The organism is Sulfurimonas sp. ST-25 (assembly GCF_048079205.1).
In the GTDB taxonomy this organism is placed as follows: domain Bacteria; phylum Campylobacterota; class Campylobacteria; order Campylobacterales; family Sulfurimonadaceae; genus Thiomicrolovo; species Thiomicrolovo sulfuroxydans.
Window position 1 is genome coordinate 505,851 of the sequence record NZ_CP182225.1, and the last position, 57,671, is coordinate 563,521.

Annotated in this window: 53 protein-coding genes (2 of these 53 cut by a window edge); 21 read left to right on the plus strand and 32 right to left on the minus strand. The window is 56.8% G+C overall.

The features are described 5' to 3' along the window. The 4 genes from ACM66T_RS02550 to ACM66T_RS02565 form a co-directional block, all read left to right on the plus strand. Positions 1–2,407: the 3' portion of an Ig-like domain-containing protein gene (locus ACM66T_RS02550; RefSeq protein WP_231020232.1), read on the plus strand. Its footprint begins 251 nt before the window's first position; only the last 2,407 of its 2,658 coding nucleotides appear in the window; the start codon falls outside the window, past its left edge; its stop codon occupies positions 2,405–2,407. A gap of 57 nt (positions 2,408–2,464) precedes the next feature. Beyond that, the gene (locus ACM66T_RS02555) at positions 2,465–3,700 is read left to right on the plus strand and encodes an OmpA family protein (RefSeq protein ID WP_231020233.1); all 1,236 of its coding nucleotides are present in this window, start codon (positions 2,465–2,467) and stop codon (positions 3,698–3,700) included. 431 nt (positions 3,701–4,131) lie between these two features. After that, the gene (locus ACM66T_RS02560) at positions 4,132–6,159 is read left to right on the plus strand and encodes an Ig-like domain-containing protein (protein WP_231020234.1); all 2,028 of its coding nucleotides are present in this window, start codon (positions 4,132–4,134) and stop codon (positions 6,157–6,159) included. 56 nt (positions 6,160–6,215) lie between these two features. After that, positions 6,216–7,391, plus strand: a complete 1,176-nt coding sequence (locus ACM66T_RS02565; protein ID WP_231020235.1) for an OmpA family protein — start codon at positions 6,216–6,218, stop codon at positions 7,389–7,391. A gap of 45 nt (positions 7,392–7,436) precedes the next feature. Here ACM66T_RS02565 and ACM66T_RS02570 read toward each other — a convergent pair whose 3' ends face one another. The 9 genes from ACM66T_RS02570 to malQ form a co-directional block, all read right to left on the minus strand. After that, complete coding sequence (locus ACM66T_RS02570) at positions 7,437–8,345, minus strand: pseudouridine synthase family protein (protein WP_231020236.1); 909 nt, start codon at positions 8,343–8,345, stop codon at positions 7,437–7,439. Beyond that, positions 8,342–9,523: a lipid IV(A) 3-deoxy-D-manno-octulosonic acid transferase gene (gene waaA, locus ACM66T_RS02575; protein ID WP_231020237.1), complete on the minus strand. Its 1,182-nt coding sequence runs from the start codon at positions 9,521–9,523 to the stop codon at positions 8,342–8,344. Before waaA ends, ACM66T_RS02570 begins: the two co-directional genes overlap by 4 nt. A 30-nt stretch (positions 9,524–9,553) precedes the next feature. After that, entirely contained in the window at positions 9,554–10,276 is a 723-nt protein-coding gene (locus ACM66T_RS02580) for a zinc ribbon domain-containing protein (RefSeq protein WP_231020238.1), read from the minus strand. Between the two features lie 82 nt (positions 10,277–10,358). Beyond that, the gene (locus tag ACM66T_RS02585) at positions 10,359–11,081 is read right to left on the minus strand and encodes a Nif3-like dinuclear metal center hexameric protein (RefSeq protein ID WP_416768741.1); all 723 of its coding nucleotides are present in this window, start codon (positions 11,079–11,081) and stop codon (positions 10,359–10,361) included. Next, the gene (locus tag ACM66T_RS02590) at positions 11,078–11,803 is read right to left on the minus strand and encodes an NYN domain-containing protein (RefSeq protein ID WP_416768742.1); all 726 of its coding nucleotides are present in this window, start codon (positions 11,801–11,803) and stop codon (positions 11,078–11,080) included. The genes ACM66T_RS02585 and ACM66T_RS02590 overlap by 4 nt, the downstream gene beginning before the upstream one ends. Continuing rightward, positions 11,800–12,408 (minus strand): tetratricopeptide repeat protein, encoded by a 609-nt coding sequence (locus ACM66T_RS02595; RefSeq protein WP_231020241.1) that lies wholly within the window; start codon positions 12,406–12,408, stop codon positions 11,800–11,802. Before ACM66T_RS02595 ends, ACM66T_RS02590 begins: the two co-directional genes overlap by 4 nt. Positions 12,409–12,427: 19 nt before the next feature. Further along, positions 12,428–13,177 (minus strand): peptidoglycan editing factor PgeF, encoded by a 750-nt coding sequence (gene pgeF, locus ACM66T_RS02600; RefSeq protein WP_231020242.1) that lies wholly within the window; start codon positions 13,175–13,177, stop codon positions 12,428–12,430. Next, positions 13,174–14,379, minus strand: a complete 1,206-nt coding sequence (locus ACM66T_RS02605; RefSeq protein WP_231020243.1) for an apolipoprotein N-acyltransferase — start codon at positions 14,377–14,379, stop codon at positions 13,174–13,176. The genes pgeF and ACM66T_RS02605 overlap by 4 nt, the downstream gene beginning before the upstream one ends. Positions 14,380–14,433: 54 nt before the next feature. Further along, complete coding sequence (gene malQ / locus ACM66T_RS02610) at positions 14,434–15,909, minus strand: 4-alpha-glucanotransferase (protein ID WP_231020244.1); 1,476 nt, start codon at positions 15,907–15,909, stop codon at positions 14,434–14,436. Between the two features lie 181 nt (positions 15,910–16,090). Between malQ and yajC the strand changes: the two genes are divergently transcribed. The 8 genes from yajC (at position 16,091) to ACM66T_RS02650 (ending at position 26,728) form a co-directional block, all read left to right on the plus strand. Next, a complete protein-coding gene (gene yajC / locus ACM66T_RS02615; protein WP_416768743.1) occupies positions 16,091–16,357 on the plus strand; it encodes a preprotein translocase subunit YajC in 267 nt (88 codons plus the stop codon). Between the two features lie 120 nt (positions 16,358–16,477). Beyond that, on the plus strand, positions 16,478–18,058 hold the full coding sequence (secD, locus tag ACM66T_RS02620) for a protein translocase subunit SecD (RefSeq protein ID WP_416768744.1): 1,581 nt from the start codon (positions 16,478–16,480) through the stop codon (positions 18,056–18,058). Further along, complete coding sequence (gene secF / locus ACM66T_RS02625) at positions 18,058–19,029, plus strand: protein translocase subunit SecF (RefSeq protein WP_416768745.1); 972 nt, start codon at positions 18,058–18,060, stop codon at positions 19,027–19,029. Before secD ends, secF begins: the two co-directional genes overlap by 1 nt. A gap of 129 nt (positions 19,030–19,158) precedes the next feature. Next, positions 19,159–19,497 carry a DUF6394 family protein gene (locus ACM66T_RS02630; protein ID WP_231020248.1) on the plus strand — a complete coding sequence of 113 codons (339 nt, stop codon included), beginning with the start codon at positions 19,159–19,161 and terminating at the stop codon, positions 19,495–19,497. Positions 19,498–19,564: 67 nt separating this feature from the next. Further along, complete coding sequence (gene leuS, locus ACM66T_RS02635) at positions 19,565–22,012, plus strand: leucine--tRNA ligase (RefSeq protein ID WP_416768746.1); 2,448 nt, start codon at positions 19,565–19,567, stop codon at positions 22,010–22,012. 10 nt (positions 22,013–22,022) lie between these two features. Further along, complete coding sequence (locus tag ACM66T_RS02640; RefSeq protein WP_416768747.1) at positions 22,023–22,541, plus strand: hypothetical protein; 519 nt, start codon at positions 22,023–22,025, stop codon at positions 22,539–22,541. Next, a complete protein-coding gene (locus ACM66T_RS02645) occupies positions 22,495–23,676 on the plus strand; it encodes a bifunctional folylpolyglutamate synthase/dihydrofolate synthase (RefSeq protein ID WP_416768748.1) in 1,182 nt (393 codons plus the stop codon). Before ACM66T_RS02640 ends, ACM66T_RS02645 begins: the two co-directional genes overlap by 47 nt. A gap of 67 nt (positions 23,677–23,743) precedes the next feature. Continuing rightward, entirely contained in the window at positions 23,744–26,728 is a 2,985-nt protein-coding gene (locus ACM66T_RS02650) for a DEAD/DEAH box helicase (RefSeq protein WP_416768749.1), read from the plus strand. A gap of 23 nt (positions 26,729–26,751) precedes the next feature. Here ACM66T_RS02650 and ACM66T_RS02655 read toward each other — a convergent pair whose 3' ends face one another. The 8 genes from ACM66T_RS02655 to ACM66T_RS02690 all read right to left on the minus strand — a co-directional run bounded on the left by ACM66T_RS02655 (position 26,752) and on the right by ACM66T_RS02690 (position 37,346). Continuing rightward, the gene (locus ACM66T_RS02655; protein ID WP_416768750.1) at positions 26,752–27,639 is read right to left on the minus strand and encodes a cache domain-containing protein; all 888 of its coding nucleotides are present in this window, start codon (positions 27,637–27,639) and stop codon (positions 26,752–26,754) included. A 110-nt stretch (positions 27,640–27,749) separates the two neighbouring features. Beyond that, positions 27,750–29,483, minus strand: a complete 1,734-nt coding sequence (locus tag ACM66T_RS02660) for a protein adenylyltransferase SelO family protein (RefSeq protein ID WP_416768751.1) — start codon at positions 29,481–29,483, stop codon at positions 27,750–27,752. Between the two features lie 333 nt (positions 29,484–29,816). Beyond that, the gene (locus ACM66T_RS02665) at positions 29,817–30,500 is read right to left on the minus strand and encodes a hypothetical protein (protein ID WP_231020255.1); all 684 of its coding nucleotides are present in this window, start codon (positions 30,498–30,500) and stop codon (positions 29,817–29,819) included. 43 nt (positions 30,501–30,543) lie between these two features. After that, positions 30,544–31,497: a caspase family protein gene (locus ACM66T_RS02670; RefSeq protein ID WP_231020256.1), complete on the minus strand. Its 954-nt coding sequence runs from the start codon at positions 31,495–31,497 to the stop codon at positions 30,544–30,546. A 2-nt stretch (positions 31,498–31,499) separates the two neighbouring features. Then, complete coding sequence (locus ACM66T_RS02675; protein WP_231020257.1) at positions 31,500–31,901, minus strand: TIR domain-containing protein; 402 nt, start codon at positions 31,899–31,901, stop codon at positions 31,500–31,502. 259 nt (positions 31,902–32,160) lie between these two features. Then, complete coding sequence (locus ACM66T_RS02680; RefSeq protein ID WP_231020258.1) at positions 32,161–32,661, minus strand: hypothetical protein; 501 nt, start codon at positions 32,659–32,661, stop codon at positions 32,161–32,163. A gap of 31 nt (positions 32,662–32,692) precedes the next feature. Next, on the minus strand, positions 32,693–34,426 hold the full coding sequence (locus ACM66T_RS02685; RefSeq protein ID WP_231020259.1) for an ankyrin repeat domain-containing protein: 1,734 nt from the start codon (positions 34,424–34,426) through the stop codon (positions 32,693–32,695). Between the two features lie 256 nt (positions 34,427–34,682). Continuing rightward, complete coding sequence (locus ACM66T_RS02690; protein WP_231020260.1) at positions 34,683–37,346, minus strand: WD40 repeat domain-containing protein; 2,664 nt, start codon at positions 37,344–37,346, stop codon at positions 34,683–34,685. A 380-nt stretch (positions 37,347–37,726) separates the two neighbouring features. On the opposite strand from ACM66T_RS02690, the gene ACM66T_RS02695 reads away from it, so the two are divergent. Continuing rightward, on the plus strand, positions 37,727–38,536 hold the full coding sequence (locus ACM66T_RS02695; protein ID WP_231021212.1) for a TIGR00282 family metallophosphoesterase: 810 nt from the start codon (positions 37,727–37,729) through the stop codon (positions 38,534–38,536). On the opposite strand, the gene ACM66T_RS02700 is transcribed toward ACM66T_RS02695, so the two are convergent. The 4 genes from ACM66T_RS02700 to ACM66T_RS02715 all read right to left on the minus strand — a co-directional run bounded on the left by ACM66T_RS02700 (position 38,533) and on the right by ACM66T_RS02715 (position 41,373). After that, the gene (locus tag ACM66T_RS02700; RefSeq protein WP_231020261.1) at positions 38,533–39,681 is read right to left on the minus strand and encodes an iron-containing alcohol dehydrogenase; all 1,149 of its coding nucleotides are present in this window, start codon (positions 39,679–39,681) and stop codon (positions 38,533–38,535) included. The two genes, ACM66T_RS02695 and ACM66T_RS02700, sit on opposite strands and share 4 nt — an antisense overlap. A 166-nt stretch (positions 39,682–39,847) precedes the next feature. After that, positions 39,848–40,153 (minus strand): thiosulfate oxidation carrier complex protein SoxZ, encoded by a 306-nt coding sequence (gene soxZ / locus ACM66T_RS02705; protein WP_231019449.1) that lies wholly within the window; start codon positions 40,151–40,153, stop codon positions 39,848–39,850. 44 nt (positions 40,154–40,197) lie between these two features. After that, positions 40,198–40,650, minus strand: a complete 453-nt coding sequence (locus tag ACM66T_RS02710; protein ID WP_231020262.1) for a thiosulfate oxidation carrier protein SoxY — start codon at positions 40,648–40,650, stop codon at positions 40,198–40,200. A gap of 135 nt (positions 40,651–40,785) precedes the next feature. Continuing rightward, positions 40,786–41,373: a DUF302 domain-containing protein gene (locus tag ACM66T_RS02715; RefSeq protein WP_231020263.1), complete on the minus strand. Its 588-nt coding sequence runs from the start codon at positions 41,371–41,373 to the stop codon at positions 40,786–40,788. A gap of 111 nt (positions 41,374–41,484) precedes the next feature. Here ACM66T_RS02715 and ACM66T_RS02720 point away from each other — a divergent pair, with 111 nt between their 5' ends. Continuing rightward, entirely contained in the window at positions 41,485–42,354 is an 870-nt protein-coding gene (locus tag ACM66T_RS02720) for an AraC family transcriptional regulator (protein WP_231020264.1), read from the plus strand. A 21-nt stretch (positions 42,355–42,375) separates the two neighbouring features. On the opposite strand, the gene ACM66T_RS02725 is transcribed toward ACM66T_RS02720, so the two are convergent. Genes ACM66T_RS02725 through ACM66T_RS02735 form a run of 3 tightly spaced genes read right to left on the minus strand, consistent with a single transcriptional unit; the run spans position 42,376 to position 44,267 of the window. Beyond that, on the minus strand, positions 42,376–42,795 hold the full coding sequence (locus ACM66T_RS02725; RefSeq protein ID WP_416768752.1) for a cyclophilin-like fold protein: 420 nt from the start codon (positions 42,793–42,795) through the stop codon (positions 42,376–42,378). A 27-nt stretch (positions 42,796–42,822) separates the two neighbouring features. Then, positions 42,823–43,428: an NAD(P)/FAD-dependent oxidoreductase gene (locus ACM66T_RS02730; protein WP_416768753.1), complete on the minus strand. Its 606-nt coding sequence runs from the start codon at positions 43,426–43,428 to the stop codon at positions 42,823–42,825. 26 nt (positions 43,429–43,454) lie between these two features. Then, entirely contained in the window at positions 43,455–44,267 is an 813-nt protein-coding gene (locus ACM66T_RS02735; RefSeq protein ID WP_231020267.1) for an SDR family NAD(P)-dependent oxidoreductase, read from the minus strand. Positions 44,268–44,481: 214 nt separating this feature from the next. Here ACM66T_RS02735 and ACM66T_RS02740 point away from each other — a divergent pair, with 214 nt between their 5' ends. Then, positions 44,482–45,366 carry a helix-turn-helix domain-containing protein gene (locus tag ACM66T_RS02740; protein WP_231020268.1) on the plus strand — a complete coding sequence of 295 codons (885 nt, stop codon included), beginning with the start codon at positions 44,482–44,484 and terminating at the stop codon, positions 45,364–45,366. Between the two features lie 110 nt (positions 45,367–45,476). Beyond that, positions 45,477–46,193, plus strand: coding sequence for a glutamine amidotransferase (locus ACM66T_RS02745; protein ID WP_231020269.1), 717 nt, complete (start codon positions 45,477–45,479; stop codon positions 46,191–46,193). A gap of 11 nt (positions 46,194–46,204) precedes the next feature. Here ACM66T_RS02745 and ACM66T_RS02750 read toward each other — a convergent pair whose 3' ends face one another. From ACM66T_RS02750 to ACM66T_RS02765, 4 genes are read right to left on the minus strand one after another with little or no spacing between them, the layout of a single operon-like run. Beyond that, entirely contained in the window at positions 46,205–46,936 is a 732-nt protein-coding gene (locus tag ACM66T_RS02750) for a carboxymuconolactone decarboxylase family protein (RefSeq protein WP_231020270.1), read from the minus strand. 2 nt (positions 46,937–46,938) lie between these two features. Next, a complete protein-coding gene (locus ACM66T_RS02755; protein WP_416768754.1) occupies positions 46,939–47,385 on the minus strand; it encodes a cupin domain-containing protein in 447 nt (148 codons plus the stop codon). A gap of 25 nt (positions 47,386–47,410) precedes the next feature. Continuing rightward, positions 47,411–48,139: an SDR family NAD(P)-dependent oxidoreductase gene (locus ACM66T_RS02760; protein ID WP_231020272.1), complete on the minus strand. Its 729-nt coding sequence runs from the start codon at positions 48,137–48,139 to the stop codon at positions 47,411–47,413. Between the two features lie 12 nt (positions 48,140–48,151). Then, positions 48,152–49,315: an NAD(P)-dependent alcohol dehydrogenase gene (locus tag ACM66T_RS02765; protein WP_231020273.1), complete on the minus strand. Its 1,164-nt coding sequence runs from the start codon at positions 49,313–49,315 to the stop codon at positions 48,152–48,154. A gap of 152 nt (positions 49,316–49,467) precedes the next feature. Between ACM66T_RS02765 and ACM66T_RS02770 the strand changes: the two genes are divergently transcribed. Together ACM66T_RS02770 and ACM66T_RS02775 are read left to right on the plus strand one after the other, a co-directional pair. Further along, positions 49,468–50,355 carry an AraC family transcriptional regulator gene (locus tag ACM66T_RS02770; RefSeq protein ID WP_231020274.1) on the plus strand — a complete coding sequence of 296 codons (888 nt, stop codon included), beginning with the start codon at positions 49,468–49,470 and terminating at the stop codon, positions 50,353–50,355. A 132-nt stretch (positions 50,356–50,487) separates the two neighbouring features. Further along, complete coding sequence (locus tag ACM66T_RS02775; protein ID WP_416768755.1) at positions 50,488–52,830, plus strand: hypothetical protein; 2,343 nt, start codon at positions 50,488–50,490, stop codon at positions 52,828–52,830. Between the two features lie 429 nt (positions 52,831–53,259). Here the strand turns inward: ACM66T_RS02775 and ACM66T_RS02780 are convergent, their stop codons facing one another. Genes ACM66T_RS02780 through ACM66T_RS02790 form a run of 3 tightly spaced genes read right to left on the minus strand, consistent with a single transcriptional unit; the run spans position 53,260 to position 55,210 of the window. Then, positions 53,260–53,805: a hypothetical protein gene (locus ACM66T_RS02780; protein WP_231020276.1), complete on the minus strand. Its 546-nt coding sequence runs from the start codon at positions 53,803–53,805 to the stop codon at positions 53,260–53,262. A 39-nt stretch (positions 53,806–53,844) separates the two neighbouring features. Then, the gene (locus ACM66T_RS02785) at positions 53,845–54,741 is read right to left on the minus strand and encodes a hypothetical protein (protein WP_231020277.1); all 897 of its coding nucleotides are present in this window, start codon (positions 54,739–54,741) and stop codon (positions 53,845–53,847) included. Between the two features lie 37 nt (positions 54,742–54,778). Beyond that, positions 54,779–55,210 carry a hypothetical protein gene (locus tag ACM66T_RS02790; RefSeq protein WP_231020278.1) on the minus strand — a complete coding sequence of 144 codons (432 nt, stop codon included), beginning with the start codon at positions 55,208–55,210 and terminating at the stop codon, positions 54,779–54,781. A gap of 216 nt (positions 55,211–55,426) precedes the next feature. Between ACM66T_RS02790 and ACM66T_RS02795 the strand changes: the two genes are divergently transcribed. Next, entirely contained in the window at positions 55,427–56,080 is a 654-nt protein-coding gene (locus tag ACM66T_RS02795) for a 3-methyladenine DNA glycosylase (protein WP_231020279.1), read from the plus strand. On the opposite strand, the gene ACM66T_RS02800 is transcribed toward ACM66T_RS02795, so the two are convergent. Beyond that, positions 56,063–56,353 (minus strand): hypothetical protein, encoded by a 291-nt coding sequence (locus tag ACM66T_RS02800; RefSeq protein ID WP_231020280.1) that lies wholly within the window; start codon positions 56,351–56,353, stop codon positions 56,063–56,065. The genes ACM66T_RS02795 and ACM66T_RS02800 overlap by 18 nt on opposite strands. Before the next feature lie 102 nt (positions 56,354–56,455). On the opposite strand from ACM66T_RS02800, the gene ACM66T_RS02805 reads away from it, so the two are divergent. Next, a complete protein-coding gene (locus ACM66T_RS02805; RefSeq protein WP_231020281.1) occupies positions 56,456–57,028 on the plus strand; it encodes a hypothetical protein in 573 nt (190 codons plus the stop codon). Between the two features lie 36 nt (positions 57,029–57,064). Beyond that, positions 57,065–57,671, plus strand: the beginning of a protein-coding gene (locus tag ACM66T_RS02810) for an alanine/glycine:cation symporter family protein (RefSeq protein ID WP_416768756.1). Its footprint extends 728 nt past the window's final position; only the first 607 of its 1,335 coding nucleotides appear in the window; the start codon lies at positions 57,065–57,067; the stop codon falls past the right edge of the window.

A 57,671-nucleotide genomic window follows, 5' to 3' on the forward strand; every position in this document is an offset into this window, starting at 1 on the left:
GAACGACAGCATGGTGCCGGGGTCGTGGTCATACCTGAACAAGGTACTGCGCTTCAAGCCCGATGCTAATCTGACGGCGAACACCACCTACCGGTTCGTCATTACGAACGGCATCAGAGCGACGGACTACTCCCGTCTGGGCGGTGACGTCGTCACGCAGTTCACGACCGGAACGGGTCTGGGGCTTAACGTCACGCTCAATCCGCAGCAGGGCGACAGCAATGTCTCGCTCAATCCCAATATCACCGCGACGTTCAACGAGCCGGTGGATCTTTCAACAGTCGATGGCAATAGCTTCTATCTGCTCGATGGAAACAGCGTGAAAGTACCGGTGACGAAGATCGACCACACCGATGATAACACGACGTTGATCTTGAAACTTGCTTCCAACCTGGCGCCGTTCAGTACTTACACCACCGTCGTGACGACGGCTGTGTCGGCACCGAACGGACATACGCTCGCCGCTAACGAGACGGCCATGTTCGTGACGGGCAACTGGCTGCGCCTTGCCGTGACGATCATGCCGTCCGACGGTACGACAGGTGTGCCGATCAACACGATGGTAACCGCCACCTTCAACAAACCGATGGATCTGTCGACGCTCAATTCGGGCAATATCTACCTGATGGATGAAAACGGCACCCACGTTCCGGGTACGCTGCATACGGCAACGGATGCGAGCGGCAATACGGTCGTGACCTTTATCCTCGATCCAGGTACGACGCTGGTTCCGAACAGCGATTACACCTTCATGGTCGAAAACGACGTGACGTCCCTCGACGGCGAACAGCTGGGTACGGATGAGACATCGACCTTCACGACGGGCACCCAGACTGAGCTGCAGGTCTACATCGTCCCGATGGATGGCGCGACAGGCGTTCCGGTCAGTGACGATATCGTCGCCTACTTTAACGAGGACGTCAACGAGACGACCCTTGATGCCGCGACCTTCTATCTTGAAAATAGCGGCGGCGGCCTGCTGCCGGGTACGATCGGCTATGACAGCGGCAACTATATCGCCGTCTTCAACCCGGATGCGAACCTGACGGCGTACAACACCTACACCTTTACGGTGACAACGGGGGTTGCGGCGGTCAACGGCGACACACTTGCCAGCGACGTGAACTCAACATTCACAACCGGCAACCTGATCCGCGTCATCGATGCGGCCGTCTTCAGTATGGGCACTACTGCCGTGGCAGCCGATACAAACGAATCGGCCCTCAACGGTGTCACGGGCAATCTGCTCGGGACAAATATTTCCCTGGGCGTCGATGGCGTGCAGGGACTGGTTGCGGCGACGATCAACTACGAGGGACTGGTGGCCGCACTCAGCGGGGAAACCAATTCGACGACGGTACAGGAGCTCGTGGACAGTAACGTCAGTCTGACGACACTGCTGCAGATTATTTCCGATCAGATGCCGGCAGGACCGGGTAAAGATGCTGTGGATCAAATTGCGCAGGCTGTGGCTGACCAGGGCCTTGATCAGCCGGTAGCTATCGGGGACCTGTTGCAGTTCCCTGATAGTGTTCTCCCTGCGAATGTGACAGATGTTCTGGCCATGGATGGTATTTCGGCGGCAGAGGCGAATGTGGTCTCTGTGTTGAGTTCGGTTAATGCTGCACTGGCTCCGATTACACAAAGTGTTATCGAGATTCCACTCTCCATTCCGGGATTGACTGACGGTAACAGCACGCTTCGTGCGCAGCTGGTGAGTCCGCCGACAATTGCGCTGATGGTTCCGGGGGATACGATCCGCGCTTCCCAGGCAAGAATTCAGCTGAAGCTTACACTGACCGGTTCGGCGCTTACAGACCTGTTGTCGCTGCTTGGGCTCGGCACAGATGCGATCCTCAATATCCCGCTGTATATCGTGCTGGGTGCCGCTGAAGGCAACTTGACTACGCTTTCTGTTGACGATGTCGCGATGGCGGTACAGAACGGGCTTGCCTCAATCTACCTCGGGACGATTCCGGATGATCAGTTCTTCTCCGATCAGCCATTGACGGCTGACAGTTTCGCACCGGTAGACCTTATCAATCTGCTTGGGCTTGCAACCGTGACTGCCAAGGCGTATGCTGTCGGGGATTCGAACAATACGACGATGCACTTCTTGCCGATCAATGTACCGCAGATGGAGAGTGCCTTCGCACCGTTGGGAGATACGACAGGCTCATTGCTGGGAACATTGACAAGCAACCTTGAGCTGCAGGTGACACTGCTTGGCCTTCCGTTGCTTGATGTCAGCGCGCTTGCAGGGGCGTTGAGCGATCTGCTTGTGAACACGCTTGCACCGGCGTTGTCGCCGATCCTGAATATGCTGAGTGGCGCGCTCGGAGCGTATAGCGGTCAGGCCGATGTCACGATGCTGAGTCTGATCGAGCACTATATCGAGCAGCCGTAACAGATAGAATAGAGAATGAAAACGGGGCCATGCCCCGTGAAAAGAAGGATAATAATAATGAGAAGATATTCATTGGCAGCGGCAGCGCTTTTGCTCACCACTGCGGCGTATGCTGATTTCCCGGCGAAACGCATTGCCTTCCCGGGGTTCTATATCGGGGGCAATGTCGGTTACGCGACCGGCCGGGTAAATGAGACCGATACGGCCGAGGAAGCGTGTAACGGCGATCCGGCCTGTACCGTGATCAACTCCACCATTGACGAGAACGCTTTCGGACTGAAGCTGTTCGGAGGTTACCTCTTTAACGACTTCTTCGCCATTGAAGGGGGCTATTTCAACCTCGGCGAGCTTTCGTTCAAACACGATACGAGTACGGGGGAGACCTATAAAGGTACCGCGAAGACGCAGGGGCTCAATGCCGACGTGGTCGGACACCTTCCGATCCTGTCCCAGCTGACCGCCTTTGCACGCCTCGGTGTGATGTATGCCGAAGTCAGCAAAGACTACTCCTACAGTGGCGGCACGCTCTATGTCAATGGCGTCGCGAAAGACATGAGTCCCAGCCAGTGGGGTGCGGGCCTGAAAGTCGGCCTGGGCGTGCAGTATGACTTCACACCCCGCCTCGGTGTCCGCGGCGAATGGGAAGGCTACCACATGGAGGAGGACGCTTCCAATTCCGGTCTCGATATGAGCCTCTGGTCCGTCGGTGTCGTCTACCGCTTCGGAGAAGATCCGAACGCACCGGTCCCGCCGCCGGAGCCGGAAAAAGTCGTCGTGGTCAAAGAGGTCCCGGTCCCGGCCGAACCTGTTGTTGTCGAAAAAGTCGTCGAGAAAGAGGTCGTCAAAGAGGTGCCGTCGGAACCGGTCATCATCCGGAAGCCGGTTGAACGCGTCGTCCTGGCGACGGATGCACTCTTCGACTTCAACAAGGCTATCGTGAAACCGGAAGGTAAAGCTGCGATCAGAGACCTCGTGGTCAAACTGCAAAAAGACGACAAGCTGATCGTAACGGGCCATACGGACAGCATCGGTTCTGAGCTGTACAACCTCAAACTGTCACAGCGCCGTGCCGACGCGGTCAAGAACGAACTGGTCATCAACGGCATCGACGCCGACCGTATCGAAACGAAGGCCAAAGGGGAGAGCGATCCCGTCGCGACGAATGCGACCGATGAGGGGCGCGCGCAGAACCGCCGCGTTGAAATCGACATCATCGCTGCGCCGAAAGAGCCGGGGGAAGAGATCACACCGCCGGCGGATGAAGTTACCCTCCCCGCAGGGGAAACGAAGTAACGACACACCTGCATTCAAGGAAGGAGCTCCCCGGAGCCTCCTTCATCCCTAGAACTCTCCGAACCTTTTAACGACAACACATCATCGCTTTCTATCCTGTTTCTTGCAATCAGCATGCTGCGTGACAGGTATGCCCGCCTCAGACATTGCTGCAAAGCATATTTTTAATATTTGACGATAAAACATGACTTTTTTGCATAAAGTTTTATAAATAAAGAATATGTTCTTGATAATTTTTTGATAAATACACATAAAATAATGAAAAAATGTATTTTTTGATTTATATTAAGTCTCATGAAGATATGATTCATTTCGTTAGAAATGAGATGTCAGTGGGATGGAGGGGAAAAGTGTCACCTTCTCTCGCGGGAAGAGGTGAACGCTGTCGGTCAGGCGGTACGGCGTTTTTGATGAATCATAAGGAGTAATTGGTGAAGACGTCTAAGTATAAGTGGGGGCTGGCCGGCATCCTTGGCATGGCAATGGTGTTGATTTTAGCCGGGTGCGGACGCGACAGCGCGTTTGACGACAATGTCAACGGTGGTGAACTTCAGGTGACGGTTGATCCGTCCGAAGGAGCGGTCAATGTGCCGATCAACAAGCTGATCACGGCGAAATTCAACAAAGAGATGAATGTATCGACCGTGAACGATTCGACATTCTATCTGCTGGATGAGAACGGCACCAAAGTCTCCTCGACGATCAAATTCTACGGTACGGATACCAAGCTCTTTACCTTGACGTCCAATGCGGATCTTGTGATGGATTCGAATTACACCGTCTATGTCACAAGGGGAGTCAAAGCGAGTGACGGCTACCTCCTCGCGGCGGACAATATCATCCGTTTCCGTACGGGCACGCTGAAATATCTGCAGGTCACGGTCCTGCCCAATGACGGCGACACCAACGTCTCCATCGGCGTACATATCCTGGGGAATTTCAATGAAGCGGTCAATACGGCGACACTGAACAGTACCAACGTCTATCTGCGCGAGAGCAACGGTAGCTTTGTCAACGGGACGATCAACTACAGCGATGTCGGCGATGATCACCTCATGACCTTCACGCCGTCGGTTCCGCTTGATTACAATGCGACGTATACCTTCACGATCAAGCAGCCGGTGACGTCTCTCACCGGACTGCAGCTGGAATATGACAGCGTGAACAGCTTTACGACAGGGCCGATGAAGGTGGTCCAGGCGGCTGTCTTCTCTATGGCGTCGACTCCGGTAACGGTTGACACGAACAATTCCGAGGTACTCGGCAGTGTGCTCGGCGGTCTGTTGGGGACGCAGGCATCGGTGGACCTCCTGGGGTCCGGGGGGCTGGCCGGCGTTAGCCTCGGCTTCCCCAAACTGGTCTCGGACCTTGTCGATGTCGTGTCGGCATCAACGGTCGAAGACCTGGTCGACAGCAATGTGACGCTCGACGCGATGCTGAGGCTCATTGCCGATGAGCTGGAAGGGCTCGATGCCGCCGAGGCACATCAGCTCGTGACCGATCTGAGGGCAGAGGTCAACGCCTCCGGTCTCAGCGATACGCCGATCAGCGTGGGCAGTCTGCTCCAGTTCCCGGTCGATACGCTGCCGATGCAGGTGAATGATGTGCTGTCGATGACGGGCCTCTCCGCGGCGCAGCTGAGTGTTCAGTCGCTGTTGGGCGGCATCAACCAGGCGCTTGCGCCGGTACTGAACGCCCCGATAGAGGTACCGCTCTCCCTGCCGCTTCTGACGGATGAAAGCAGCGGCCTGAAACTCCAGGTCATTACACCGCCGGCAATCGCCGTGATGAAAGAGGGCGATACGATCCACTCCGCATCGACACGTCTGCAGCTTAACCTCAAAGTCGGGGGCATCCTGGGGGATCTTCTCGGAGCGCTGAATACGTCGCTGGACGGCGAAGGAGCAGTGAGTGCCGACCTTATCAACCTGCCGCTTTACCTTGAGCTTGGCTCGTCGGAGGCTAACCTGACGGTCCTGAACAACGACGAGATCGCCATGAATGTTCGCAACGGATTGGCCACACTTGTGATTGGTACAATCCCCGAAGATCAGTTCTTCTCGCAGCAGCCGATTTCGCCTGAGGATGTCGGCAGCGCCGATCTCGTCAATCTCCTGGGGCTGGTGAAGATCACCGTGAAGGCCTATGCATCGGGCGTGGCTGACAGCGGCGGAATCAACTTCCTGCCGGTCGATATGCAGCAGATGCAGAGTGTTTATGCACCGACGGGGTCGACAACGGGCGCACTGCTCAATACGCTGGTAAGCAATCTGGAACTGACAATCAATCTGCTGGGCATCCCGATTGATGTGAGTGGGCTGCTTGGAAGCCTGCTCGACCCGCTGCTGTCGATTCTGCTGCCGCTGCTGTCACCGCTGCTTGACTCGGTCACAGGACTGCTGGGAGCAAGTATCGGCAAGGCGGACGTGACCATGATGAGTCTGATATACGGGAACTAGAGAGTTCTGAAAAATAACGGGGTACGCGTCCCGGGAACGGAAGGAAAGAAATGAAAATGAAACGGATAGCCGCGACGGCGGCTCTCGTCGCGGTGGCGGTGCAGGGGCAGGCGGTCGAACGCATCGCGATGCCCGGGCCTTACCTCGGGGTAAATCTCGGATATGCGACCGGTTCGGTCTCCATCTCCACGACCGAACAAGAGGTGTGCCAGGGAGACCCGACCTGTTATGTGGCAAATTCGACGGCAGACGAGGAGGTGTTCGGCGTCAAAGCCTTCGGCGGTTACCTCTTCAATCAGTACTTTGCTGTTGAAGGGGGGTATTTTAACCTGGGTGAACTCTCGTTCAAGGATGTCACCAATACCGGAGAGGTCTATAAAGGCAAGCTCTCGGGACAGGGGATCAACATGGACGGGCTCGCCCACCTCCCGCTCCTTAACGCCCTCACCGTCTTTGCCCGTATCGGGGTGCTGTACGCGGGGATGAGCAAGAACTACACCTACAGCGGGGGCACCCTGCTCGTCAACGGCGCGCCCAAAGATATGCATGTGACCGAATGGGACGTCGGCTACAAGCTCGGTGCCGGCGTGCAGTACGATTTCACCCCTGCCCTCGGCGTACGCGCTGAATGGGAAGGGTATCACCTCGCCGAAGCCGGGTCCAGGTCCGATTACGACGTGAACCTCTACTCTCTGGGGGTTGTTTACCGATTCGGCATCCCAGAGCCGGAACCCGAAAAGATCGTCGTGGTCAAAGAGGTACCGGTCCCCGGCGAGGGCACGGTTCTGGAAAAAGAGGTCGTCAAAGAGGTGGAAGTCGTCAAGAAGGTCGAGGTCATCAAAGAGGTACCCAAGCCTGTTATCATCAAAAAACCGACAGAGCGTGTGGTCCTGGCATCGGATACCCTCTTCGATTTCGACAAGTCCATTGTGAAGCCGCAGGGCGATGCCGCGCTGAAACAGCTCTCCGGAAGGCTGCAGAAAAATGACCGCCTGGTCGTTGTCGGCCATACGGACAGCGTCGGGACGGAAGTGTACAATATGAAACTCTCGCAGCGCCGCGCGAATGCCGTCAGAAGCAAGCTCGTCGCCCTCGGTATTTCGCCGAGAATGATCGAAACCCGTGCGATGGGCGAAAGCCAGCCGGTGGCGACGAACGCGACCGACGAGGGGCGTACCGCGAACCGCCGTGTCGAGATCGAGGTCTACGCCGCTCCCAAAAAAGAGCTGTAGGCTTCCCGCCGCTTCCGCGTGCGGCCTTGGCGTGCGAAGGAGGGCCTAGGCGGAGAAGTGGATGAAAAGCTTCGGTTCCGGAGCTTCGAAGGTCATGCCGAGCAGCTCGACTTTTTTCGCATGCAGCATAACCCGCTGGCTGCGGCGTCCGCCGTACTGCTCATCCCCGACAATCGGGTGGCCGAAGGCGCGCAGGTGGACGCGGATCTGGTGGGTCCGGCCGTGGTGGATGATGAGCTTGAGCTTGCTTTTTTTGCCCGATACTTCCATCGGGTAGATCTCCGTGACGGCCGGCTTGCCCTTTTTGGAGATTTTGGAGTGGGCCTTGCCGTGGCGTTTTTCCGTCAGAATAGGCTCGTCCATGACGGCCTCTTCGGTCACGACCCCTTCGACCCATGCCACGTACTCTTTATAGACCTCGTCTTTTCTGAAGGCCTCGATTGCCTTCCCGCGGAACGCTTCGTTCTTGACCAGCATCAGCACCCCGCTCGTTTCTCGGTCGAGGCGGTGGAGCAGGTGGGTCCCTTTGAACTGGCGTTCCACTTCATCGGCGTTGAGGAAGGCGGGTTTGTCGACGACGATGAGGTCGTCGTTTTCGAAGATCGGGCGGATGCGCTCGACGCGCTGGACTTTGAACTCGGTCTTCAGCGGCAGTTCGCCCCGGGCGATCATCACCTTCTGGTTGCCCACGTAGACAAGCCCGCGGTCGATCAGCTCCTTGGCCTTGGCGTTGGAGATATCCTCCTGGGCCGCCAGCAGTTTGTAGGCCTTGTCTGAGGGGCCGCTGGAGCGTGTCTGCACGTAGCGGCTCTCTTCGGGCTCCGCGGTTTTGGCTCTTTGGGCTCCCGGGTTTTTGCGGCCGGCGTCTTTTTTGGCGAAGGCCTTGGACTTGATCTTGTTCTTGGCTTCGAGTTTCTTGCTCTGTCCGCGGTAGTCGTTCGGTGATTTTTTCATGAGGCGCTCTCCTTGGTGAGGTAGTCAAAAAAAGGTTGGAGATCGACGCTGCCGTTGATCGATGCGGGACGGAGCCCTTCGGCGTGCAGGAGCGCTTCGGTGAGCGCATCGTTCTCGACGACGGCGATGTTGTCGACATAGCGCATCAGTTCGCGCTGGTTGAAAAAGTGCGACCCGCTGAGGGTCCGGCAGCCGAAATGGGCCGGTTCGAGCGGGTTGTGGCCTCCGACGTCCGCCTTGAAGGCACCGCCGAGGACGGCGATGTCGCTGATGGCGTAGAGGTTGTTGAGCTCGCCCATGGCGTCGACGAGGACGACAGGGTGCTCCCCCAGCGCGTCGATGCCGCCGTCCGTGCTCCACCGGGCGATGCGCTCGCCGTCGCACTGGCCGTGCAGCAGCTCCCAGACGGCGTCAAAACGCTCGGGGTGGCGGGGGACGACCAGCAGGCGGCTGTCGGGGTGTTCGGCATGGCGGGCGCGAAAAGCCTCGAGGATCATGGCTTCCTCCCCCTCATGGGTACTGGCGGCGACGATCGTTTCGCCTTCGGGTTTGGCATACGTCTTCGTGGTGGTGACGCTCTGCGCCAGCTTGATATTGCCGATCACCTCGATATTGGAAGCGCCGAGCTGTTCAAAACGGGCCTTGTCGGCTGCGCTCTGGCAGAAGATCTTGTCGACCCGTGCGAACAGCCGCCGGTAGAACCAGCGCAGCTTCAGGTATCGGGGGAAGCTGCGTTCGGAGAGGCGGGCATTGAGCAGCACGACCTTCGCCCCCCTGGCGCGGGCCACGGCAAAGAGCAGGTACCAAAATTCCGCCTCGAGCACGACAAGCGCGCGCTGGGGTTTGACCCAGAAGGGCATAAAGAGCTCATAGGGGAGATAGCGGTGCTCGCTGCCGTACCCCCTGGCAACGTCCTGGCCGGTCTGCGTGATGGTGCTGATGCGCACCTCTTCCGGCGAAAGGGGCGCCAACAGCGGTTTCAGGGCACGCGTTTCGCCGACGGAGCAGGCATGGAACCAGATCCCTCCGGGCGTAAACGGCGGGTTGCCTTTGAGAAAAAAGCGGGCCGGCAGGGATTCGCGGTATTTCGAGCGGAGGCTGAAAAGCAGCAGCAGCGGAAGCGCGGCGACGTAGAGCAGGGCGCTGAGCAGGAAATAGATGAGTGAAAACGGCTTCATGACAGTGCCGTGCAATGGGGGGTGCGAAGCTTACGCTTCGGCAGTTGCTTCCTCTTCGAGGTAGAGGATACGTCCGCAGTGCGGACAGGTTGTGATCTCTTCACCCTTGATGACGTCGGCGTAGACCTTGTCGCTGATGACCATGAAACAGCCCATGCACGCCTGGTTGCGTACCGGAACGGCTGTGGTGTTTTTCGCCCAGCGGCGGATCTTCTGGTAGAAGGAGAGCCCCTTCTGGTTCATCTGGGAGACGAGCTCCTGTTTGCGGGCAAAGACCTGCTGGCGCTCGCCGTCGATCTCTGCCAGTTTCGCATCGACCTCCTCTTTGACGCTGCCGAGGTTGGCATCGAGCTCGTCCATCTGTGCTTTGAGCTCGTTCACGCGCTCGGTTTTGCTCTCGATGATGCGGTCGAGGCGTTCGATCTCTTCGTTGGCGAAGCTGATCTGCTCCTTGGCGATCTCCTCTTCGAGTTGAAGGGACTTCATCTCTTTCTCGGTCTTGATCTCCGCGCTTTTTTTGCGGTTCTCTTCGAGCTTCTGGGAGAGTTCGGCGAGGTGGAGCTCATTCTTCTTGTGCTTGAGCTGCTCGTCCTTGATCTCGTTTTCGAGGCCTTCAATGTTGCTCTCGAGACCCTCTTTTTTGACAAGGGCCGATTCGTATTTATGGTTGGCTGCCTCGATCTGCGGGTCGAAAGCGTCGATCTCTTTGTCGATCTTGGAAAGGTCGATCAGTTGTTTGAGGTGCTTGTTCACAGAAGATTCCTTTATCCGTGGGAAAGTTTGAAACAGCATTGTTTGCAATGCCGCTACCCGTTGCCGTCGGGGGCTACTACGATCAATAATATGTGAACGGGTTTTTCGATGACGAAATTATAACCGTTAATCCGAAATTTTTCAAATGCGGGGCCAGGACCTCGGGGAAAAAGCGTTCGCTTTCAAAGTGGCCGATGTCGATCATGGAGAGGCCGAGGGCCTTGGCCTCCATGGCGTCGTGGTACTTGATGTCGCCGGTGAGGAGGCAGTCGGCGTTGAGGCCGCGCATCAGGGAGGCGCCGGAACCCGTCACCAGGGCGACGCGCCCCAGGCGGTCATGGCACCGGACGGTTTTGAGCTGCGCCAGCCCGAAGCGTCCGGCGACGTCGCGGGCGAAGCTGTCAAAGTCGGTATCGACGTCGAAACAGGCGAGGAAACCCTCCTGCGCTATGGCCGACTGCCCCAGGACCTCCTGCGCGACCCAGCGGTTGAGGTGGGTCTGGTCGAAATTGGTGTGCATGGCGATATTGGCAATGTTTTTTTTGACCATCGTCTGCAGCAGTTTCGCCGGGTACTGCGTGAAATCAAGCGCGCCCAGCCCGCCGAAGATCAGGGGGTGGTGGGTGATGAGGAGGGTTCCCTCTTCGAGCTCCTCCAGCAGCGCCGCGTCGACGTCGATGCTGAGCACCACGGTCGTGATCTCCTGCGCCGGGTCGCCGACGATGAGGCCGGAGTTGTCCCACTTCTCCTGCAGCTCAAAGGGGGATAGGGCGTCGAGGGCGTCGTAGATGGCTCCCAGGGTCATGCGCGGTATCTCCTTTTCTTGTGTTTGTTGCGGATAAAGAGGCCGCGGGTATTGGTGAGGGGGTCTTCGTCTTTGAAATCGAAGGCCTCCGTGGCGCGGATCAGTTCGCCGAGCTTTTTGAAACCGTAGCTCCGGGGGTCGAAGTCGGGGAGCTTGTTGGCGACGAGCTGCCCGACCATCCCGAGGTTGGCCCACCCTGAATCGTCGGCGGCGTCGTCGACGGCGTCGCGCAGAAGCTCCAGCAGCTTCTTCTCCTTCGTCACGTCGACGCTCTCTTTCGCGATGACGTCCCTGCGCAGGTTCTCGGTATAGATGAACTTGTCGCAGGCGCTGAGGAAGGGTTTGGGCGTTTTGCGTTCGCCGAAGCCGTAGACGCTGACGCCGCTCTCGCGGATGCGGCTGGCGAGGCGGGTGAAGTCGCTGTCGCTGGAGACGATGCAGAAACCTTCGAAATTCCCCGTATAGAGCAGGTCCATCGCGTCGATGATCATCGCGCTGTCGGTAGCGTTCTTGCCCGTCGTGTAGCCGAACTGCTGGATGGGCTGGATGCCGTGTTCGAGCAGGTGGGGTTTCCACCCTTTTAGCTGCGTCGAGGTCCAGTCACCGTAAATGCGCTTGACGCTGGCGACGCCGTACTGGGCGATCTCGTCGAGGAGCCCTTCGATGATGGAGGGCTGGGAGTTGTCCGCGTCGATCAGGACGGCAAGGTGCTGCTGCTTCACGGCAGGCGCTCCAGGGCTTCGGCCGCTTCGGGGTAGTCCGAACGCAGTTCCAGCGCTTTTTCAAACATCATGCGCGCCCCTTCCATGTCCCCCTTTTCGATCAGCAGACGGCCGTAGTTGTAGTAGGTCTCTTCGAAAGCGTCGTCGATGTCGACGGCGCTTTTGTAGTGCTCCTGCGCCTCATCCAGCCGCCCCAGTTTCCGCAGCACGCCCGCGACGGCATTGTGGGTCAGGTCGTCGCCCGGGTCCAGCGTGAGGGAGCGGTTGTATTTCTGCAGGGCCTCCTCGTTCGATCCCTCCTTGAAGAGGACAAAGCCGAGCTTGTTGAGGACCTCCGGACTGTCCGGGTCCTGTTTTTCGGCCCGCTCCAGGTAGACCCGCGCTTCGGCGAGCTTGCCGTCGCCGTAGGCGTTGTCGGCCTTGTCGATGAGGGCATCGATCTCCTGGGTGCCCGGATAGGCGGGGCGCTCCGGTTCGGACGGGGGCGGTACGTCACTGTGGGAGGGGAGTTTGGTCTCCCCCTCACCGAGGGTTTGGACAAATTTATAGATCTGCCAGGCGAAAAAGGCGGCAGCGGCGAAGAGGATAATCTGGAAGAGGGTCAAGCAGGAGCCTTTTTGAATACTATTTTATCATAATGATCCCCGCCTGCCGCCCCGTTGTGCCCCCTTCGGCACGGTAGGAGAAGAAGCGGTCGGTACGGCAGGCGGTACAGCTGCCGGGAAGGTCGATATGCCCGGCCGTAAGGCCAGCGGCTTCGAGCTGCTTTTCGAGAATGGCATTGACGTCCAGGTAAGTGCGGCCGTCCCGGCGGGAGAGGGCCCCTTCGCAGCCGGCAGCCTGGACCTCTTGCGCGACCTCCGGCCCGATCTCGTAGCAGCAGCTCCCTATAGAAGGCCCCAGCACCGCCAGCAGGTCGGCGGGGTCGCTGCCGTAGGCGTCGTGCATCGCGGCCACGGTTTTGCCGACGATGTTTTTGAGGGCTCCGGCACGGCCGGCATGCACGGCGGCGACGGCGCGGCGGCGCGGATCATACAGGAGCACGGGGGTACAGTCGGCGACCATGACCATCAGCGGCTGGCCCGCGATGTCGGTCATCAGCGCGTCGCACTCCGGCCGGCTATGAAAGCCCATCTCCGGGGTGCAGTGGACAATGCGGTCCGAGTGGATCTGGCGCATATGCACGAGACGTTCGGGGGCATACCCGAGCTGCCCGGCCAGCAGGGCGTGGTTCGCATCGACGACGGCGGCGTCGTCCCCGACGTGGTAGGCGAGGTTCAACGACGCATAGGGCGCGGTGCTCTCTCCCTCGGCGCGGTCGCTAAAGCCGTGCGAAAGGCCTTCTGCTTCGGCGAGTAGCTTTGACGTGATCACTCTAAGATCCCCGTCCCCGCGGCGTTGGCGCAGTGGAAGATGCGGGTGTGGTGGCGTCTGGCGTAGTAGGTCATCAGCAGCCGCTGCAGCGTCGGTTCGATCGAGGGGGTGAACCAGGCGTTGTTGCTGATGGCGATCATGTACTCCGGGTCCCCCGTAAAGAGCGCATCGGTGGTCGCTTCGTAGCAGACGGCGTTGCGGAAGAGGGTGCCGCCGATCAGGAAGTCGGTGGGGTGGTCGGCGGCGAGGTAGTCGGAGGCGCCGTCGAAGACGACTTCGTTGACCCAGCCGCCCATCCATTTGGGCAGGGGGATGTATTCGCCGAAGGGCACGAGCACCATCTTCTTGGCGACCTGCATCTGCCCTTTATGGAAGAAGTACGTGACGTTGTAGTTGTTGCCGTCCTCAAAGAGCAGGGCTCCTGTCACAATAGCGATTTTTTCCGAACGCGCTTTGAGTTCGTCGATCAGCTCCGGGGCCTTGTTGAGAAAAAGGGGAAAGACCGATTCGGGGAGGATGATGAGGTCATACCCTTCCGCGGCGGCGTCGTCGATGCGCGCAAAGTTGCCGAGGATGGTCGGCACCTGGTACGCCTTCTCCCACTTGAGCTCCTGGGGTACGGCGGTGGCGGCGAGCTTGATCTTCAGCGGCGGGGGCGGTGGTGGCGTGTAGGCGGGCGCGTAGGCGAAGGCGACAAACAGCAGTGCACCGAACCGAAGCGGGGAGCGGAAGGCGGCCACGGCGGCGAGTGCGAAGAGGATGAGGGCGAACTGCCATTTTTCGACGCCGAGATAGCTGTGCAGCAGCGGCAGCTCCGGGACCATCCAGTTGAAGCCCATCGGGGCGACGAAGGTGAGCCCGAAGAGCAGAAGGGCACGTATTAATGGTTGTTCACTTAGGGCGAGGACGCCGAAATAGAGGAGGTAGACGACCCCGAAAAGCAGGGTCATCAGCGGCATCGCCCAGGGCATGCCGTAGTAGCGGAAACTGAAGCCGATCCAGTAGAACCAGAAGATGCCGATAAGAAAGCCCGCCTGCAGCACGGTGCGGCGGGGGGCGGCCAGCAGCCCGTAATAAGCGCCGAGGGCGAGGAGGGTTTCAACGGCGGCGATGTGGGGCAGGGCGAAATAGTCGACATAGATAAAGGTCGAGAACGCCAGGGCGATCGCAAAGGCGACGGCCAGCGATGTCATAAAGGGCATCTGCCTCCGGGTCGTTTTGAAAAGCGTGCTTTGTCCGGTGCTAAAAAGCATATGTCAGGACCTTCCGTAAAGTTCGATCATGCTTTTCAGTCCTTCCCATGGGGCTTCTTCGAGCTGCTGCGGCGTCACACGCCAGCGCCAGTTCCCCTCGGCCGTGCCGGGGGTGTTCATGCGCGCATCCGAGCCCAGCCCCAGCAGATCCTGCAGCGGCAGTACCGCGAGGTTGGCCGTGCTGGCGAGCGCCGTGCGGTTGAGGCTTTCGTGAAACGCCTCCCAGGGGCAGTGAAGGTAGCGCATCGTATGGGCGCGTTCGGCCTCTTCCGGCGGGGCCGCATAGAACCAGCCGTTGGTCGTGTCGTTGTCGTGGGTGCCCGTGTAGACGACGCAGTTCTGGATATGGTTGTGGGGCAGGTAGGGATTGCCGGCATCGCTGCCGAAGGCGAACTGCAGGATCTTCATCCCCGGCAGGGCGTAGTCGTCGCGCAGCGCTTCCACTTCGGGAGTGATGATGCCGAGGTCCTCGGCGATGATGGGCAGGTCGCGGCCGAGGGCGCTGCGGAACGCATCGAAGAGCTTGCCCCCCGGCCCGGTGATCCACTCGCCGTTGATCGCCGTCTCTTCGTCGGCGGGAACGGACCAGTAGGACTCGAACCCGCGGAAATGGTCGATGCGTACCCAGTCGAACAGTTCCAGCGACCCCTTCAGGCGTGCAATCCACCACTCATACCCCTCCTGCTCCATACGCTCCCACTCAAAGAGCGGGTTGCCCCAGCGCTGGCCCGTAGCGCTGAAGTAATCCGGCGGCACCCCTGCGACCGCTGTGGGCTGCAGGTCGTCATCGAGCTGAAAGTACTCGGGGTGGGCCCAGACGTCGGCGCTGTTCATGGCGACGTAGATGGGCAGGTCGCCGATGATCCTGACCCCCTTCGCGTTCGCGTACTCCCGCAGCACCTCCCACTGGGTGTAGAAGCAGTACTGCACGAAACGGTGGTAGCCTGTTTCGTCCTTGAGAATATTCGCGTAGTAGGCCAGGGTCTCCGGCTCGCGCAGGCGGATGTTTTCGGGCCAGTCGTTCCAGACCCGTTCGTTGAAATAGCTCTTCAGCGCCATGAAAAGCGCGTAGTCGTCCAGCCAGGCTGCGTGGGCGGTGCAGAAGGCGTCGAAAGCCTTCGTCGGACGGAAGCGGGCGTGGGCGCTTTCCAGCATCGCCGTATGGCGCGCAATGACCGTATCGAAATCGACGGCGGAGCCCTCGGCCGAGCGGGGCGGGCGTTCGTCCGCCTTTAGGAAGCCCGTGTCGACAAGGAGGTCCGGGTCGATCAGCAGGGCGTTGCCGGCAAAGGCGGAGTAGCACTGGTAGGGGGAGTGTCCGAAGCCCGTCGGGCCCAGCGGCAGGATCTGCCAGTAGCCGACTCCCGCAGCGCCGAGCCGGTCGACCCACCGGCGCGCGATGCTGCCGAGGGTGCCGATGCCGTAGGGGCCGGGCAGGGAAGTGGGGTGGAGCAGGAGTCCGGCGGCGCGCGGCATCATAAGCGGGTCCTTGAATCGTGGATGTTCTTTACTGCGGATTATAGCAGATACGAACTCCTGAAACGTGCGGCAAATGACCGATCGTGTAATACGGCTGTGTAGTACAGCATTCTAAGAGGTGCCCTTTAGTATAATGGCACGAATTTTGGGGCGTGGCCCCGTTTACAGAAGGAAACACTCAATGGAAATCATCTCGCAGTTACTGCCCTTTATCTTTTTGATCGCGATCATGTACTTCATCATCATCCGCCCGCAGCAGCAGCAGGCGAAGAAGCACAAAGAGATGGTCGAGAACCTGAAAAAAGGGGACAAGATCGTCACTTCCGGCGGCCTGATCGCCGAAGTCAAGAAAGTGGAAGAGACTTTTTTCACCGTGACACTGGCCGATAACGTGACCGTCAAACTGACCAAAGACGCCGTCGCGCGCAAATACGAGGACGAGGCGTAACCCGCCTGTTCGTTTAGGTCCCCGGGGCTTTTGCCCGGAGACCGCGTTACCGTTGTGTGCCAGATATGGAAGTGCCTTTTGGGGTATGCATGCGGCCGGTAGCTTTTTGAGAGGATGTAAATGAAACTGAACTTTAGAGTACTCGTCTTCGCCGCAGCGATCCTATTCGGGGTGGTTTTTTCCATCCCGTCGCTGCTGCAGACGGATAAAGGTACGAAGATCACCCTCGGGCTTGACCTGCAGGGCGGTCTGCACATGCTGCTCGGCGTCAAGACCGAAGAGGCCGTGAGCTCCCGCCTCAAGGCGATCGCTTCGGGGATCAACCACTTCAGCGAACGCGAAGAGGTGCTGATCGACGGTCTCACCGCCGACGACGAATCGGTCCGTTTCACGCTGCTTGACAGCGACGACGCGCCGGCAATGGACAAGATGCTCGCCGAGATCGAGGGGGGCAAGATCGTCCACGACGGCGAGAACTACCACATCTCCCTGACGCCCGAAGCGGTGCAGAAGACCCAGAAGCAGGCGGTCGACCAGGCGATCGAGACGATCCGCAACCGCCTCGACCAGTTCGGCCTTGCCGAGCCGACGGTCGCGCGCCAGGGCGTCGACAACATCCTCGTCGAACTGCCGGGGATCAAGAGCGCCGAAGAGGAGCAGCGTGCACGCGAGCTGATCTCCCGCGCCGCGAAGCTCGAGCTGATGGCGGTGGATGAAGAGCGCAAGATGCGCGCCTATACGATGACGTCTGCGGAGGCGGCGCGCTTCGGCGACGTTGTTCTTCCTGATGCGGAAAAGGCGGGCGGCAAGTACCTTGTCCGCGAGATCCCCATTCTCGACGGCTCCATGCTCACAGACGCCCAGGTGGCGTTCAACCAGAACAACCAGCCTGTTATCAACTTCTCGCTCAACTCCGAGGGTGCGCAGATCTTCGGCGACTTTACCGGCAAAAACGTCGGCAACCACCTCGCCATCGTCCTCGACGGCCAGGTCTACTCCGCGCCGGTCATCAACGAACGCATCGGCGGCGGTCACGGCCAGATCAGCGGGAACTACACGGTCGAGCAGGCCCAGGACCTCGCGATCGCGCTGCGCTCCGGTGCCCTGCTGGCCCCGATTTTCATGCTGGAGAAACGCTCCGTCGGTCCGAGCCTCGGTGCCGACAGCATCCAGGCGAGCCTGATCGCGCTGATCGGCGGTTTCGTCCTCGTCTTCGCGTTCATGATCGTCTACTACAAGATGGCGGGGATTATCGCGAACATCGCACTGGTGGCGAACCTCTTCCTCATCATCGCCGTGATGGCGATGTTCGGCGCGACGCTGACCCTGCCGGGGATGGCGGGTATCGTCCTGACCGTCGGTATGGCGGTGGACGCCAACGTCATCATCTCCGAACGGATCCGCGAACTGCTCTACCAGGGCGTCTCCATCCACAAGGCGATCGAAGAGGGGTACGCCAACGCGATGCGCGCCATCCTCGACGCGAACATCACGACCCTGATCGCGGCCGTCGTCCTCTATGTCTACGGTACGGGGGCCATCAAGGGCTTCGCGATCACGATCAGCATCGGTATCCTCGCCTCCATGCTGACGGCGATCCTGGGAACCCACGGCATCTACGAGATGCTTGAGACACGCATTGCCAAGAGCAAGAACGTCAGCCTCTGGTTCGGCATCAGTAAAAAGAAGGCGGCTGCATAATGGAATTTTTCAGACAGACGAAAACCATCAACTTTATGGGCCGGTCGAAGATCGCCATCGCGGTCTCCGTGATCCTGGTCCTCCTCTCCTGGGGCGTCCTGGCGATGAAGGGGCTCAACTACGGCATCGACTTCGCCGGCGGTACGATCGTTCAGGTCAAGTACGAAGGTGCTGCGCCTATTGACACGGTCCGTGACACGCTGGCCGCCAACCCGCTCTACGAGGGGGCGCAGATCACCGAATTCGGTTCCCCCGAAGAGATCATCATCCGCCTCAAGACCTCCAGCAAGGACGTCCAGTCCGACATGGGCGACGTGACGCGCGAGGCCCTCAAAGGCACGGGCAGCTTCGAAGTCCGCCGGGTCGACATCGTCGGGCCGAAAGTCGGTAGCGAACTGCGCGAAAAGGGCGTCATGGCGATGCTGCTGGCGATCCTGGGGATCCTGATCTACGTTGCTGTGCGGTTCGAATGGCGCTTTGCCGTCGCCTCTATCGCGGCCCTGATCCACGACGTCTCCATCGCGCTGGGGGCGATCTCGCTCTTCGCGATCGACGTCAACCTTGACGTCCTGGCGGCACTGCTGACCCTGCTGGGCTACTCGCTCAACGACACGATCATCGTCTTCGACCGCATCCGCGAAGGGGTGACGGCGTCGAAGAGTATCGAGCTCGCCGACGTCATCAACGAGTCGGTCACGAAGACCCTGTCGCGTACGACGCTGACGTCATTGACGACTTTCTTCGTTGTCCTGACGCTCTTCATGTTCGGCGGGGAGATCATCCACGCCTTCGCCTTTACGCTGCTGGTGGGCATCATCGTGGGGACCTACTCCTCCATCTTTGTCGCCTCGCCGATTCTGATGTGGTTCGGCTTCAATGTCGGCAACTACCGTACGAAACTGGCCGAAGCGGCCAGACGCCGCGCCGAAAAAGAGAAGATGCGCGCCATGTACGAACAGGGGACCGTTTAATTAGGAACGGCATCCGGAACAAAGTCCCGTATGCCTACGCTTGGCGCTATGCCACTAAAGCACAAAAATGCTTTCGGCATTTTCGTAGACCAGGGTTAATGGTAAAATTAGCCCAAAAAGGAGCTATCTATGGATTGGGGTAAAGTAATCTACGTCTTTTTTACGCTGATGAGTCTGACGTCGACGGCGGGCTTCCTCTATGAGCACGGTCCCGTCTCCCTCTTCGTCGCGGCGAGCCTGAACCTCGTGTCGACGATCCTCAAGATCGGGGTGCGCAACCTGCTTTCGGCCGAACTGCTCGCCAGTTCGCTCGTGGCGGACCTGCACCTGATCCCGGCGTTCATCTACCTTGTCGTCGTCGGCAACATGGACATCGCGGTCGCCCTGACCATCGGCGCCCTGATTGCCAACGTCTTCTCCATGGGCCTGGTCTATATCGAAAGCTCCAAAACAAGAGAAGAGTACTAACAGTAGGCGCCACGGCGCCGATTTCCGAAATACAGTGAGGCGGATCGCACCGCTTCGAGGAGTTACCTTGCAATACAACCCGTCCGATATCGAAACCAAGTGGCAGGCGTTCTGGGACGCAGAGCGCAGTTTTGAACCCTCTGATGATCTTACGAAACCCAAAAAGTATGTCCTCAGCATGTTCCCCTACCCGTCGGGGCGCATCCACATGGGGCACGTGCGTAACTACACCATCGGCGACGCTTTCGCGCGCTACTACCGCCAGCAGGGCCTGAACGTCCTGCACCCCATCGGATGGGACAGTTTCGGGATGCCGGCGGAGAACGCGGCGATCAAGCACGGGGTACACCCGAAGAAGTGGACCTACGAGAACATCGACTACATGCGCAAAGAGCTCGCCACCCTGGGGCTCTCCTTCTCCAAGGAGCGCGAGTTCGCCACTTCCGACCCGCTCTACACGAAGTTCGAGCAGGGCTTCATCATCGACCTCTTCGAAAAGGGGCTGCTCTACCGCAAGAAGGCCTTCCTCAACTGGTGTCCGCACGACCTCACCGTTTTGGCCAACGAGCAGGTCGTCGACGGCTGCTGCTGGCGCTGTGACACCCCGATCGTCAAAAAAGAGATGCACCAGTACTACCTCCGCATCACCGACTACGCCGACGAGCTGATCGACGACCTCGAACAGCTGGAGAAGGGGTGGCCGAAGCAGGTCCTCTCCATGCAGGAGAACTGGATCGGCCGCAGCAGCGGGCTCGAGTTTACCCTGCACCTCGAAGAGCACTCCAAGAAGCGCCTGCGTGACGCGTTCGAGGGCTTCGAGGTCTATACGACCCGCCCCGATACGATCTACGGCGTCAGCTATACGGCCCTGGCGCCGGAGCACGAACTGGTCACCTACATGATCGACAACGGCCTGCTCTCCACGGAGACGGCCGCCGAGATCAACGCGATGAAGAACAGCAGCTCCATCGACCGCCAGAAAGAGAAGCACGGCGTCGCCCTCGGCATCAATGTCGTGCACCCGCTCACGGGCAAACCGGTGCCGGTCTGGGTCGCGAACTTCGTCCTGATGGATTACGGTTCCGGCGCCGTCATGGCCGTCCCGGCCCACGACGAGCGCGACTACGACTTCGCGACGAAGTACGACCTGCCGATCATCCCGGTCATCGCCCACCCTGAGGCGGGCGTCGTCGAAGGCAAGGCGATGACGGAACCGGGCATGCTCTTCAACTCCGGCGCATTCAGCGAGATGATGAGCGACGCGGCGAAAGAGGCGATCATCGCCCACTTCGAAAACGAGGGCATCGGCAAGCGGGTGACGAACTACCGCCTCAAAGACTGGGGCATCAGCCGCCAACGCTACTGGGGTGCCCCGATCCCGCTCATTCACTGCCCGACCTGCGGGATCGTCCCGGAGAAAAAAGAGAACCTGCCGGTCGAACTCCCCGACGACGTTGAGATCACCGGCGAGGGGAACCCGCTGGAGCACCACCCCACATGGAAGCAGTGCAGCTGTCCCAAGTGCGGCGGCGCGGCCGAGCGCGAAACCGATACGATGGACACCTTTATCCAGTCGTCGTGGTACTTCCTGCGCTACACGGCGGGACGCGCTACCTGGGAAAAAGAGGCCTTCGACAAGGAGGAGCTCGCCTACTGGATGAACGTCGACCACTACATCGGCGGGATCGAGCACGCCATCCTGCACCTGCTCTACAGCCGCTTCTTTACCAAGGCGCTGCGCGACCTCGGCTACGTCGACGTCAAGGAGCCCTTCGAGCGGCTGCTCACCCAGGGGATGGTCCTCAAAGACGGCGCGAAGATGAGCAAGTCCAAGGGCAACACCGTCGACCCGGACGCCCTCATCGAGAAGTACGGCGCCGACACGGCCCGCCTCTTCATCCTTTTCGCCGCGCCGCCGACCCAGGAGCTGGAGTGGAACGACAGCGCCGTCGAGGGGGCCTACCGCTTCCTGCGCCGTTTCTATGACCGCAGCGAAAAAGCGGCCGTGACGGACACCCTCCCCGAGATCGACCACGCCGCCCTCTCCAAAGAGGAGAAAGCGGCGCGCAAGAAGGTCTACGAAGCGCTGGCCCGCGCCAACGACGTCTTCGGCGAACGCTACACTTTCAACACGATGATCGCCGGGGTAATGGAGGCGATGAACGCCCTCAATGACCAGGAGAACGAAGCGGTCTGGACGGAAGCGTACTGGGTCCTCACCTCACTAATGGAGCCCATCGTCCCGCACGTCTGCTGGGAGATCAGCGACCGTCTCTTCGGCCGCAAGAACCTGGGAGCCCAGATCGTCAAAGAGGAGGTCTTCGCTCTCGATACGATCACCCTGGGCGTCTCCGTCAACGGTAAGAACCGCGGCCAGATCGACGTGGCGCCGGATGCGTCCAAAGAGGCGATGATCGAAGCCGCCAAGGCGATCATCCCGCAGTGGCTCGAGGGCAAGACGGTCGTCAAAGAGATCGTCGTGCCGAACAAGCTCGTCAACATCGTCGTCAAGTAAGGAAAAGATTATGGGTGGATTGCAGCGGATTGGTTCGGTACTGATCGCCGCGGCGCTGCTGGCGGGCTGCGGTTATCGGCCGACGAGCCGGGCCGTCAAGCCGGTGCTGCAGGAGAGTGTGAGCACGAAGATCGTCATCTCCATGCAGGACCCGGACAACACCGTCTACATCAAAGACGCCCTCGACGAGGCCGTCGTCAACCGCTTCCGCACCCGCCTGACCGACGAGGCGCATGCCAGCACCCACCTAGTCATCTCCCTGCGGAAGGTCGTTTTCAATCCGGTGCAGTACGACACCAACGGCTACATCGTCGCCTACCGCGCCATCGTCACCCTCGACATCGACCGGGAGCACGGGGAGCAGACGCGCCGCTACAACGCGCGGGGTAGCTACCTCTTTACCATCGAACCCAACGCCATCATCTCCGACCTTGTCCGCTTCGAAGCGATCAAGTACGGCTCGGAGAAGGCGCTCGACAGCTTTGTCGCCCAGGTCGCGGGCGAGGGGGCCTCTGCTGAAGTACGCTGAGTTTCTCGACGCGAAACCGCTCTACTACGACAAGATCGACCTGGAGCGGATGCCGCGGGCCTGGGAACAGGTAAAATCCCGAGTCACATTGCCCAAGATCATCCACCTCGTCGGCACCAACGGCAAGGGGACGACGGGGCGCTTCCTCGCTTCGGCGCTTCTGCATGCCGGTTACAGCGTCGGCCACTACACCTCCCCCCACATCCTGCGCTTCAACGAACGCCTCTGGCTGAACGGCAGCGACGCCGACGACGCGCAGCTGCAGGGCGCTTTTGAGAAGGTGATGGGGTGGCTGGACGCAGAGACGGCCGAGGCGCTGAGCTACTTCGAATTCACGACCCTGATGGCCGCGGCGCTCTATGAGTCCTGCGACTACGTCGTTATGGAAGCGGGCCTCGGCGGCGAGTTCGACGCGACCGCCGTCTTTGAGAAAACCCTCACCCTCGTCACTCCCATCGACATTGACCACCAGGCATTCCTGGGCGACACCATCGAAGCGATCGCCGCCACGAAACTGCGGGCGATGGGGCCGACGGTTATTCTCGGCCTGCAGCCCCACGAGGAGGTTTACGCCATCGCCTCGGAGATCGCCGCCGAGCGGGGGGCGACACTGCTGCGCTGTGAACGGCTGTTAGACGAAGATGCTATAATGGCGCTTCAAAAGAGGGCGGAAGCGCTGGCACTGCCGGCGTACCTCCGCGACAACCTCACACTCGCCGCGAGCGCGATGCAAGTGCTCGGCGTCCCCTTCGACGCAGAGAGCTTCAGCGCGCCGCTTTTCGGCCGCCTCTCGCGGATCGCCCCGAACGTTCTGCTCGACGTGGGCCACAACGTCCTCGCCGCCCGTGCCATTGCACGCGAGCTCGGGGCGCAGAAGGTCGTCCTCGTCTACAACAGCTACGGCGACAAGGACTACGCATCCATCCTCGCCGCGCTCCGCGAAAACATCGAGCGCGTCGAGCTGATCGAGGTGCAGAGCGAACGTGCCGCCGCCCGCGAGGCGCTCGTCGGGGCGCTCGAAGCGCTCCAGATCCCCTACGCCTCTTTCGAAGGGGTGCAGGCACAGAAAATGTACCTGGTCTTCGGCTCGTTCAGCGTGGCGGAGGCCTTTATAAAAATGACGGGATTGAAATGAACCATACAGTGACGGCGCCCCTGCGCATAGCGCCGAAAACCCTCCGCAACGATACGGCACGCTGAGTATGCAGGCCAAGCTCTACGCCTACCTGAAAAAGGGTAGCCTCCCCGACGTCTTTATCTGCGAAGATGCCGCCGAAGCGCAGCAGCTGCATGACCTCTGCCGATTCAAGGCGATCGAGGCGGTCGTCCTTCCCGATTTCCGCGCGACCTGGCTTGACGACCTCCGCCCCTTCAGCGAAGAGCTGAGCCAGATGGCCGAGGCGCTGCGCCGCTACTACGAGGCACCCAAGAAGCCCCTCGTCATCGCCCCCTTCAAGAGCCTCCTCTTCCCGTTGCCCAAACCGAACCTGCTGCGCACGAAGCAGATCGCCTTCGGCGACCGCCTCGACCTCGCAGCCCTCAAAACGGAGCTGCTGCACTGGGGCTACAGCTTCGTCGACCTCGTGGAGATGGAGGGGGAGGTCTCCTTCCGCGGCGACATCATCGACGTCTTCGCCCCCGGCACAGAGAGCCCCTATCGCATCTCCCTCTTCGACGACGAGATCGAGCAGATCAAGGCCTTCGAGGTAGAGACCCAGCGCACCGTCGGCGAAGAGCTGGAGGGGTTCGAGCTGCACAGCGCCCCCTACGCCTTCGACGAGGCCGGGTACGAGCGCATCGTTGCCGCCGTCGAAGCCTCAACGAGCGACAGCTTCGTCAAGGACATCGACTCGCTTGGTTTCTGGTACCTCGGCGACGATGCAGAGAACTTCCTGGAGGGCAAAAAGGTCGCCGCCGTCAAACGCCTCGACGCGATGATCGGCGAGGCCTACACCCTCAACACCCCGCAGGTAGAAGCAACGGATTTTGAATCCGTCGTGCTTATTCCCGAAGATGACCGCGTAAAGGCCCTCGCGGTCACCGACGTCAAAACCCTGCTGGAGGTCCACCCGAACAAGAAGGTGACCATTATCGCCAGCAGCGACGCGCAGCTCAAGCAGGCGGGTATCTTCGACACGAAGGGGATGACGGTAAAGCGCTCCGGCGAGATCGTCAACCTCATTACCGACACCGAGCTCATCATCTCCCTGAACAAGCCGGTGCGCAAAAAGCGCCGCCGCAAGAGCAGCCTGCTCCTCGACGACCTCAAGCCCGGCGACTACGTTGTGCACGAGGAACATGGGGTCGGGATCTTCGAGGCCATCGAGCAGGCGGAGATCCTCGGCTCCGTGCGCGACTTTATCGCCATCAAGTACCAGGGCGACGAGCGCGTCCTGCTGCCGGTGGAGAACCTCGACGCCATCGACCGCTACATCGCGGGCGCCGGGGCGCCGCCGGTGCTCGACCGCCTGGGCAAGGGGAGCTTCGGCCGCCTCAAAGAGAAGGTCAAGAAGCGCCTTTTCGAGATCGCTTCGGAGATCGTCAACACCGCTGCCCAGCGCGCGCTCATCAGCGCCCCCGTTATCGAGACGGACGCCAAAAAGCTGGTGGCGTTCCAGGCGGAGGCGGGCTTCGAGTACACCGAGGACCAGGCACGCTCCATCGCCGAGATCATTGCCGAGATCGGCAGCGGCCACGTCATGGACCGGCTCCTCAGCGGGGACGTCGGTTTCGGCAAGACCGAGGTGGCGATGAACGCGATGTTCGCCGCGGCCTCCGCGGGGTACCAGTCGGCCGTCATCGTGCCGACGACCTTGCTCAGCTCCCAGCACTTCGCCTCGCTCAAGGAGCGCTTCGCCGAGTATGACTTCCACATCGCCAAGATCGACCGCTTCGTCACCCCCAAGGTGAAGAAGGCCGTCGAGGCGGGGTTGGCGGAAGGGAGCATCGACATGGTCGTCGGCACCCACGCGCTCTTCGGGACGAAGTTCGCCAAGCTGGGCCTCGTCGTCATCGACGAAGAGCACAAGTTCGGGGTCAAGCAGAAAGAGAAGCTCAAAACCCTCTACGAGAAGACGCACCTGCTCACCATGAGTGCCACGCCGATTCCGCGCAGCCTCAACCAGGCGCTCTCTTCCATCAAGACGCTCAGCACCCTCATGACCCCGCCGGGCGAACGGCAGGGGGTGCGCACCTTCGTCAAGGCCTACGACGAGAAACTCGTCAAAGAGGTCATTTTGCGGGAGCTGCGCCGGGGCGGGCAGGTCTTTTACGTCTACAACTCCATTGACCATATGCCCATCAAGCTCGGGGAGCTCAAGGCGATCCTCCCCGACCTTCGCATCCTCATGCTGCATTCGCAGGTCGGCGCGGTCGAGACGGAGAAGCAGCTGCTGAAGTTCCAATCAGGCGAGTACGACCTCATGCTGGCGACCTCCATCATCGAGTCGGGCATCCACATGCCGCGGGTCAACACGATGATCATCGACGGGGCCGACCGCTTCGGCATCGCCGACCTGCACCAGCTGCGCGGCCGCGTCGGCCGGGGCCATACGGAGGGGTTCGCCTACTTCATCGTCGAGGACAAGGAGCTCATTACCGAGGAGGCGAAGAAGCGCCTCGTCGCCCTTGAGTCCAACTCCTTCCTCGGCAGCGGCTCCGTGCTCGCCTACCATGACCTGGAAATCCGGGGCGGGGGGAATCTCGTGGGCGACGCGCAGAGCGGGCACATCAAGAACATCGGCTACTCTCTTTACCTGCGGATGCTCGAGGACGCCATCAAGGAGCTGAGCAACAAGAAGGAGACGCCCAAGGCGAAGGTGGACCTCAAGCTCGCCGTCAGCGCCTACATCAGCGACGAGCTCGTCGCCGAGGACCGCCTGCGCCTGGAGCTCTACCGCCGCCTCAGCCTCTGCGAGAACCCGACGGAGGTCTACGAGATCGAGGAGGAGGTCACGGAGCGCTTCGGACGCCCGGACGGCCCGACCAAGCAGTTCTTCGAGTTGATGGTCATCAAGCTGATGGGGCTGGAGAAGCACATCAAGATGCTCAGCTCCTACGGCCAGAACATCACCATCGAATACCTCAACGGCTCAAAAGAGTTCGTCACTTCTGAGAGCAAAGACGACGACGACATCATCAAGGCCGTGCTGCACTACCTGCGCACGGCGAAACCGAAGGTGCTGTAAGAACGCAGCGGCTTCCCGTACGCTTATTCGTATACCCCCGCCCCGACGATGAGGGGTTCGCCTTCCACCACGACCTTTTTGACATAGGTGATCTTCTGGACGGGGATCTGCGGGGCCTGCGGGCGGGGCCAGTAGTAGGAGACCCACCCCTCTCCTTTGAGCATCGCCAGGTCGATGTACTCCCGCGCGATGGCCTTCTCTTTTATGTCCGTGATCGTCAGGACGTTGCGCCCCTCGATGCCGGGAAAGGCCGGGTTGACCAGTTCGACGCCGGAAGCGGAGGTGACGAAGACGTAGGTGTCGTGGAAATAGAAGCGGCTCTTCTTGTCGCGCAGGGTTTTAAAGGCGGCCTTTCCCTCCTTTTGAAGCAGGGCGACGGCGGCGTTGACTTCATCGACCAGGAACGCCTTTTCCATCACGCTTTTGTAGTTGCCGCTGCCGACGAGGTAGACCCTGCCGGAGGGGGCTTTGCTTCGCATGATGTAGGTGGATTTCCAGACGGGCGCTGTCTCTCCCGGGCGGTTCCACTGGTAGTGGACCCACCCTCTGCCCGCTTTGCTCTCGGCCGCATCGACGATCATCCGCCCGATCGGCTTGCCCCCGATGTCCTCGAGCCCGATGAGGTTCCGCTTCTCATGCGCAAGATCGGGCGGATAGACGTAGCGGTTCCCCATGAGGTCCCAGACGAAGACGTACCTGTCGCCCCGGAACCACTTCCCGCCTTTTTGGCGAAAAGCGGGGAAGACGGCTTCGCCCTCCTTGGCGACGGCGTCGGCCGCCGCCTGGACAAAGGCGACGAGGTCGCGGGTCTCCTTGTGCTCGTACGCCACCGGCTCCGCGGCGGCAAGGTTCACCGCCGTCCAGATGAAAAGCAGCAACGCCGCGCTTCTTATCCCCCGTAGAACTTTCATGGTATCTGCCTCCGTGTTGAGGTGTGCAGTTTTTATCGTATGGCAATCCCGCTAAAAGGTATCTAAAGGCAGTGGAGCGGAGAAGGGCATGAGGATGCCCGCCTCCCTATTTAAGAGGAGCAGGTGACGTGGGAGATGCCGGCGATCTCGAAGTACTCGGTGGGCTTTTTGCGGTAGTACTTCGCCGCTACTGCTTCGGACTGCTCGGCGTAGGGGTCCGTCATGACGGCCTGCAGCTCCTTGATAAGCGTATAGTCCCCGTCGGCGGCCTGCTGGTAGGCCGGGACGAGGAACCACTCCCGCAGGGTGAATTTGGGGTTGACGGCTTTCATTTGGCGTGAGAGCTTTTCGCAGGATTCCGGCGACGCGGCGTTGATGTCGTCGGGGTTGGTCGCCTGTACGACACCCTTCCACTTCTCCAGCCATTCGCTCCAGCGCTCCAGCAGCGCCGCATCTTTGACCCCGTCACCGTAAAAGCTCTTCGTCAGCGGGGCGATATCTTCGGGCACCGATGAGAGTTCGCGGAAGAAGATGGTGTAATCCACCCCCGTCTCGAGCATCAGCGTGATGAGTTCATTGAACAGCGGTGCATCCAGCTTACGCAGTCCCAGCTTGGATGCCCACATGGGGATCATTTTCCCCTGCATCGCTCGTGCGAATCTGAGCGTCAGCATGTCCAGCTCGTTCACGGCCTTTTCATCGGCAGCCAGCAGCGGCTTCAGCGCGGTGCAGAACATGGCAAAGTTCGTCTCGGCAGCCTGGGGCTGGTTCAGAAAGGAGAAGTGGTCTCCTCCGCCCGTCCACGGCTGGTAGCGCGGGTCGAACATCTCGATGAAGCCGAAGGGGCCGTAATCGAGGGTAAAGCCGCCGGCGGCAGTGTTGTCGCTGTTGAAGTTACCCTGGCAGTAGCCCACGCGTATCCACTCGGCCACCAGGGTGGTGAGACGGTCGCGGAACGCGGTTGCCAGCAGGAGCACTTTGTCCCGGAGGGGCAGAGTGGCGTCGATGGTGTCGCTGTATTCCCGGTCGATGAGGTGCAGGACGATCTGCTCGAGCTCCTCCATCGCCCGCGGGTGCTCGTTCTTGCGCGCCCGACGGCCGAAAAGCTCGACCTGGCCCACCCGGATAAACGAGGGGGCGACCCGCGTCGTGATGGCCACGGCCTCCTCGAGCATGACTTCGGGGTTTCGCGAGTAGGAGCCGTTGTTGAACCACGGCCTTGCTACCGTCTCCGTCTTCGAGGTGTAGAGGCTCAGCGAGCGCGACGTCTTTACGCCCAGGGCGTGCATATGCTCCTGCGCCAGAAACTCGCGGATGCTGGAACGCAGCACGGCGCGGCCGTCGGCACCGCGGCAGTAGGGTGTCCTGCCGCCGCCTTTGAGCTGCATCTCCCAGCGCTGCCCTTTTATGACCGCTTCGAGGATGGAAACCGCGCGGCCGTCGCCGTAGCCGTTGCCCGTACGGAAGGGGCACTGCTCGTAGTATTCGGTCCCGTAGATGGAGAGCGCGTACCCGGTTGCCCAACCCCGGCGGCGCAGCGGCTCCGGCAGCTGCGAACTGTCGCCGGAGAACATCCGCATAAAATCCTCGGAGGTCGCCAGTGCGTCGCTAAAGCCCAGTTCGCGGAAAAAGGTCTCGCTGTGCGCGATGTACACGGGGGTTTCTATGGGCGTAGGGTTCACGGGCACATAATGCCCGCTGAAAACCTGCCGCGGCGCGTGGTCAACGCCGTCCGCCGTCGCATCGGGGTCGGGGGTCAGAGTGTCCATGAGCGAATAATCCGCCAGCGCTGCGAGATCGTCAAGGCTCTTTACCGCTGTAGGGGTTTCAATTGCTGCTTTCATACTTGTTTCCTTTAGCCTTCACGACGGGCATGCAAAAATGGTTCGGTTATCTCTCTTTGGAGGTGCCCTATATTCAAACGGGCATTTTTGCAGGCTATTCTAAAAAGTGCTATTAATGAGGTTTGGTACAAACGTTCGGTGTTTTTTCTTTAAGGAGCAGGGTCGTCGAATTTGGCAGGGCTGTTCAAAAGAGTATGTCACGGCAGATAGCAAAGACGACGACATCATTAAGGCTATCCTGCACTGTCTTAGGACGGTGAAGCCGAAGGTGTTGTGACGTTTAATTAGAGTGACCCTAACCTTCATCCCACCTCTGAAGAGATGGGGGAAAAGTTATTTACCTTTTGACTTGTTTGAGTCACCACCACCCATTGATTCAGAAGGTTTTTTATCAAGTCCACGTTGACCATAGCCAGTTCCTGGCTTAACAATTGGCTTCGTAGGCTTCTCTTTCTTATCTGCCATGATATTCTCTCCATTTTGCTGAATTGTAATCATTGTACTTGCAGCTAGTATTAGTAATAAGAGCAATGATAGAATCGTAGTAACAACAGCTTTTCTAATTAATCTAGCTCTACGTATGATATTAATTCCATTATATCGAACCGCACGTTCTGCACCATGCATCATCGTTAAAAGACCTTGAGTTTTTGTCCAAGAATTATCAGGAATTTTGGACATTAGAAAAATTCGTTGATCTACTCCATAATTAGTAAACTTTCCAAGTCGCATTCCAAAAAGAGCTATTAAAATACTCGTAAGCGACATAACAAAAAATGGAATTACAATCCAAAGTAATGCGCCATTTTCTGTAACTTTGAACGAGATGCCTATTAAAACAACATTGAGCCAAAGGATGGTTTTGATTATATTAAATTGATGTGGAATGGAGGAACCTAGTAAAAGGTCCAATTCTTTTCGAATAGCATCGTAATGTAATCTAAGATTGTGCTCATAGCTCTCGATATGTTGTTTATCTAATTCTTTTTTGAGCTTCTGTTCATCGCGGAATTTCATTGTGGCAAATACTTTCTTTCACTTGCATACCAAAAAATCATATTTATATTCTGTTATTATTGACAAGATTCCAGTAATGGACACCGAGTGCCGTCAATTTGCAACCTGTCGAATGCATTGCTGCATAGTACATATGTTCTTCTTTCACAGGAACGACTAAATTAATACGATTATATTTTTGAAGAATTCTAAACTTTTCAATGTTTTCATCATCCGGATTGTCACTATCAGGTTCAAAACTAGGATCTAAAGCAAATTCAACTCCTGGTTCATCAAATAACTCAACAATTTTTTTGAGATCTGTTAATGCGATTGGTGGTTGTACTTTTCTCAGAGTGGTGAAGGTTTTTACATTGGTTTTAAATATTGGACGTTGTTCCCACGGACCAAGTGACTGATCAATGTGCGCGTAAATACTGCCAGGCGTTATATCTCCAACCAAGTTTGAAGCACTTCCGTTTAAAGCATCAACTAGTAAAGTTGTAAAGACTCCAGATCCATTTTTTTCTTCAGCATACTGAGTACTGCTTGATGCCGTTAAAATGGTAAGACCCTCTTTCAATAAAGCGCTGTTTCCTGTAGATGCTGGAGTTCCTGCGATGCCTGAATGACAACTATCTAAAATTATGATCTTGTTTTTAGCTGGTGAGTCATTAGCTATAGTCAATAAGTTGTCAAGTGAAAAGCCATCGTCTCCACGCGTACATTCAGAAGTAACAAGGTAACCACCAGTATTCTCAATATATCCATGACCCGCAAAATAAAAAAGTGCGATATCATTATCGTCTTTGAAAAGTTCTTCCACACTATCTTTTAATTTAGCTCGACTAATTGCATTTGTTGGGTTAGATGCAGTTTCATGTCGAGCAGAAAAATTTAATGATCCATCACTATGTCTTTCTAAAATACTTTTGACTGCATATGAGTCATTGACGCAACCAAAAAGTGATGAAAGATTTTCATAGTAGTCAATTCCTACAATTAATGCTTTTCTCATATTCAACCCCAGTCACGAATTGCTTTTGCAATTGAGCTAGATTGCCATTTTACAATTACATCCGCGTTATCTTTGACAATTGTCGAAGTCTTTTCTGCACCCCATGGTTCGATAGCAATTATTGGCTTTCTATATGCGACAGCAATGTCAATTTCTTTGTTTATCCACTTGCTATATGTTGAATATACTCCAGCAAGGATCAATATGCAACTAGTTCCTTTGATTTTGGCATCAATCGCTTCTCTGAGTTGCTTGTCCGTGCCATTTGTATGAATTGGGTCATGTCTTGGGACGGAGTGATCGTAAAAACTAATCCCTTGATTCGCAATCATTTGAACAACCTTGTCATATGCGTCACTATAGGCCCATGAATGACTGATAAACAATCTATACGTTTTTGACATGACTTTTCCTTTTTTACCTACTATTCATTAGTGCATATTCTATGTAAAACAACCTTTGATCATGAAAAAAAATCAAACTGTTGGTATGTGATACATGGTGATATCAACGCAAGCAGCCGGATTGACCCGCAAAGCGATGCAGTGCCGATTATGAAAAATCTCACAGTAGCAATGATCGGTGACGTTGTCGGGCGGCCGGGGCGGTCGATGATAAAACAGCACCTGCTGCGGCTCAAGATATAGCGGTATCTCAAGTCGGTTACTGCTCCGGCATTATCCTGTCGTTCGCGTCGACCTGCTTCGTCTTTAGCAGCGCGGCACGCTCATTGTCCACCTCAAAAAGCTTGTAACGGATATCCGGCCCCGGAATGGGGATGAATCCGTAGGGAACAAAGGTGACCCCTTCAAATACAGGGTAGGTCTCAAAGAAATTCGAACCGTTCACCTCTGCCGTGAAAGCAAGGCTTTCCAGGTGCGTGAAATAGGGGGAGGATGAATCGGAAACGCCGAGCTCGTGCGTTCCCGGCGGGATAGGAAAGGTGATGCGCTCTCCGCCGTGCAGATAAAAGGCAAAGGTACCGTCCACCATGATGCCGACACTATGCACCGAGAGGATGAGGTTCGATGATTTTGGGTAGCAAATAGTCACCGCGGCGCCGTCTCCTGTTTCGTCCAGCAGACGCTTGGCCATCGGCGACAGCGTTGGACTGCACCCTTGCAACAACAGAAGCGATATCACGGCGGCAGTCACTGTTTTCATACTAAGAGTGAGTATAGCCAGTTTGGATCGATCACGGGTATTTAGCGATCAGTTCCTGCATACGCTCAAGATTTTTCCCCTTGCAAGACGCTTGTATGCGGGTCAATGTGTCTCCGCCGAATTTGTCTTTGAGAGCAGGGTCGGCTCCACTGGACAGAAGTAATTCGACAAGTGCAAAGTTCCTACATTTCTTGGCGGCAATTGTCAGTGCCGTTGAGCCTCTAAGATATTGATAATTCACATCGTAACCGTGTTCCAGGAACATCTTGATGATCGGAATAGATCGGTCTCCATCGGTGACCGCGACATCAAAGGGAGTCATCCTGTGCAAATCCGCGTACATGTCTGCACCGTTGAGTAGTAGTTTTTTTACACTCTGTTCTTTGCGCAGTCGGACGGCATAAAACAGCGGTGTAAAGCTGTTGCCGTTGCGTACCTCAAGAATGGAACGGTCGCGAAGCAGTTCATCCAATACCTTTTCTTGATCGTTGGCAATGACGTAAAAAATGGAAGGTCCTCGTTTGAGAGAACGATCGTAGCGCAAGCGTGCCAACATCTTTTTGCGGGCTTCTTTTTTTCTGATAAGACGTTCTTCGTCATCTAGTTTAGCCTCCAGCGCTTTTTGTTCTTGCAGCAGTATCAGCTCCGGATGGTGTTCCTTGAAGGTTTCATACCATCGTTTATCTTCGTCTTCGAGAAAGAGCTGATGTTCGAATGATTCGAAATATTTTTTGGCAAAGCTGTCATAGAGGATTTCAACATTGACGCTGTCATCGCACGGGCTATGGAGGCTCCGCGCTGAAAGTCCCGTAATATCTCTCTCGATCTCGTTGATCAAGTTCGTGTCGACGACATAAAAGCGGCTGCTTGAGTACGCTTCCTGCTCCTGGGCGAGATCAATTTTATCATTCGCGACATAGGCGTTTCGCGCATTTTTGTAGAAGGAGCGGCCTTCACCGGTACTTTCCGGATCGTGCAGTTTTTGGAGACGGTCGATACAGTTCTGGGCGAGTTCCGATTTGATGTCATTGGCAAAAATGTCATATTCGTCTTCGGCATCGATGTAGCGCGGGACATAGACGTTCAGCGCATCGGCATAGAAGCGGATACGAGCATCGCCATAGTCGTTTGTGGGATAGGTCCGTTGGTATGATTGATCGTATAGCGCCTGTGCTTGTTGAGCCGCTCGCCACATGACGCTGGCAAAGAGCATGTAGTAGCCTGTGATGATCAGTAAGCCCAGGATGGCGACAGTGCGCAAAAGTCTTCTGAAAGTGCGTAGCGGCGGAGCACTGCTCTCAATCGTATCGAGGACGACAGTAAGGGCGATCCGGTCATGCAAGGACCGTTTGTCCCGACTCAGAATTATCAGCAGTACCGGCAGGAGCGAGAGGCTAAGAAACAGGAGGATTGACGGGTTGCCGTGCGTAAGCTCAGAGACTTTGAGTGCAGCGGACACGTAAAGGAAATATCCCAGTACGATTGTTTCACGAATGGCCAATGTTCGAAATGTCAGTGGCTCGGAATTATCCCTCTCCAGGGTCAGGCCGAATAGTTTTTTCCCAAGGGTGCCCCGCAGGGGAGAAAGCGGGAGAAATACGCGGTAAAGCCAAAAGAAACCTATGAGGGCGTAGGGAAAGAGTGATACATACGACTTCGGCAGAAGTGGCAGAAAGAGTACGATGACCAGGCTTACCAGAAAGATGTCGGAGAGGAATGCGACAATCCTCGTGAGTGCGGTTGTAATAGAAATATTTTTAAACATAAAAAAATTATATTGTTTTTATCATAAAAAACATTTATCGAATCTTTTGAAATCAGGGAATCGCGCAGGCGTATCCTGCAGGGAAAGCCAAACAACAGCTTTTTCAGTCCGATACAGCTACATTGCTACCCATGAATAGGTTGAAAGTAGCAATGATCGGTGACGTCGTCGGGCGGCCGGGGCGGTTGATGATAAAACAGCACCTGCCGCGGCTACTGTAAAGATCGCATATGCTTCAGTATGGTTGCGGTAGCAGCTATTTTGCCTCCAGCTGCCACAACGCAATCTCCCTGCCGATCGTGGCAATATGATTTTCGTCTATGAAGATGGCGCCTCTGATGTCCCCGCCGGTGAGAACCTCATACTGGACCTTGCTGCCCAGTTTCCATAGAAATACGCCAGATTGGCTTGACGCCATAAGATACCTGTGGTCTTTGCTCATTTCGAGGTGCTTGCACTGCATATAAAAATCGGCGTCAAGGGTCTCGACGATCGATTTTTTGTTCACATCCCAAAAACGGATGTTTTGCCCGTTGCAGACCATCAAATGATCAGAGTTCCTCGGATCGTGGGCGATGGCACCGATATCGCGGACCTGTTTGTCTTCGATGGTGTCCGAGTAGGTGAATTTCATATTTCCCGTACCACTTCCCTTTTTCTGCCAACGCTCCACATGCCCGTTGCTGCTGCCGATGTAAATCGTCGTACCATCCGGCGATTCCCCGACAGCGCTGATCCTCGGTGTAAAATATTTCTTCTCCTTTTCAATGAATTTCGGAGTGATCTCTATGATATTTTCATTCTCCGTATTGAAAAAATAGATGCTTTTGCCTGCCCCGGCCACCAGGGTTTTATTGTCTGACAAAAAATGCATGAGGTTCTTGGCACCTTTGGGCAGACCGTCAAGTGTTTTCCGAAGTTTGTTTCCCTGAATATCCCAAAGGTATATTTTGTCCCTGCTCCCAACTGCCAGCGTTTTGCCGTCGGGTGACATCACGGGTTGGAAACTGTAAGCCATGTCCCGGGGGAGGGCTTTGGGAGGAAGCTTCCGTTCTTTGTCAAATATTCTGGCGTCCTGACCGCTGACAAAAAAACTGCTGCCTCTATCGGAGTGTGCGAAACCGTATGGAGCATGGCGTGTCTCCATGATCACGTCGGCTTTTTGGGCCACGTCAAAAGCGCTGGCAATGGGTTGGGGGCCGTATTGGTACTCTTTGGTCGTCCGTTCTTTGACAAACGAAACGCTGTTTTCCTCCTGTTCGCCGCACAGGCGCTCTACATGCTTGCCGACCATATGGTTGATCCGGAGCTTGTGGTTGTTGAGGAGGATGTAGTCGATGCCTTGATACCTTTTCCTGTCAAAATGGATGGCGTCATTCTTGTTCATAGTCACAAAACCGCTGCAGAGGTTTCCGCCGGGAACGCCTTCGTATGTCAGCTTCATGCCGCCCTGGGGCATCCCCTCGATACGGACGCTGCTGCCGAAAGCCGGAATGATCTTGTTCTCCTGATCGATCCATTTGCTGTCGATAATCCCGGCTTCAACGGCTTTACTGTTGGTCAGGTCGTGAGTAGGTCTGTTTTCAAAGACCTTGGCGTAATACTTGAGGATGCTGTCTTTCTGACTGATCCCGGCTCCCATGGCAGCTCTTGTGAAACCGGGCTTTTGTGCCGCCGTCTTCCGGACCGTCGTGGCGGCTTTGGGTTGTAAAAGCGCCGTCTGGTTGCAGTCGAAGAAGTGCTTGAGTTCTTCACTCTCTCCCTCCTGCTTCATCTTCATACCGATGGTTGTCGCCCACCAGAACATCGGCTGTACCACATAGGTGCCGAACGCCTCTTTGAGCCCCTCCTGTTCGATGTCAGTTTTCAGCAACTGAAGAAAAGGCGTTTCGTCTTTGATGCAGTCTTGCAGGCGGAGTACCTTCAGGCCCGTGCCGATATCGCCGTTCTGCTTCCCTATCGCCGCTCTGATCTCGTTGAGGTACGCCTGCATCTTCGTCTTGGTTCCGGGGGCTCTGCCGTAGCTGTTGATGTACGCCTGGGATGTGGCGAATACGGGCATCTTGTTATGTTTGGGCGCCGGTTTTTCAATAGCGACGTCGACGGGAGCAAGCGTCATCGCCGTGATATTGTTCTCACAGTATGCGCTGATCTCGTTGGGCAGAAAGTCGGTTTTCAGTGGGTAATAGTTTGAATAGGAAGTAATTGAAGATACCAGCTTGCGCTTTTCGTTCAGTCTGTCACCGCTCTTTTGATACAGATCCAGCCGCCGCTGGCACTGTTCGAGATAGACGATCTCCTGCTGCATCGCGTGCCGCTTTTTGGGACGGTCGTAATTGCGGAGTATCTCCTCTTTGAGATAGGCAAGTCTGAACAGCATCTCCTTGTTTTTGCGGGTAGTCTCCATATGGTCGATACTTTCATAAACATTACGCGGTATCGTATTTTCAGGCAGCTGCTTGAGCGATGTGAGGTCATAATCGCGTTTGTCGTCACCTTTCGGTTCGACGCTGTATACCGGCTTGTTCGCTAAAACACGGGCGCGGAGTTTGGCGTCATACTCGCGCATCCGTTTTGACGACTCCGATGATCCGTCCGTGTGAATGCGTCCCTCCACCCTGCGCAGTTTTTTCAGTACTTTTCGATCGCTTTCTGTCGGGGTGATGATCGCTTCGAGAACATTGTCAAATGAATAATGGAGCTTGCAGGCACTCCCAATGTCGCTCACAATATGCCAAAGCCTCCAGTAGTCTAGATCGCTCTTTTCAAGATCTTCCATACTTTCGACATGTTGCATCCGGTATTTGAGTGCAAGTGTGTACGTATAGAGCATCGTCTTGTCGTCTTTGTTGAAGCAGTCGAATGATTCTACGTATCGGGTCGCCTGATAGGGAAGCGTGTTGGCGAGATATAGTCCCAATGCGTTTGTAGTTTCTTTATGCGTTTTTTCTGCATGTTCTTCCGGCTTTGCCTCGGGTAGGGAATCCAGGCACTTCACCAGCGCCTGCTTCGAGATTTTTTCAGCGCGGTACGCCTCAAAGCATGTCTCGCGCTCCGCACTGTGGAGCAAAGCTGTCAGACAGAGTAATAGCAAAGTTTTTTTCATGATTGTTTCCTGGAATTTCATCGGTGGTCATATTGTAGATTAAATTTGGTTAAAAAAGATTTTTCAGTTTGCCGCGCGTCATGAACCCTTCTCCTTACATGGAAAAGCAGAAGCCCCTCTGTTACTTTCGTTTCCCAGCCGGCACTGCGCGTTCGGTTTAAAACGTTCAGGGTAGAATAGCGTTTATGAAAGCAATTACAGTAGCAATGATCGGTGACGTTGTCGGGCGGCCGGGTCGGTCGATGATCAAGCAGCACCTGCCGCGGCTCAAGAAGGAGCACGGCATCGACTTCGTCGTGGCCAACTACGAGAACGCCAGCCACGGCTTCGGGCTGACCGCCAAGAACGCCGACGAGCTCTTCGGCGCAGGCGTGGACGTTATGACCGGGGGCAACCACAGCTTTGACAAGAAAGAGATCATCCCCCTTTTTGAAAAGCTGCCGCTGTTGCGTCCGCACAACTACCCCGAGGCGATGCCGGGCAAGGGCACGGGCATGTACGAGGTGAACGGCGTCAAAGTCGGTGTGCTCAACGTCATGGGCTACTACGCCATGCCGATGGTCGACAACCCCTTCATCTGCGCGCAGAAGAGCGTCGAGGCGCTGCGGCGCGAGGGGGCCGAAGTCATCCTTGTCGATATGCACGCCGAGGCGACGAGCGAGAAAAGGGCGCTGCTCATGATGCTAAAGGGCCACGTCAGCGCCATCATCGGCACCCATACCCACGTGGCGACGGACGATTTGCAGATCGACGGCGGCACGGGCTACGTCACGGACCTGGGCCTCAGCGGCTGCCGCGACAACGTCATCGGGATGGACCCCAAGATCCCGCTGCAGCGCTTCCTGACAGGCCTTCCCGGCCACTTCAACGTCCCGGAAAAATGTAAAAAGATTCTGCAGACGGCCGTGTTCGAGCTGGACGAGAAGGGGCGCTGCGTGAGCGCCAGGAAGATCAAGACCTTCGACGACGGGCGCGAGATCGTCACCGACGCCTGGGAAGTTTAGAGCGCCAGTTTGAGGATCGTTTTCAGAACGTCCTCGGTGTAGGTGTCGGCCAGGCCGAACATCTTCGCGTTCGCCGCGGCGTTTTCGACGATGGCGTCGATGTCACTCTCTTTGATCGAGAACTGCGACAGCTTGGTCGGCGTGCCGACCTTGTCGAACCACTGCTCCAGCGCTTCTATTCCCTCCATGGCACTCTCTTTTCCAAACAGATTCTTTGCAAACCGTTCGAACTGGGCTTCGTTCTGCTTATGGTACCACTTCATCCACGCGGGCATGATGACGGAGAGGCCCGCGCCGTGGGCGACGTTAAAGAGCGCCGAGAGGCTGTGCTCGATCATGTGGTTGGGGAAGCTGTAGCCCGCGACACCGAGGGTGGTCGTGCCGTTGAGCGCCTGCGTCGCCGCCCAGGCGAACTCGCCGCGGGCGTCGTAGTCGTCCGGGTCGGCCAGAAGCGTCTCCGTCGTGCTCATGACGGTGGAGATGTTCGCCTCGATGTACTTCGCGATGATGTCGGGGTGGTACGAGGCGGTAAAGTACCCCTCGATGGAGTGGGCAATGATGTCCGCGGCGGAGTAGACGAGGTACTCCTTGGAGACGGACTTCTGCAGCTCCGGGTTGACGACGGAGACCCGCGGGTAGACGTGGGGCGAGGCGATGGAGAACTTCTGCTGCGTTTTCTCGTTGGTGACGACGGCGTAGGTGTTCATCTCGCTCCCCGTCGCGGCGAGGGTGATGATGTCAAAGACCGGCAGTGCTTTTTCGATGACGCTTTTGCCGATGAAGAAGTCCCAGACGTCCCCGTCGTAGAGGCTCCCTGCCGCGATGGCCTTGGAGCTGTCCAAAACGGAACCGCCGCCGACGCTGAGGATAGCCCCGACGCCCTCGCTCTTCGCCGCCTCGACCCCCTCGTACACCTTCGAGAGCAGCGGGTTGCTGACGATGCCGCCCAGTTCGACGTACTCGATGCCGTTCGCTTTCAGGCTGGCGACGACGGTGTCGAAGAGGCCGTCTTTTTTGATGCGGTCGCTGCCGAAGGTGAGCAGCACCTTCTTGATGCCCGCCGCGGCGATGTGGTCGCCGATGGCTTTTTCCTTGTCTCTTCCGAATTCGATCTTGGTGGGGTTATGATAGGTAAAATCGGTCATATTTTTCTCCTGGATGCTTTTGGATAATTATAGGGGGATTTGCGTTTACGCGGTAGAACGATGCTATGCGGGAGTTGCCTGATTCTCCAAGCGTTTCATAAATGTGACGGATTTGTGAAGGTGAGAGTGGGAAAGGGGCGGGACGCGCGGGGCGCCCACTGGAAAATTATTTGATTTTGGCTTTGGAAGTCTTGGTGTTGCCCTTGAGGTCAACCCAAGTCATAACGAGTTCGTCACCCGCTTTGAAGTCGCCTTTGAACGCGAATTTGAAGATCGGGTTCTTGGAGAGGAACTGGCTGACAGAAGCATCCATAACAGTTGCCGCGCCGACTTTAGCGTCGATGTGCGTGATGAAGTTCGCGTTGTTGCGGTCGCCGGTTTTCTTCTCAGCGATATCGTATGTCCACATGTCGTGCTTCGCCATCGCTTTTACAGAAACAACATTACCTTTGAGTTTTGCTTTGATTCTCATGATATTACCTTTCTATACTTTCTATTTTCTGCAAGTGGGGGCGATCAGCCCTCACAACCACCGAGTGCAACGTCGAGTGTTTTGGATCCGCTGTAGAGCTTGCCGTCGTTACCCTGTACGATTGCTGTGATCGTACCGGAAGCTTTCATCTTGATCTTGATGGAGAAGTCGATGATGCTGTACTCGTTGAGGTCGTAAACGATAACCGCAGATTCCGGGTTGACGTTCTGGACGATCATGACGGATTTTGCAGCGATGTCAGACTTGACATCAACCGGAACCGCACCACCGTTGCTTGCAACGTCCGGAGCGACGACTGTGACGCCTTCAGCGACAGTTGCCGTTGTGCCGTACATCGCTTTGAGGGCGTCGTCGACAGTTTTCGCTGTCCAAACTGTCGGCTTGGATTTACGGAAATCTTCCGCCAGGACGCTTGCCGGTACCGCAGCGAGGGCACAGGCGCCGGCTGCCATGGAGAGGAATGTTCTTCTTTGCATAGGGTTATCCTTTGGTTCGAGATCTAAATTGCTCTTGCGGAGCATGATGTAATCACAGTGTTAATGTAGCGTACTAATGTGAATTGATTGTGAACACCGCGGCGTCGGAGGGTGCCGCAGTGCAAAGGGAGTAAATTAGAAGTCGCCGATCGCCGCGCGAGCCGGGATCTCATCCATCGCCTTTTTGACGGAGAGGGCCATCTTCAGCATATCTTCGGGCAGCTCGTAACCGCCGTGGATCGCCAGGGTCATGTCCATGCTAACGAGCCAGCGGTCGCCGTTGCCGTACTCGACGAGCATGATGCGGCACGGCATGAACCCGCCGTAGTAGCGTGAATGGTTGAGGAAGACCTTCGCGATCGGCAGGCTGCACAGGGAGAAGATGCGCGCGTGCTTGACCTCTTCGGGTGCCGCGTCGTCTTTGGTGTACATTTTGATGTCGCCGGTAACGCGCATGTTGTACTCTTCCGCGAGGGACTTGATTGTCTCTGCGACGTCGTCATTGGGGATGTCGGCGTTGACCAGCCACTCCTGCATCATGGCACGTGCAGGGTCGCCGTACTCGACAACCTTGGTGAACATGTTGTCATAGGCTTCCATGGCGTTGTCGTCAAGCTTGTGCTGACCCGTGACGGCAGTCCAGCCCATGTGCATCGTAGAACAGCCGCTCATCAGCATTGTGAGGGCAACCGCGAACAGTGAAGTCATCAGACCTTTTATCATTACGTTTCCTTCAATAAAGTTTTCACTATGAATAATAGTCTATTTATTAATGGATTTGAATGGGTAAATCTACGAAAATGTTGCCTAATTGTACAAAAGGAGCTTTCAACCATGAAGGAAAAACTCATCGAGGCGCTTTTCAAAAAGTATGATTTCGAGCATGAAGTGGGGGTAAAACCCACCTATATCGAGAAGGTCAAACTGCTTAAAAGCGACCATTATGAGCACGGCAAGGAGCTCCTCTACAACCGCGGCATTTTCCTCATTGCCAGCGGGCAGAACCGGGGGATCATCGACGACGAGCAGGTGACGCTCGGCAGCGGCCAGTACGTGATCATCGCCACCGTCCACCCCGCCGAATGCAAAACCTTCCTCTTTGACAAGGTGATGAAGGGCGTCTACATCGACCTGGACCTGCAGCGGCTGCAGAAGATCCATACGCTGATGGAAAAACAGCCGCCGGCCGACCCTTTTAAAACGCCTAAGAACGTCGTCACCGGCACGATGAACGAGGAGATCGAGTCCGCCTTCAACCGGCTGATGAAAATTCTGCTCGATCCCCAGGAGTCCAAAATCCTCGGCGACAATGTGCTCGATGAACTCTACTACCGCATCATCAATACGAGCGCGGGGGAGCACCTGCTGCAGCTCTGCTGCCAGCTCACCCACTTTTCAAGGATCTCGACCATCGTCGACGAGGTACAGAACCAGCTCGACCAGGAGATCAACATCGACGACCTGGCCGAGAGGGCCAATATGCGCAAGGCGAATTTCCATAAAAAATTCAAAGAGATCTATAACGACTCGCCGATCCAGTACATCAAGAAGATCCGGCTCAACAAGGCGCGGCAGTACATCATGTTCGACAAGATGAAGATCTCGGACGCCGCGTCCAAAGTGGGCTACGAAAGCCCCGCCCAGTTCAGCCGCGAATTCAAAAGCCACTTCGGCTTCCCGCCCTCGGAGCTGAAAAACCAGTGAGGGCAGGGGGCTCGTCGCGGCTTACTGCGCCGCTTCGACCGTGATGACCCCGGACATCGTTTCAATATGCCCGCCGCCTTTGACGGCATGCCCCAGCTCGTACAGCCCGCCTGCTTTTCCGAACGCCCTGTAGAACATGACGACGTCGCCCCAGGGGGCGTAGTAGGCGAGGCTTCCCGCCCTGGCATCCGCCGGGGGTGTGCCTTCTGTCGGCAGCTTTTTCGGGGGGTAGAAGATCTTTTCGTTGCTGCCGTAGTCCTCGACTTCGATGGTGAGGGGAAGCTGGTCGTAGAGTGCCTTGGCGGCCGGGGAGTCGTTGAGTTGAAAAAGGGTGGTGTTTCCGTTGGCGTGGACGCTGATCTGCATGGGGTTACCTCCGTCGCGGGCGGCCAGGGACAGGGCGAAGAGCGCCACGAAGATCATCATCAAAAATGTTCTCATGCCGTGCCCTCCCTCCGGCAGTGCCGTTTAGCGCTTTTTGAGCACGTCGTGGATGACGGTGTATTTGCCGGCCCATGCGCTGATGATGTCGGTCGCCGTCTGCGCACCGTAGCCCGCCGCCGAGGCGAACATGGAGGTGGCACCCGCCGCACAGCCGGTGACATACTTGCCTTCGCCGATGACGCCGTTACTGTTTTCGATCATCACCATGCCGGGGCGCGGGGCGCGGACGTGGTCGACGACGGGGGCGCCGATGCCCTCGACACTGATAGTCTGCATCCCGTTGGCAAAGACGACGGTGTCGGCTTCGAAGGTTTCGCCTGCTTCGGTCGTGACCGTGAAGGCCCCGGCGCTCCCGGAGACGGAGGTGACGGTGTCTTTGATGAGGACGACGTTCTCATAGGCTTCCGCCCGCGCTGCCAAAGAGGCCAGGAGCTCGGGCCCCTTTGTCCCCTCGGCGACGCCCGGGACGTTATGGAGCTCCGCCATGTTCAGGTGGGACTTGCCGGCGTCGATGACGAGGATATTTTTCGCGCTCGCGACCTCCATTTTCGGCCCCGCCGATCCCAGCGTGATGGCGCACGAGAGGCCCGAAACCCCGCCGCCGATGATAATGACATCGTATTTTTGCATCTTCTCTCCTTTGCATAGAGTCTATTTTAGCAGTCCACCCCGGTAAGGGGGTAGCACGATACCGGCACAGGATTGCCCGATACTACAAAAGTGGTTTCTAAGACATGTAAGCCCCGCCACTGACGGAGAGATAGGCCCCCGTCACCTGGCCGCTCTCCTCTTTGGCGAAAACCGATGGCGTTCGCGACGTCTTCGGGTCTGGAGATCGTCTGCGTCGGCGTCATGGAGCGGATGAACTCCTTGAACGCCTCCGGGGCGCCTTCTGTCGCATCGGTCAGCACCAGGCCCGGCGCGACGATATTGGAGGTGATGCCGTGCGCACCCAGCTCCTGCGCAAGGTACTTGCTGAAGGTGTCCAGCGCGCCCTTGGCGGAACCGTGGGCGATGAAAGAGGGCGCCGGACTCTCGGAGAGGGTACTGGAGATAAAGATCAGACGGCCGAACTTCTTTTCCACCATCGAAGCCGCGGCGTACCGGGCACAGAGGTAGGAGGCGCGCATCTCGTCATTGAGCTTCTGGGAAAATTCGTCCCAGCTCTGCTCCATGAAGGGCTTTTGCGTGAAGTTCATATTGGCGTTGGAGACGAGAATGTCGACGCCGCCGTGTTCACTTTTGATCTTGTCGAACATCGCTTTGATGCTTTCTTCGTCCCGGACATCCGCCTGGATGGGGTACGCTTCGCCGCCGGCACCGTTGATGGCCGAGGCCAGGTCATTGGCGACCTGGGTGCTGTTGACGTAGTTGATGAATACCCGGTGGCCGTCGCTGGCGAGGGTTTTGGCCGTGGCCGCACCGATGCCTCTGGCACCGCCGGTAATCAGAACATTTTTCTTAGACATTTCAGGTCCTTTCATAATTGGGTTGTTGGGTACTATTGTAGCAGTGGGCCTGTTTCCGTGTAAGAGTAAAATTTCCTATTTATTGTCAATTTTTCTTATTTAAAAAATTAATGAGCTTAAAAACTTAATATAAACGCTATATTTTGACTGTCTAATGGACAAAAGCACGTATAATCGTTAAAATGACTTCCTAGCGAAATGATCAGGATTTATTATGGAACTGTTGAGCATGTCCCAGGCGCTCGATCGCTACAGGCAGATCCACCTCGAAGCCCCCGTATTCGGCATGAATGTCCTCGCGGACGATTTCCGGCCCGCAGACATTGTCATCCTCCAGAGCAACTCCCAGCGCAAGGAGGGGGTGCCCGTACGGTGCGATTTTTACACGATGGTGTTCTGCCTGGCGGGAGGCTCGATCCGTTACGTGAACCAGTTCGAGTACACCATCAACGCGCACTCCCTGCACCTGCTGCCACCGGGTTCGATTCATTCCTTCCGTGATACTTTTGACACGACGCGGTATTACGTGATTCTCTTTGAGAAGGATTTCCCCGAAGAGCCGTCGCTGCTGGCCTTTCATGACAAACACCTCGAAAGCGTCGACCTGGAACCGGTGCTGTTCGGCAGGGTCAAAGAGATCTTTGAGGAGATCGAGCGCGAGCTCAAAAAGTCCGACATCGACAGCGGCCTCTATGCGAAACACCTGCTGGACCTGATTTTGCTGATCCTGAAACGGGAGAAGCTGAAACTGGGGAGCGACGCGCCCAGAACGCGGAGCGACGTCATCTGCAGCCGTTTCCTCTCTTTGCTGGAAGAGAACTTCAAGACCATGAAGCGCGTCGACGACTACGCGGCGCTGCTCGACCTGACCCCGAAATATCTCAGCGAAACGGTCAAGGCAAACCTGGGGAAGAGCGCGCTGCACTACATCCATAAACGCATCGTCAAGGAGGCCGAGTACCTGCTCGTTTATACCGACAGGAGGGTCGGCAGCATCGCCGCGGCGCTCAATTTTCATGACGCCTCCCAGTTCACCAAATTTTTCAAACAGAAAGTCGGCAAAAGCCCGAAACAGTACCGTATAGACAATGCCGTGTAGCCTCCGTTCCTGTTGTAGGAAGACGGGGAGTGCACTGCATAAATTTTGGGCGAGCGCCGGGCTGAAACTCCCTTCGGCATCGATTACAATAGCGCAAAAAAAGAGGCGGCGTGAAGCAGATCTGCATTATCAAAACAGGATCGACGTTCGGTACAACCCGAAGCGCGTATAATGATTTTGAAGACTGGATCATTGACAAGCTGGAGTTGCCGCAATCGCGCCCGTTTACGGTGAACGTCCAGGGGGGCGACGCCCTGCCGGATCTGGCGTGGTGCGACGGTGTGATCGTCACCGGTTCGCACTCTATGGTCACCGAAGAGGAGGCCTGGAGCCGTCAGACGGCGGCGTGGCTGGCGGAAGTAGTGGCGCGGGGCATCCCGATGCTGGCGATCTGCTACGGGCACCAGCTCCTGGCCAAGGCCCTTGGCGGCGTCTCGGGTTACCACCGCAACGGCATGGAGATAGGGACGGTCGCTATTGACCTGACCGACAACGCGCGGGACGATAGGCTCTTTTGCGACCTGCCGAAGCGTTTTGATGCCCATACCATCCACTCCCAGACGGTCGTCACCCTGCCCGAAGGCGCCGTGCGGCTCGCGTTCAACACCCACGATGAAAACCACGCCTTCAGGATGGGACCGAGTGCCTGGGGTGTGCAGTTCCACCCCGAGTTCGACAGGGCCGTCATGCGCTCCTATATCGATGAGGTTTCCAAATCCGAACCGTTCGGGGAGGAGAAGAGGGCGGCACTGCTGGAAGCGGCGCGCGAAACCGCCGAAGCGACGGCGATCCTGAAGAGGTTCGAGAAGCTCGTCTGTGAAGGGTGACGCCGCTTTTTTCAGCCGTCCCCCGCTGTGAGCAGGTCTCGGAGCAGTTGTCGTACTGACTCGGCTGCGCGCACTCCAACGTTCGCCTCGAATACGGCGACGAACGCCGCCATCTGATCGGCACTCAATCCCGTATTCATGGCGGCACCCAGATGGAACCTTAGCTGCCCCTCCGTCCCGGGCATGGCGGCCAGCGCCGAGATGGTGACCAGCTCGCGGCTACGGTGGTCCAGAACGTCCCGGGCGAAGATGTCCGCGAAGAGGTGCTCTTTAAGGTAGGTGTCCATCACCGGGGTAAAGAGCTGGTAGCCCTGGGCCGGAGGCTCTTCTGTAACGCCCATAAGTTTTCGGCGTATCTCTGCACCGTATGCGTCCCTGTCCATACCCTTCGGCAGCGGCGAAGCCGCTTTGCCGACCGTATCCTTGATGCCCTCTGCCTCGCGCACTTTCATGACCTCCATAAAGGTGTTGATGCCGTTGAGGCTGCGCGGGAACCCGCAGTAGGCGTAGAGCTGGATAAGGATATCCTTGATTTCGTTGACGCTGAGACCGGCATCCAGCCCTTTCTCCAACGCGGGTTTGAGCCGCTCCATGTCGCCTGCTGCCGTCAACGCGGCGATGGGGATCATGGCCTGCTCTTTTGCAGTGAGCGCTTCGACTGCTTTGGGGCCACCCATCTCTGCCGCAAAACTGCAGGTGACGCTGAAGAGGGAAAACAGAAAAGTGATCATTCCGGTTCGCATCTCTATCCTTTCGCTTTTAGCGTGTTGTAGTAGGCATCGTCTACGGGCTCCAGCCACTCGTTGCTCGTTTCCGTCCCCGGGATCTCCACGGAGATGTGGCTGAACCAGCTGTCGGCCTTGGCGCCGTGCCAGTGTTTGACTTCCGTCGGAATGAAGGCAACAGATCCTTCTTTCAGGCTGACGGGTTCTTCCCCCTCTTTTTGGTACCACCCTTCGCCCGCCGTACAGATCAGCAGCTGCCCGCCGCCGCTTGCGGCGTGGTGGATGTGCCAGTTGTTGCGGCACCCCGGCTCGAAGGTTACGTTGGCGACGAAAGCGGGGGAGCCCTCCGGGTTGATCGCGAGGTTCAGAAAGGAGTCCCCGATGAAGTATTCCGCATACATCTCATTGGGCACGCCCGTTCCGAACATATTGGTCTTGTCGAATTGTTTTTTGTCCATGTATTTCATAATGTCTGCTCCTTATTGGCAGGGTTCAACCCGCCGGAAAGCGGATGCCGCTGAGCGCTTCGCAGCGTGCCAGCAGCGCCTCCTGCGCGACGGCGTCGTCGGTTTTTGAGGCATAAGACGCCTCTTCCATATGGAAAAAGTAGCGGCCGCTGACGGCGGCATCTCCGCCCGAGGCAAGCCATACCTGGGTCCGTGCTCCCTCCTGCAGATCGTCCGGCGCGCCTTTCCCGCCCATCTTGGTGGGGACCCACCCGGGGTCGACGGTGTTGGCGTGGACGCCCGGCCATCGGCGCGCCACGGCTTTGGCCAGCATCAATACCAGCAGCTTGGAGTCGGAGTAGGTGACACCCGTCTCCGGCGAGAGAGCATGTATGTCTGCGCTGCCCTGCGTGTGCATGTTGGAACCGATGTAAACAAGCCGTTTCGGTGGCTCGATCAGCGCCGTCAGGATGTAGGGGGCAAGCACGTTGACCGCAAAGATCGCGGGCTTCGGCGCCTGGTAGACGCCGGCGTTGTGGATGACGGTGTCAAAGGGCCCGATGGCGTTGGCCGCTTCGGCCAGCTTCACGGTGGCCCCCATCTCGGAGAGGTCGGCAATCAGGATGTCACTGGCCCCGGGCAGCTGCCGCCTGGCATCTTCCGCGCGCTCGGCGTTGCGGGCGTGCAGGGTGACGTCGTGCCCCGCATCGACGAGCATCCGCGCCGCGAGCAGCCCGAGCCCGTCCGAGGAGCCGGTAATGAATACTTTTGCCATCGTTTGGACTCTTTAGATCGTGGCCGAATCGATCACGTATCGATAGCGTGCCTCTTTGTTCTCCACTTTTTTCCACGCCTCGGTGATCGCTTTGGCCTCGATCATCTCGATCTGGGGATAGATCTTGTTGGCCGCACAGTAATCCACCACCTCCTGCGTCTCTTTCATCCCGCCGATCAGCGAGGCATTGAAGTTGACGCGGGTTGCGGAGAGGGCGAGGTTGTTCATCATGATCTCGAAATTATCCGGCATGCCGACGTAGGTGAAGACACCGTACGGCTTCACGGCCGCGATATACGCCGCGATGTTGTGCTTGTAGGGAATGGTGCTGACCATGTAGTCCAGCGTTCCGGCGTAGGGCTGAATTTTCGAGAGGTCATCGACGACAATGGCCTCCTTCGCCCCGAACTTCAGGATGTCATCCGCCTTGTCCGGCGACGTCGTGAAGGCGTAGACCTCCGCACCCTTGGAGACGGCGAGCTTGATTGCCATATGCCCCAGACCGCCGATGCCGGCCACGCCGACCTTGTCCCCCTTTTTAAGATCGAATTTCATCAGGGGAGAGTAGGTCGTGATCCCCGCGCACAGCAGCGGTGCCGCGACTTTGAAGTCGAGGTTCTCGGGAATGTGCACCACATAGTGATCCCTGACGACGATGCTTTTCGAGTAACCGCCCTGAGAAATGCCTGTCGGCTCTCTTTTGTCCGGATAGCCGTAGGTGAAGAGGGTGTCGGGCTGGTACTGCTCTTCGTTCTCGCAGGTCGTACAGCCGTCGACCATACACCCCACACCGGCCCTGTCGCCGACTTTGAACTCGGTAACGTTCTTGCCAACGGCGGCGACGATACCGACGATCTCATGCCCCGGGACCTGCGGGTACTGCTGTGGTCCCCAGTGCCCTTTCATCTGGTGGATGTCCGAGTGGCAGATCGAGGCGTACTTGATGTCGATCAGGACGTCGTTGTCGCCGACGGGACGGCGTTCGAACTCCCACGGCTTGAAAACACCGCTGGTGTCGAATACCGCATACCCTTTTGTTTTAATGTTTCCGTTCATCGTTTTTCCTTTTTCATCTGCGAAGAGTGTGGCCGGGTCGATAAAAACCAGACCGGCTCCCAGCACGGCCGATTTCTTGATAAAGTCCCTTCTGGACTGATCGTTCGTTTTGTGTTCCATCCGCGGCTCCTTGCGTGGGATTGGTTGGCTGCCAAACGCAGCGCCTGTATAAGTTTATTGTATAGCAATTTCCCAACCGGGGATAGAACGATCCTTTCTATTGATTGCCTATTTCTCCAAAAGTTGTATAATGGCCCAAATAAGGAGTGACGATGCAGACTTTGCAGCTTGACCGTTATCGCGAGGAACTCAAAAGCCGGATCGGGGCGTCATTCCGGGGCGAAAACGCCATATCTACCCCTATCGATGCGCTCTCCTTTTACTATAGTACGACGCCGACGAACATGCTGGCGACCATCTATGAACCCTCCATCTGTGTCATCGCACAGGGTGCCAAAGAGGTGGGCGTGGACGGGGAGCTTATCCCCTACGATCCCGATATGTACCTGCTGGCCTCCGTCCATATGCCCGCGCAGGTCCGCATCACCGAGGCATCGGAAGATCGCCCCTATATGGGGCTGACCATTACCTTTAGCATGGAGCAGATCTTCGACGTGCTCAAAGAGGTGGGGCGGTCGACAAACCCGTCGAAGGGTCCCAGAAGGGGGCTCTATTTCGGCGACATGCAGCCGCGCCTCCTCGACCCTGTTACACGGCTGGTACGGCTCCTCGACACCCCCGAGGACATCCCGGTCATGGCACCCCTCATTACCAAGGAGATCCTCTATAACATCATGCGCGACGAGGGCGGCGATTTTATACGGCAGTACGTGATGGACGGGAGCGCGACCCAGCGGGTTGTCAAGGCGATTACGAAGATCAAAGACGAGTTCCGCGAGGCGCTTCAGGTCAAAGAGCTTGCACACCATGTCGGCATGAGCGAATCATCTCTCTACGCGAATTTCAAGAAGATCACGGGGATGAGCCCGCTGCAGTTCCAAAAGAGTCTCCGCCTCCAGGAAGCGCGCCAGCTGCTGATGTCGCGGGACGTCGAAGCGGCGGAGGTCGCCTTCGAAGTGGGCTACGAAAGCCCGTCGCAGTTCAGCAGGGAATACGCTAGAATGTTCGGGCTGCCGCCCAAGGCCGACACCCGTTTATAAAATCCCCCCTTTTTTCGTCTAAAAACGTAAAGTTGAACTTGACAAAAAAGAAAAAATTATAATAACTCTGTGATATTTCTCCGGTAGAATCGTTTAAAATTTTCGTCGGAGTGATAAAAAATGTTTCGAATGATGACCGCTGCACTCCTGCTCGGCACGGCGGCGCTGGCCTACAACGCCCAGCCCCCCTTTGCGCAGGACAGACTGATACCGACCACGATCGAACAACAGGGCAAAAAAGTTGATGCGTTCAACCCCTTCAACAAATACAACGTCTTCATCAACTACGAGCTCGGTATGCACTGCGCCGGGTTCGACGAGAGCTACTGCTGCATCATCCCGCCCTACAACAGCATCCAGGCGCAGGGGGTCATCACCGGCAAGGACGGCAAGTCTCCCTATTTTATCCGCAAGGACAACGAGATCCAGCTCTACTATTACGTGGATGACAACAGCTACTCCGAGGGGAACAAGATGCGCTACTGGGGCGTCAAGAAGGACGTCAACGGCAACGGCCGCACCGACGACAACAACGACAACCTCCCCAACTACGTCTGGAAGCACCTCTACATCTACGAGGACAGCCTGGGGACGATTCCCAAGGGCGCGACCAAGGCGGACCGCAAGTATCTCGGCCTCGATATGCCCATCAAGACCGACCACGGCCCGACGAACAAGCCGCTGTACGGCGGCTACCTCGACTTTGCCGACGAGCACGGCGACAACGTTGTCATGACCGAGACCCTCATTCCCGAGCTGCAGGACGTGAAACTGAAGCTCAGCGCCGAGTACACCTGGGACGCGCTGGGGCTGCCGCTGACGGCCTTTACGGACACGGAGCGCAAGGGGACCATCCGCGGCGTCGACGACCGCACCTTCCAGCCCTACCAGGTCTCCAAAGTGCGCGTCCACGACAAGCACGGCAAAGCGATCCTGGACGACGAAAAAAGGATCTACGAGTTTATGGGTACCAACCCCATCGACATTCCCAACTGCCAGGTCTGCCACTCCCGCCAGGGTGTTGCCGCCGTCAAGTCCCGCGAAGAGGGGGTATGGCAGAGCGACACCGAGTACGACTACTGGATCGGCTACCACCCCGACGTGACCGAGTACATGGCACGGCTCGCCGAGGGGCTCATCAACATCCTCGCCCTGCACGACAAGCACCACGGCACCGATTTTCTGCGCGACTTCAAGACCGACACGCCGAACTTCCGCCTGGGGACGGTCAGCTCCGTCAACTGTACGGACTGCCACGGTGACAACATCTCCGGCAACCTCAAGACGCCGCGTGACGGGGTCACGAGCTACAAAGTCATGAAGGCGAAACCGCTGGCCGAAGCGGTCCACGGGTTCCACATGAAAGCGGCCCCGGTGCCCGACGGCGCCGACCGCCCGGCGAACTGCCAGGTCTGCCACCCGACCCACGGGCAGGACAAGAGCATGAACGATGCCGATATGCTCTTCCGCCTCACCGACGCCTACGGCCGCAACATGGTCAAGAACAAAGACCTCCGCATCGCCGGGGGCGGCTGCTACAACGGCCGCGACGCCCACACGAACCCCGACGTTAAACCGCCCTTTTTCCTCAACAGCGTCGGCCGCTACTATCTTGAAGAGGTCAGTATGAAGGACGAAAAGGGCAAGAAGGTCGAGAAGATGCGCGGGCTTTACTGTACGCACTGCCACAACACGCTGTCGCAGGAGCTCTACGCCTATGACGCCATCAAGGACCCCAAGTACCAGTCCGGTAAGACCCTGCGCAACCGCGACCTCAAAACGGTCGTCTCCGCCCTCGCCGGCGGCAGCATGAAGAAGTTCGCGGCGATGGCGGACCCGAAAGTCGCGGAGACGGAGGCCTACTACACCGCGCATGAGGGCGCGGTGCTCTCCACGGTAAAAGGGACGAAAAAAGACGGCAGCCCGATCCTGGGTGAATGGGACGACCCGAAAGGCAAAGCGGTCGGCTACGACGCCGTCAGTGGCGGCTCCGACTGGTGGCTGGCCTCGGGCGAACCGCACTGCGCCGACTGCCACGCGGCGCCCTTTGTCGAGGACGAGGGCGGGGACTACTTCCCGATGGACCAGAACAAAAAGTACGCCCTCTACCGCCACTCGAAAGGGCACGGCAAGCTCTCCTGCCAGAGCTGCCACGAGTCGACGCACGGCCTCTACCCGACCCGCTTTGACGGCACGCGCAGCATCGACCAGACGACCCACGACCAGGCCATGCAGTACAGCCCCGACGGCGAGTACGCCGGCCCGGTCACCTGCAGCGCCTGCCATACGGTCAACAAAGAGGGCGTCCCGACGTCCCTGGCGGGCACGGAGTACGAGCATGACTACTGGGCATCGGTCACCCTGATGCACTTCATGCGCCAGAAGAACTTCGACATGCTTCTGCCGATAGACGAACTGCTGGAGCGCTACCCCTACAAACGCTCGAAGCAGATCGTCGAGGAGAGCTGGAAGTGATTGCCAGGGCTAAGGCCCTGGGGAATGTTCACATTACATGTACGTGTAATGTTTGAAATGAGCAATCAAAAAGTTGTCTGCGGATTTTTGATTGGTCTACAGTGATTTGATAGGAAAGACCCCTTGAATCAAGATCTGCATTCTTTTAAATAGTTGATACATTTTTTATTGGTGCAGGTAATGACTTTATTCTCTATATTTTCAACATCTTTGTACCAGAATAGAGCCATGATGGTGAGAAAGATATTGTGAAACCAGATCATTAGAATAAACCACATTTCGTACCACCACTTGTCTTTGGGGCACTTGATTTTTTTCAATGGTTTGTTACACTTGGTACATAAGCCATATTCATTGTTCATGATTTCTTCCTAACGTTAAAATAGGCAATCAAAAAGGTGCCTGGTGTTTCCTCTGATTTGTTGCATATCATTGCTTCTTCGGTATGACACGCTTGTCATGAAAAGCTTGTTTGATTTGAAACGAGACTTCAGGCAATCCATTAAGGGTGACGCCTTCGATCACAGGGCATTCCATGATGATCGACTCCCAATCTTTTGGCTTGATACCCTTTACCAGGTCGTGGCATTCTGCGATGATCTCGCCACGCTTGTTAAAGGCTTCTACTTCAACCCATGCAGACCTCCAAATATCAACGCCATTGTTGGAAACAATACCTGTGACCTGAATCGTATGATTGTCAAGCAGTTTCGCTCTCTCAAGGTTGAAGTTTAATCCCATGTATGGTTCGTATTCTTTGGAACCGTCTAAAATAGTTTCAAACCCTTCAACGTAGAACATATCTCTTACGAGTTTCAGGTGTGCTTCCCGCTCTTTCATCGTTATTTGAATATAAATCCAATCGGCTACTGAAATGCCTACGCCAAGGAGAAAACCGATGCCGATATATTTAGTAATAGTTTTTAGCAAATCTGTCCTTTGTATAACGATGAAATGAGCAATGAAAAAACGCACGCCGGTTTTGGATTGGATTTTGATGATTTGTCAGATGATTCAATGATAACCCCACAAGTATTCTGACTTGTTCTGAAATGCATTGTATATGAGGATGTAACCATCTTCATTATAACTGTTGTGCCAAAATAAGAGTTCGGATTGACCGTCACCATCATAGTCACCGGCATCCACTAATGTCATCTCTCTGCCTATGTACTCGACGTTCTCTCCTTCTAGCAAGAACCAGTTATTCGACCACTCTGGCGGTAAGAGTCCATCACAACCAAACTTTTTGTCATTCAATCCTGCAGATACAATCTTTTGACCAATCGAAGAGGTATAGGCGCTATAGATTACGATGTCGTCAGACGTAAAGCTGTAAGGTTCGGGCTCATTAACATAAGGGCCGTCTGGGCAGCGATACGCATTTAGTTTTCCAATGACCAATTTCAGTGGAACGTATAAGCGCTTTTTCATTGTATCATCCACTGCGAATGGCTTCCAATGCTCAGGATCATTGAAATTGGGCTCTGAAACAAGTACTAATGGCCGGTTGTTCGGTACTTTCACCCAACCACCAAACTTTTTTGAAACATTTTTGATTTGCGGTGTCTTCTGTCCGGCACTAACGCTAAAGAATTTATCGCGGGCATAGAACCATGAGTTAATAAATTTCTTTTTGGGATCGGGATCTTCGATCTTTAATTCACCTAACTTTTGACCATTAAATGCGACTATCCATTTCATCAACTGTAAGTTGGGCACTGAAGTATTGTATTCACGATAATATCTATCTGCAAAGGAAAGCCACTTCCCTTCTTTTTTCACGAATAATACTTTGGAGGAAGTTCCTGTTTGGTTCTGAGGTTCATCTAAAATCCCAATGTAAATTGGCTTGGCATAGACGTGTGTTGTAAGTGTCACTAATAGAAGGGCTCGTGCTACGAATCTCATGAAAGTTTCCTGATCGTCTTACGTTTAAAATGAGCAATCAAAAAGCCCCCTCGGGTTTTTGATTAGTCCCATCTGATTTGTTTGGCCACAATGATGTTGCAGTTAAACCGCCAAAATACCAAGCTATGCCCAAGGGTGATAAAAAAACAAATATCGTATCCATCATAGTGTCATCGACTTGTGGGTCGTGGAATATGAGCGCCAGTAAAAATGTAACTGAAACGGTAACAACCAAAGGTGACACAAATTGACCAAGATGCTTTCGTGATGAAAGCATAGTTGGGTACATAATTCCACAAGTAATCAAAATATATAGAATCAGTAATGGAATTCCTAACATTGTCATTGCTAAACGTGAAGCATCGTCATCTAAACAAGGATTAATTGTGCAAGTCAAATTATCAATCCCGAAGAATATGACCAGTGTAAGTAATAAAGAAAATGTGATAGCAAATAGTTTTGATTTCATAGTTTGTCCTGTTGCCCTAACAAGTTGTTTATTATCACAACGTACCTATCTGTGAGATTCTTGATAGACATCAATAATAAAAACAAAATAGCACGCTTTTATATATTTTACTGTGAAAGAGTTAAAATGATTGTTGCTTCTATATGCTTTTGATTTCCCTGACTGGAAATGATCTCCCGTGTATAATGCGTTAATTGCCAAAACAGGGAGAAACGAATGGTGGAACTGCCCGATGCCAATGCCCTTTACAGCGCCCTGGAGGCGCTGAACCTGCTCGAAGGGAAACCGCCGATGTGGTGGCCGGAGTACGGCACTTTTTCCGTCGTCGTGGGGGCGGTGCTGACGCAGAACAGCCAGTGGACGCGGGTGGAGCAGTCGCTGGCCAATCTGGAAGCGGCGGGGGTACTCAATGCCGAAGCGATTGCGAATACAGACCTTGACACGCTGATGGAGCTGATCCGCCCCAGCGGGCTTTTCAAGAACAAGGCGAAGGTGCTGCAGGCCCTCTCGGCGGCGCTGCTGGAATCGTACGGCGGCTTTGAGACCTTCCGCGATGAGGTCAGCCGGGAGTGGCTGCTGGATCGGAAGGGAATAGGCCCCGAGACGGCGGACTCCATCCTCTGCTACGCCTGCGGGCGCGACGCGATGGTCGTGGACGCCTACACATCCAGGCTGCTTCGGGCCTTCGGGTTTGAGCACGAGAGCTACGACGCGCTGCAGGCGTGGTGCGTTGAAGGGATTGCGGGGCGTTTCGAGTCGCAGGAGCTGCCCATGATCTATGCTCTTTTTCACGGGATGATCGTCGAGTACGTCAAACGGTACAAAAAGGGGAGAGAGGTGGACGTGGGGGCGCTAGCGCCCCTGCTGTGAACCGCCTAGTGATTTTTCGATCTGCTGCTGGTGGAGCTGATGCGGGGTAAGCCGCGCGGAGGGGGAGAAGAGCAGGGCGTAGGCGAGCATCAGCAGCGGAACGCCGATGCCGATGACCCCCGCCAGCCACATCTGCCCTTTGTGGGGCGGTTTCGGCGGTCCCTTCTCCCCGGCGCGGATGAGCAGGTACATCACGGCGATCGCGATCAGCGTGGCGAAGAAGACGGTGACGAAGACGACCATAGCGGCCCTGGTAACGGGATCATCCAACATTCTATAACTTTAGCCCAATCGCAAAGCGTTTGTCAAAGGGAATGAAGCGAACCGGGGCCGGAAATGCGCTATGATAGTGCAAAATCTGCCAAGGTCGGATGCATGGCGAACCACAAAAGCTACCTCGGACGCTACGAGCGTGATGCGCAGGGGCGGTATATCATCGATGTGGCGGCACAGCGTCCGGAGGCGCTCTATGACGACTTCGATAGGTACGCCGACTACCTGCGCCGGGACCTGGACCAGGATCTGACGGATTACCTCACCTCGTGCGCCAGGGAATTGCCGCGACAGACGCCGTTGGTCATAAGGTTTACCTTCCCCGAGGAGCAGGCAGAGGAGAAGTATGCCCGCATCCGCCGGAGCATCGGCACGTTTTTTCAGTACATGGCCGAGCTGGAGCGGGAGACGACGGCGGAGATGCTGCGCAAGGCGGGGCTGCTTTTTGCCGTCGGCGTGGCCATCATGTTCCTGGCCGTCTGGGTACGGCAGTGGATAGGCGAGAGCCCCTCCGTCGTCGGGGAGGTCTTCGCCGAAGGGCTGACCGTGGCAGCCTGGGTGTCGCTCTGGGAAGGGGTGGCCCTCGTGCTGCTGGAGTGGCGTCCGCACCGTACACGGGTGCGGCGCTACGAGCGGCTGGAGGCGGCAGAGGTCCAGTTCCGCAGCAAGGCATAAATGTGAGACGATTTCAAGGTGTAATCAGGAGGTTTGATGGAGATGTTTGAACAGGCGGTCGCGGCGGCGGCGGGCTTTATATGGGGGGCGCCGGTCCTGATACTGCTGGTCGGTACGGGGCTGTTTCTGACCATTAGGCTGCGTGGGCTCCAGTTCCGCGCGCTGGGACACGCTTTCAAGCTTATCTGGCACCGCAATGATGAATGCGAAGGGGACATCTCCCACTTCGCCGCGCTGATGACGGCCCTGGCCGCGACGGTGGGCATCGGGAATATCGTCGGGGTCGCGACAGCCATCGCGCTGGGCGGTCCCGGCGCGGTCTTCTGGATGTGGACGATAGGGCTCATCGGGATGGCCACGAAGTACTCTGAAGCGGTCCTGGCGGTCAAGTACCGCGTCAAGGGGAGCAACGGCATGAAGGGCGGGCCGATGTACTACATCTCCGAGGGCGCCGGGCTGCCGTGGCTGGGGGCGGCCTTTGCCGTCTTTACGGCGGTGGCGGCCTTCGGCATCGGGAACATGGTGCAGTCCAACGCTGTGGCGTCGGCGCTGCAGGGCCAGTTCGCTTTGCCCACCTGGGTGACCGGGATCGTCCTGACAATTCTTTCGGGGGTCGTCATCCTCGGCGGCATCAAGTCTATCG

Coding starts and splice junctions, on each gene's coding strand:
- ACM66T_RS02555 (WP_231020233.1), top strand. CDS start 2,465: ATGAGAAGATATTCATTGGCAGCGGCAGCGCTTTTGCTCACCACTGCG.
- ACM66T_RS02565 (WP_231020235.1), top strand. CDS start 6,216: ATGAAACGGATAGCCGCGACGGCGGCTCTCGTCGCGGTGGCGGTGCAG.
- ACM66T_RS02570 (WP_231020236.1), bottom strand. CDS start 8,345: ATGAAAAAATCACCGAACGACTACCGCGGACAGAGCAAGAAACTCGAA.
- waaA (WP_231020237.1), bottom strand. CDS start 9,523: ATGAAGCCGTTTTCACTCATCTATTTCCTGCTCAGCGCCCTGCTCTAC.
- ACM66T_RS02585 (WP_416768741.1), bottom strand. CDS start 11,081: ATGACCCTGGGAGCCATCTACGACGCCCTCGACGCCCTATCCCCCTTT.
- ACM66T_RS02605 (WP_231020243.1), bottom strand. CDS start 14,379: ATGCCCTTTATGACATCGCTGGCCGTCGCCTTTGCGATCGCCCTGGCG.
- malQ (WP_231020244.1), bottom strand. CDS start 15,909: ATGATGCCGCGCGCCGCCGGACTCCTGCTCCACCCCACTTCCCTGCCC.
- yajC (WP_416768743.1), top strand. CDS start 16,091: ATGGAAATCATCTCGCAGTTACTGCCCTTTATCTTTTTGATCGCGATC.
- secD (WP_416768744.1), top strand. CDS start 16,478: ATGAAACTGAACTTTAGAGTACTCGTCTTCGCCGCAGCGATCCTATTC.
- secF (WP_416768745.1), top strand. CDS start 18,058: ATGGAATTTTTCAGACAGACGAAAACCATCAACTTTATGGGCCGGTCG.
- ACM66T_RS02630 (WP_231020248.1), top strand. CDS start 19,159: ATGGATTGGGGTAAAGTAATCTACGTCTTTTTTACGCTGATGAGTCTG.
- ACM66T_RS02640 (WP_416768747.1), top strand. CDS start 22,023: ATGGGTGGATTGCAGCGGATTGGTTCGGTACTGATCGCCGCGGCGCTG.
- ACM66T_RS02650 (WP_416768749.1), top strand. CDS start 23,744: ATGCAGGCCAAGCTCTACGCCTACCTGAAAAAGGGTAGCCTCCCCGAC.
- ACM66T_RS02655 (WP_416768750.1), bottom strand. CDS start 27,639: ATGAAAGTTCTACGGGGGATAAGAAGCGCGGCGTTGCTGCTTTTCATC.
- ACM66T_RS02660 (WP_416768751.1), bottom strand. CDS start 29,483: ATGAAAGCAGCAATTGAAACCCCTACAGCGGTAAAGAGCCTTGACGAT.
- ACM66T_RS02665 (WP_231020255.1), bottom strand. CDS start 30,500: ATGAAATTCCGCGATGAACAGAAGCTCAAAAAAGAATTAGATAAACAA.
- ACM66T_RS02670 (WP_231020256.1), bottom strand. CDS start 31,497: ATGAGAAAAGCATTAATTGTAGGAATTGACTACTATGAAAATCTTTCA.
- ACM66T_RS02675 (WP_231020257.1), bottom strand. CDS start 31,901: ATGTCAAAAACGTATAGATTGTTTATCAGTCATTCATGGGCCTATAGT.
- ACM66T_RS02680 (WP_231020258.1), bottom strand. CDS start 32,661: ATGAAAACAGTGACTGCCGCCGTGATATCGCTTCTGTTGTTGCAAGGG.
- ACM66T_RS02685 (WP_231020259.1), bottom strand. CDS start 34,426: ATGTTTAAAAATATTTCTATTACAACCGCACTCACGAGGATTGTCGCA.
- ACM66T_RS02700 (WP_231020261.1), bottom strand. CDS start 39,681: ATGACCGATTTTACCTATCATAACCCCACCAAGATCGAATTCGGAAGA.
- soxZ (WP_231019449.1), bottom strand. CDS start 40,153: ATGAGAATCAAAGCAAAACTCAAAGGTAATGTTGTTTCTGTAAAAGCG.
- ACM66T_RS02710 (WP_231020262.1), bottom strand. CDS start 40,650: ATGCAAAGAAGAACATTCCTCTCCATGGCAGCCGGCGCCTGTGCCCTC.
- ACM66T_RS02715 (WP_231020263.1), bottom strand. CDS start 41,373: ATGATAAAAGGTCTGATGACTTCACTGTTCGCGGTTGCCCTCACAATG.
- ACM66T_RS02720 (WP_231020264.1), top strand. CDS start 41,485: ATGAAGGAAAAACTCATCGAGGCGCTTTTCAAAAAGTATGATTTCGAG.
- ACM66T_RS02725 (WP_416768752.1), bottom strand. CDS start 42,795: ATGAGAACATTTTTGATGATGATCTTCGTGGCGCTCTTCGCCCTGTCC.
- ACM66T_RS02730 (WP_416768753.1), bottom strand. CDS start 43,428: ATGCAAAAATACGATGTCATTATCATCGGCGGCGGGGTTTCGGGCCTC.
- ACM66T_RS02735 (WP_231020267.1), bottom strand. CDS start 44,267: ATGTCTAAGAAAAATGTTCTGATTACCGGCGGTGCCAGAGGCATCGGT.
- ACM66T_RS02740 (WP_231020268.1), top strand. CDS start 44,482: ATGGAACTGTTGAGCATGTCCCAGGCGCTCGATCGCTACAGGCAGATC.
- ACM66T_RS02750 (WP_231020270.1), bottom strand. CDS start 46,936: ATGCGAACCGGAATGATCACTTTTCTGTTTTCCCTCTTCAGCGTCACC.
- ACM66T_RS02755 (WP_416768754.1), bottom strand. CDS start 47,385: ATGAAATACATGGACAAAAAACAATTCGACAAGACCAATATGTTCGGA.
- ACM66T_RS02760 (WP_231020272.1), bottom strand. CDS start 48,139: ATGGCAAAAGTATTCATTACCGGCTCCTCGGACGGGCTCGGGCTGCTC.
- ACM66T_RS02765 (WP_231020273.1), bottom strand. CDS start 49,315: ATGGAACACAAAACGAACGATCAGTCCAGAAGGGACTTTATCAAGAAA.
- ACM66T_RS02770 (WP_231020274.1), top strand. CDS start 49,468: ATGCAGACTTTGCAGCTTGACCGTTATCGCGAGGAACTCAAAAGCCGG.
- ACM66T_RS02775 (WP_416768755.1), top strand. CDS start 50,488: ATGACCGCTGCACTCCTGCTCGGCACGGCGGCGCTGGCCTACAACGCC.
- ACM66T_RS02785 (WP_231020277.1), bottom strand. CDS start 54,741: ATGAGATTCGTAGCACGAGCCCTTCTATTAGTGACACTTACAACACAC.
- ACM66T_RS02790 (WP_231020278.1), bottom strand. CDS start 55,210: ATGAAATCAAAACTATTTGCTATCACATTTTCTTTATTACTTACACTG.
- ACM66T_RS02795 (WP_231020279.1), top strand. CDS start 55,427: ATGGTGGAACTGCCCGATGCCAATGCCCTTTACAGCGCCCTGGAGGCG.
- ACM66T_RS02800 (WP_231020280.1), bottom strand. CDS start 56,353: ATGTTGGATGATCCCGTTACCAGGGCCGCTATGGTCGTCTTCGTCACC.
- ACM66T_RS02805 (WP_231020281.1), top strand. CDS start 56,456: ATGGCGAACCACAAAAGCTACCTCGGACGCTACGAGCGTGATGCGCAG.